This window comes from Pseudomonas sp. UBA6310 (genome assembly GCF_002438225.1).
Taxonomy (GTDB): domain Bacteria; phylum Pseudomonadota; class Gammaproteobacteria; order Pseudomonadales; family Pseudomonadaceae; genus Pseudomonas_O; species Pseudomonas_O kuykendallii.
The window spans coordinates 1-54,263 of sequence record NZ_DJTK01000083.1 but is presented as its reverse complement, the minus strand read 5'-3'; the positions used below and the strand labels follow the sequence as shown (position 1 = coordinate 54,263).

The window sequence follows — 54,263 nt, the reverse complement described above, 5'->3', positions numbered from 1 at the left end:
ACAGCTACCTGAAGAAGGCCTACGCCGCCGCTGGCCAGGATTACCCGGCGGCACTGCAGGCGATGGTCGAGCCGATCCCCGGCAACCCGGCGCTCAAGCCGGCGGAAATCTGGTTCGCCGACGCCGGCGTGGTCGGTTACGACAGCGTCGCAGCGATGCTCGAGGCCTATAAGCAGGCCGGCGCGGCGGGCAAGAAGGTCAACGCCAGCTACGTCTACGACAAGCCGAGCGGGATCAAGCTGTTCGGCAAGTCGGCCTACCTGGTGCAGGACGCTTCCGGCGCGGTGGTCGCCTTTCGCAAGAAGGTGGATTCCGAACAGTACGTTGCCCAGTCCGGAGGCAAGCCGCTGACGTTGGCGGCCTTCGCCGACGCCAAGGTGGCCGCCGCCGACTGAATCTGCAGCGGACGAGCGGGACGCCAGATCCCGCCGCCGACCCGCAATGCCTTGTACGCGGCTCGCAGAGCCCGTGCCCCGTGTAGCCGCGAGGTGTGTGATGAGTGTGAAACCCAGTCCCGTCTTCAAGCCGGTGGAGGCGCCGAGTGTGCCCGTTCACGAGGTACCGCCGGCCGCCGTGCTGGCGGTCGCCAGCGCCCCGCGACGCAAGGTGCCGCCGCGGGTCCGGCGTTACCTGGTGCGCAGCCTGGCGCTGCTGGTGGCGCTGCTGCTCTGGCAGCTGGCGTCGAGCACCGGCTTCGAGCTGTTCGTCAAATTCGAGAACGTGCCGACCCCGGTCGCGGTCTGGCAGGCGCTGCTGGTGGAACTGTCCAGCGGCGAGTTCTACCTGCACATCCTGCACAGCCTGCAGCGTATCGGTATCGCCTTCGCCCTGGCGGCGGTGCTCGGCGTTTCCCTCGGCATCGCCATGGGCCGTTCGCCGCTGGCCGAGGACATCATCCTGCCGTACATCGAGCTGCTCCGGCCGATCCCGGCGGTGGCGTGGATTCCGCTGGCGATCCTGATGATGCCCAGCGAGGAGTCGAGCATCATCTTCATCACCTTCCTCGGCGCGTTGTTCCCGGTGGTGCTGAACACCTGTCAGGGCGTCGAGCAGAGTTCCAAGCTGCTGGTGCGCGCCGCGCGCAGCCTCGGCGCCAGTCGCACGGCGATCCTCTGGCATGTGGTGATTCCCGGCGCCATGCCGAGCATCGTCACCGGCCTGGCGGTGGGCATGGGCGTCGCCTGGTTCTCGCTGCTGGCGGGGGAAATCATCAGCGGGCAGTACGGCATCGGCTACTTCACCTGGGCCTCCTACACCCTCATCGAGTACCCCAAGATCATCATCGGCATGCTCGCCATCGGCGGCCTCGGCACGCTCTGCACGCTGCTCGTGCGGCTGGCCTGCTCGCCGCTGCTGCGCTGGCAGAAGCGCGGAGGGCACTGAGTGGACGCACCTTCGGCAAGCCCCGCCCCGTCGCCCGTGGAGGATCAGGACATGAACAGCGCCACCCAGCTCAACCGTCTCGCCGTGCTCGACCACAGTCGCCTGGCGCGCAGCCAGGAAGGCAGCAGTCGCAAGGGCCACATCAGCGTTCGCAACGTGCAGGTGGAGTTCGGCAGCGATGCCGGGCGCCGCGTGGCGGTGCAGGACGCCAACCTGGAGATTCGCCCCGGCGAGTTCGTCTGCCTGCTGGGACCGTCCGGTTGTGGCAAGTCGACCCTGCTCAACGCGGTCGCCGGCTTCGTCGAGCCCTGCGCCGGCGAGTTGCGCGTCGACGGCCAGCGGGTGAAGGGCCCCGGGCCCGAGCGCGGCATGGTGTTCCAGCAGCATTCGCTGTTCCCCTGGAAGACGGTCAAGGAGAACGTCGCCTTCGGGCCGCTGATGGCGGGCGTCGGCAAGTTCGAGGCGGATCAGGTGGGGCGCACCTTCCTCGGGCTGGTCGGCCTCTCGGCCTACGAGGATGCCTTTCCCGAGACCTTGTCCGGCGGCATGCAGCAGCGCGTCGGCATCGCCCGCGCGCTGGCCAACTACCCCAGCGTGCTGCTGATGGACGAGCCGTTCGGCGCGCTGGACGCGCAGACGCGGATCATGATGCAGGAGAACCTGCTGGACATCTGGAGCGAGTTCCACAACACCGTGCTGTTCGTCACCCACGACATCGACGAGGCGGTGTTCCTCTCCGACCGCATCGTGGTGATGAGCGCAAGTCCGGGGCGGATCATCGCCGACATCCCGGTCAGGCTGCCGCGACCGCGCAGCCAGGACCTGCTCACCGAGCCGGCGTTCATCGCCCTGAAGCGCGAATGCCTGGCGCTGATCCGCCAGGAAACCCTGCGCGCCTTCGAGCAGCAGAACGCCAGGCGCTGAGGCTTTTTGAACGCCCGTCGGCGCTGCGACGGGCGGTTCATCGGGAGCGGATCGGACGTTGACAACCGGATCACTAGTTTATAACTTGTCATAACAAGTAGGGAGGAGCCGATATGAACCTTGCCGTAGCGACCCTCAACCCGAGTGACTCGCCGCAGCCGTTGTATGCGCAGATTCGCGATCAACTACGCCGGCAGATTCTCGAGGGCGGTTACGCCGCGCATCAGCAACTGCCCTCGGAAAAGAGCCTGATGGGCGCCTTCGGCGTCAGCCGCATCACCGTTCGCCAGGCACTCAGTGACCTGCACAGCGAAGGCCTGGTGTTCAGCGCCCAGGGCAAGGGCACCTACGTCAGCCGGCCGAAGGCAGTGCAGAACATCCAGCGCCTGCAGGGCTTCGGCGAGGCGATGGCGGCGCAGGGCTACGCGGCGAGTGCGCGTCTGCTCGGTTTCCAGGAGCGCCGGCCACCGCGTGCGGTGAGCGAGGCGCTGGGCCTGGCCACGGGCGAGGAGGTGATCGAGGTGACCCGCGTGCGCTACCTCAACCAGCAGGCGGTGTGCGTCGAGAGCAGCTACTTCCCGCTCGCCATCGGTCGCCGGCTGTTCGGCCTCGACCTGTCCGGCGACATCTTCCCGCTGCTGGAGAAGCGCCTCGGCATCGCGCTGGGCGCGGCGGACATCGGCCTGGAGTCGGTGCGTTGCGACGAAGCCGCGCAGCGCCACCTGAACCTGGGCGCCGACGAGCCGATCCTGCGCGTCGAGCGCCTCACCCTCGACCGCAATGGCCGGCCGATCGATTTCGAATACCTCCGCTTTCGCGGCGATTCCTTCAAGTACCAGTTCCGCGTCGAGCGGAAATAGGAGGCAGCATGCAGATTCAAGACATCCCCGTGATCGACACCGACGTGCTGGTGATCGGTGGCGGCACGGCCGGCCCGATGGCCGCGGTGACCGTCAAGGAGCAGGACCCGAACCTCAGGGTGATCCTGCTGGAAAAGGCCAACGTGAAGCGCTCCGGGGCGATTTCCATGGGCATGGACGGGCTCAACAACGCCGTGGTGCCCGGCCACGCGACGCCCGAGCAGTACGTGCGCGAAATCACCATCGCCAACGACGGCATCGTCCACCAGCCGGCGATCATGGCCTACGCGCAGCGCTCGTTCCCGATGATCGAGAAGCTCGACTCCTGGGGCGTGCACTTCCAGAAGGACGAGACCGGCGACTACGACATGAAGAAGGTCCACCACCTCGGCACCTACGTGCTGCCGATGCCGGAGGGCCACAACGTCAAGAAGATCCTCTACCGTCGCCTGCGCCGGGTACGCGTGGAAATCGAGAACCGCTACCAGGCGACGCGCCTGCTGAAGGACGCCGAAGGCCGGATCGCCGGCATGGTCGGGGTGAATACCCGCACCGGCGAGCCGATCATCATCCGCGCCAAGGCGGTGATCATGGCCACCGGCGCCGCCGGGCGCATCGGCCTGCCGACCTCGGGCTACCTGTTCGGCACCTACGAGAACCCGGCCAACTCCGGCGACGGCCATGCGATGGCCTACCACGTCGGGGCAGACCTGGCGAACCTCGAGTGCTTCCAGATCAACCCGCTGATCAAGGACTACAACGGCCCGGCCTGCGCCTACGTCACCGGCCCGCTCGGCGGCTACACGACGAACGCGGCGGGCGAGCGTTTCATCGAGTGCGACTACTGGTCCGGGCAGATGATGCTGGAGTTCTTCAAGGAGCTGGAATCGGGCAGCGGCCCGGTGTTCCTCAAGCTCGACCACCTTGCCGAGGAAACCATCCAGGAAATCGAGACGGTGCTGCACACCAACGAGCGCCCCAGCCGCGGGCGCTTCCACGACGGCCGGCAGACCAACTACCGGCAGAAGATGGTGGAGATGCACATCTCCGAAGTCGGCTTCTGCAGCGGGCATTCCGCCTCGGGCGTGTGGACCGACGAGACCGGCGCCACCACCGTGCCGGGCCTCTACGGCGCCGGCGACATGGCCTCGGTGGCGCACAGCTACATGCTCGGGGCGTTCGTCTACGGGCAGATCTGCGGCGAGAACGCGGCGGCCTTCGCCAGGGACCGCGCCGAACCGCAGCTGGACGAAGCCTACATCGCCGCCGAGCTGGCGCGGATTCGCGCACCACTGGCGCGCACCGACGGCATTCCGCCCGAGCAGATGGAATACAAGGTCCGCCGCCTGGTGAACGACTACCTGCAGCCGCCCAAGGTCACCCGCAAGATGGAGATCGGCCTGGAGCGGATCCTCGCCGTGCGCGAGGACGTGGACAAGCTGGTCGCCCGCGACCCGCACGAGCTGCTGCGCGCGCTGGAGGTCCAGTCGATCATCGACTGCGCCGAGATGGCCGCCCGCGCCTCGCTGTACCGCACGGAGTCGCGCTGGGGCCTCTATCACTACCGCGTCGACTTCCCCGAGCAGGACAACGCCGAGTGGTTCTACCACAGCCGCCTGTTCAAGGACGCCAACGGCAACATGGCCCACGGCAAGCGCCCGATCGCCGACTACGTGGTCGAGCTGGGCGAGGAAAAGGACGCCTACAACCGCTTGCGGGTCAAGAAAGCCGCCAACGGCTGACCATCCATGACGCGGGAACGGGCCGTGCCGGTCCCGCGCGACAGAACCATTGCCTGAGTGCGAGGAGAGTTTCATGCCATTGGCCAACCATACATCCAGCGTCCCGGTGATCGTCGACGAAGACAAGTGCATCGCCGACAAGGGCTGCCGCGTCTGCATCGAGGTCTGTCCGCTGGACGTCCTGTGGATCAACGAAGAGACCGGCAAGGCGCACATGAAGTACGACGAGTGCTGGTACTGCATGCCGTGCGAGGCCGACTGCCCGACGGACGCCGTGAAAGTGAACATTCCCTACCTGCTGAGCTGATCAGCGCAGCCGCGCATGCCGGAGAACCTTATGAAGCAATATGACGATCCCGAACTGCAGCGCCTGGCCGGCGAGCTGGCCTCCGACGATCCGGAGATTCGCCGGGTCGCGGTGCTCGATCTGGTCGACAGCGGCGAGCCCGAAGCGGCCGAGTTGCTGATCCTGGCGCTGAAGGACCCCGATCCCTCGGTTCGCCAGGAGGCGGCGAAGGTGGTCGACGAGTTCGACGCGGCGGAGATCGCCGACGCGCTGCTCGCCGCGCTGGGCGACGACGATGAAGTGGTGCGCAACGCCGCGGCCCACGCACTCTCCGATCTCAAGGACCCGGCGGCCGCCACGCCGCTGCTGGCCGCATTGAGCGCGAGCAGCGCGCCATTCGTGACCGCCGGCATCCTGCGGGCGCTGAAGGCCTTGCGCGACCCCCGCAGCCAGGGCCCGGCGCTGGAGTGCCTGGGCCATGCCGACCCGCAGGTGCGCCGCGAGGCGGTGGCGGTGCTCGGCTGGCTGCGCCAGTTGCAGAACCTGCCCGCGCTGATGGAGCGCGCCCACGGCGATGCCGATCCGGAGGTGCGTCGCGCCGCCGCCGGTGCGCTGGTGTACGCCGAGGCCGGGCAGGTCGGGCCGATGCTCATCCAGATCCTGCGCGACGAGCACTGGCAGGTGCGCATCGAGGCGGCGGTGAGCATCGGCAAGCTGAACTACCGGGACGGCGTTCCCGCCCTGGTCAAGGCGACCGAGGATGAGTTCTGGCAGGTGCGCGAGAAAGCCGTCGACAGCCTCGGCAGGCTGGCGGCGGTGCCGGCGATTCCCGCCATCGGCGCGTGCAGCCATGACCCGATGCCGAACCTGCGCAAGGCCGCCATCGGCGCGCTGGGCACGATTGCCCACGCGGACGGGCGGCCCTACGTGGAGGCGGCGATGGACGACGCCGACCCGGACGTTCGCAAACTGGCGCGCTGGGCCATGTCCAAGCTCGACGCCGCGGCCTGAACCCCGTCTCCCGCGGCGCACCCGGCGCCGCGTGGCCCGACCTTCCTGCTGGAGAAACACGCCATGACCTACGTGGTGACGGAAAACTGCATCCGCTGCAAATACACCGACTGCGTCGAAGTGTGCCCGGCGGACTGCTTTCACGAGGGGCCGAACTTCCTCGTGATCAACCCGGAAACCTGCATCGACTGTTCGCTGTGCGCGCCGGAGTGCCCGGCCGACGCGATCTTCGCCGACAACGCGCTGCCGGCCGGGCAGGCGCATTTCCTTCAGCTCAACATCGAGCTGGCCGAGGTCTGGCCGGTGATCGCCCGCTCCAAGTCGCCGCTCGGCGAGGCCGAGGACTGGGTCGACCGGGGCGACAAGCTGCAGTACCTGGAGCGCTAGGCCGTGGCCGCGTTCGACCTGAATCGATGGCGGCGTGCGCTTCTGCTGCTGGTGCTGATCGGCGCCGCCACCCAGGGCAGCGCCCGCCCGCTGGATATCGACACGGCGGTCCTGCGTCCGCCCGAAGTCGCCGCGCTGATCCTGCCCGACTGGCAGGCCCTGGCCCCCGTTCACTATGCGCGGCTGTAGCGCCGCTGGAGGAGTCCCCATGTCCGCACAGATCGCCGCGCCACTGGAAGTACGCCTCAACCGCCGCGAGCGCCACCTGCAACTGACCTGGCCGGACGGCGCGGTCAGCCGGTTGAGCTGCCTGATGCTGCGCCGCTGTTGCGCCTGCTCCAGTTGTACCCAGGCGCGACGCGGTGAGCAGCTGCGCCTGCTGGATGCCGGTCTCGGCCTGGAGCGCGTCGAGCTGTTCGGCGTCAGTGGCCTGCAACTGCACTTCAGCGACGGCCACTCGCGCGGCGTCTACCCGTGGCGCTACCTGCGCGAGCTGGGCGAGGGCGCCTGAGATCCGTCTCACCCGAAACGCCTCGTTTCATTCACCCAACCGCCTGCGGGCGATGCACTCCGGAGAGCCTGCATGGCAGCCATCGGTACCGAAAGCGTTCTCAGCGTCCATCACTGGAACGACTCCCTGTTCAGCTTCAAGACCACCCGCGACCCCGCGCTGCGCTTCGAGAACGGCCATTTCGTGATGATCGGCCTTGGCGTCGAAGGGCGCCCGCTGATGCGCGCCTACAGCATCGTCAGTGCCAATCACGACGAGCACCTGGAGTTCCTCAGCATCAAGGTGCCGGACGGCCCGCTGACCTCGCGCCTGCAGCACCTCAAGGAAGGCGATCCGATCTTCATCAGTCGCAAACCGGTCGGCACCCTGGTGATGCACGACCTGCGCCCCGGCCGGAACCTCTTCCTGTTCGGCAGCGGCACCGGGCTGGCGCCGTTCATGAGCATCATCCGCGACCCCGAGGCCTACGAGCGTTTCGAGCGGATCGTGCTGGTGCACAGCGTGCGCACGATCAGCGAACTGGCCTACCACGACTACATCAGCCACGAACTGCCCGAGCACGAATTCCTCGGCGAGGAGGTCCGCGCCAAGCTGGTTTACTACCCGACAGTGACCCGCGAGGCGTTCCGCAACCAGGGTCGCATCACCACGCTGATCGACAACGGCAAGCTCTGCGACGACATCGGCTTGCCGCCGCTCAACCCGCAGAGCGACCGGGTGATGCTCTGCGGCAGCCCGGCGATGCTCGACGAGCTGACGCGGATGCTCGATGCGCGCGGTTTCGAGGCCTCGCCACAGCAGGGCGAACCGGGCGACTACGTGATCGAGCGGGCGTTCGTCGAGAAGTGAGCAGGGACGCTCAGCCCGCGGGCAACTGCAGGCGGGTTTCGCCGAGGGCGCGGCCGCTTTCGCCGAAGCGGCGCTCGACGAGTTCGCGGCGGCCCTGGGCGTCGGCGATCAGCACCGTGCTGGCGCGGGTGCCGTAGGTCGCGCTGGCGATGAACGGGCTCGACAGCAGGCGCTCCATGGCGAGGCCGATGCCGGTGTCCGGCAGGGCCTCGTCGGACGCGGGCGCGGCGTCGTGCAGCAGCTGCAGCAGCATCGACGGGGTGGGCGCTTCCAGGCATTCGGCAAGGCCCGCGCGGGTTCGCTGCAGCTTCGGCCAGGGGGTGTCGAGGTCGGCGTTGGACAGGCCGTAGACGCCCGCCGGCAGCCGCCCGATCCGCCCGGCGCGGGAGTTGAGGTGCCACAGCTGCGCGCCGTCGCCGAGCAGCAGGTTGAAGCCGGCGTAGTCGGCGATTCGCTCGCGCAGCCGTTCCAGATAGCGTTCGGCGTCCAGGCTGCCGCGCAGGAAATCGGCCACCAGCTCGCCGCGCGATCGGTCGCCCGGCGCCTGCTGCGGATCGCGGATGTTGGTCAGCGCGGCGAAGCGATTGGCCGGGCCGACGCCGAGCCAGGTGCCGCCGGCCTGCAGGTCGCGCCCGGCGAACACGCCGGGACAATCGGCCCATTCGCCCAGGGCCTGGGTCGGGCGCCTGTAGAACTCGTCGCGGTTGGCGGCGACGATCAGCGGCAGTTCGTGGCCCGGCCGCCAGGCGAAAACGATCAGGCACATGGCGCACCGCTCCCGCTGCCGGGTCGACGGTAGAAAGCGTTCATCCGTTGTTCTCCTTGTTTCCCCCACTCTACGGAAAGCCCCGGGGCGCTGCCAACCTCGCCGGTGGAGTGGCGGCGGGGCTTCCGCTACCATGCCGGTTCGTTTTCGGAGACCTCGATGGAATTCCTCCTCTACCTCGTGCTGGGCGCCTGCGCCGGCGTGCTTGCCGGGCTGTTCGGCGTCGGGGGCGGCCTGATCATCGTGCCGGTGCTGGTCTACAGCTTCACAGCCCACGGCTTCCCCGTCGAAGTGCTGACCCAGATGGCGGTCGGCACCTCGCTGGCGACCATCTGCTTCACCTCGATCAACGCGATCCGCGAGCACCACAAGCGCGGCGCGGTGCGCTGGCCGGTGTTCGTCTGGATGACCGTCGGCATCGTCGTCGGCAGCGGCCTCGGCGCCTTGACCGCGGCGCACATCCACGGCCCGATCCTGCAGAAGATCATCGGCAGCTTCGCCGTGCTGGTGTCGATCCAGATGGCCCTGGACATTCGTCCCAAGGCCAGCAAGGACCTGCCCGGAAAGCCCGGGCTGACGGTCGCCGGCGTGGTGATCGGCTGGGCCTCGGCGATCTTCGGCATCGGCGGCGGCTCGCTGACCGTGCCCTTCCTGTCCTGGCGCAGCGTGCCGATGCAGCAGGCAGTGGCCACCTCGTCGGCCTGCGGGCTGCCGATCGCGCTGTCCGGCGCGGCTTCGTTCATCTTGGTCGGCTGGGGCAATGCGCAGCTGCCGGAATACAGTTTCGGTTTCGTCTACCTGCCGGCGCTGCTCGGCATCGCCGTCGCCAGCATGTTCTTCGCCCGCTTCGGCGCGCGGCTGGCACACCGGCTGTCGCCGAAGGTGCTCAAGCGCCTGTTTGCCCTGCTGCTGTTCAGCGTCGGGCTGAGTTTCCTGATCTAAGGAGTCGCAATGCTGCCTTACCCGCAAATCGACCCGGTGGCGCTGGCCATCGGTCCGCTGAAAATCCACTGGTACGGCCTGATGTACCTGATCGGCATCGGCAGCGCCTGGTGGCTGGCGTCGCGCCGGCTGAGCCGCTTCGAACCGAGCTGGAACAACGAGAAGCTCTCCGACCTGGTGTTCTGGACGGCCATGGGGGTGATCCTCGGCGGGCGCCTCGGCTACGTGCTGTTCTACGACCTGGCCGCCTACATGGACAACCCGCTGCTGATCTTCGAGGTGTGGAAGGGCGGCATGTCGTTCCACGGCGGCCTGCTCGGCGTGATGCTGGCGACCTGGTGGTTCGGCAAGCGCAACGGCAAGAGCTTCTTCGAGCTGATGGATTTCATCGCGCCCTTCGTGCCGATCGGCCTGGGCGCCGGGCGCATCGGCAACTTCATCAACGCCGAGCTGTGGGGCAAGGCCAGCGACGTGCCCTGGGCGATGATCTTCCCCACCGACCCGGCGCAACTGCCGCGGCACCCCTCGCAGCTCTACCAGTTCGCCCTCGAGGGCGTGGCGCTGTTCCTGATCCTCTGGGTCTACTCGCGCAAGCCGCGGCCGACCATGGCGGTCTCCGGGCTGTTCGCGCTGTGCTACGGGATCTTCCGCTTCATCGTCGAATTCGTCCGCGTACCGGACGCCCAGCTCGGCTACCTGGCCTTCGGCTGGCTGACCATGGGCCAGGTGCTGTGCATGCCGATGATCCTCGGCGGTCTCGGCCTGATGGTCTGGGCCTATCGCCGGCAGCCGCAGCCGGCCTGATCCATCCGCGCCGGCGGGCATCGGTCGCTATCCACTTGAGGCGAGCCCGCCCGGCTCTTACCATGCTGCATCCATCCGCGCCGGCATGACCGGCCCGCACGAGCTCCGCGATGAAACAGTACCTCGACCTGATGCGCCACGTGCGCGACCACGGCACCTTCAAGAGCGATCGCACCGGTACCGGCACCTACAGCGTGTTCGGCTATCAGATGCGCTTCGACCTGGGCGCCGGCTTCCCGCTGGTAACCACCAAGAAGTGCCACCTGAAGTCGATCATCCACGAGCTGCTGTGGTTTCTGCAGGGCGACACCAACATCCGTTACCTGAAGGAAAACGGCGTGCGCATCTGGGACGAGTGGGCCGACGAGAACGGCGATCTCGGCCCGGTCTACGGCTACCAGTGGCGCAACTGGCCGGCGCCCAACGGCGAGGCGATCGACCAGATCGCCAAGCTGGTGGCGATGCTCAGGAGCAACCCGGATTCGCGCCGGCTGATCGTCTCCGCCTGGAACCCGGCGCTGGTCGACCAGATGGCGCTGCCGCCGTGCCACGCGCTGTTCCAGTTCTACGTCGCCGACGGCAAGCTCAGCTGCCAGCTCTACCAGCGTTCGGCCGACATCTTCCTCGGCGTGCCCTTCAACATCGCCAGCTACGCGCTGCTGACGCTGATGCTGGCGCAGGTCGCCGGGTTGCAGCCGGGCGATTTCGTCTGGACCGGCGGCGACTGCCACCTCTACGCCAACCACCTCGAACAGGCCGACTTGCAGCTCGCCCGCGAGCCGCTGGCGCTGCCGACGATGAAGCTCAACCCCGAGGTGAAGGACCTGTTCGCCTTCCGCTTCGAGGACTTCGAGTTGCAGAACTACGAGGCGTATCCCCACATCAAGGCGCCCGTCGCGGTCTAAGCGTCCCGGTTGTCGCGGCGCTCAACCGCAGGCTGCGGTGGGCGGGGGCCTAGCCTGGCGCAGCCCGGCAGGTAAACCGGGGATCGGCTCCGATTCCCACCGCAAAGCGCTCGACACGTCGTGCGCTTTCGCGTCGCCTTTTGGTTTCTGCACCCTGCTGTTTGCTTTCCCCGCCCAAATCACCCGCCGTGCATCCGTCGCGCCAGCTGGCTGTTGCCGATCGCTGCGAGCCGCTGTTCGTGCCGATTTGCGGGCAGGCTATGCCGCCTTCGTGGGCCTCGGGTACTCAGCGAGGGGTCAGGGCGCCGGCGGGAAGTTTGCGGTAGAGGGTGCGGACGCTGACTCCCAGGGTTTTCGCCATGGCGCCAAGGTCGCCGTTGAGCTGCGCGAGCAGCCAGCTCAGATAACGCTGTTCCAGCGTGTCCAGGTCCACCGCTTCGTTCAGGGTAAAGCCTTGGGTAGCGGGCCCGGTGAGAGGCGGTTCGTCGCCGTCCAGCAGGTCCGCGAGCGTGATGTTCTCGCCGTCGGCCATCAGGGTGGCGCGTTCGATGAGGTTGCGCAGCTCGCGGATGTTGCCGCTGTAGCGACGCGCGCTGAGCCAGGCCATGGCTTGTGCGGTGAAAGGGCGTCCCGGGCGGCGGTCGACCCGACTGAGCAGCGAGCTGGCCAGTAGCGGGATGTCCTCGGCCCTTTCGTGCAGGGCGGGGGTGTGGATCGGGAAGGTGTTGAGGCGAAAGTAGAGGTCGCGTCGAAAGGTCTCGGCCTCCACCATGGCGCGCAGGTCGCGGTGGGTCGCCGCGATCAGGCGGAAGTCGGCGGGACGGCTATCCAGTCCGCCGACCCGGCGAAAGGTGCCGCTTTCCAGCAGGCGCAGCAGCTTCACCTGCAGGGTCAGGGGGAGCTCGCCGATTTCATCGAGAAACAGCGTGCCGCCGGCAGCCGCTTCCACCAGGCCCTGTTTGCGATGGGTAGCGCCGGTGAAGGCGCCCTTTTCATAGCCGAACAGTTCGCTCTCGAACAGGGTTTCGGTCAGCCCGGCGCAATCGACGACGACGAAGGGGCTGTCGCGGCGGTCGCTGGCCTCGTGAAGCGCGCGCGCCACCAGCTCCTTGCCGGTCCCGGTTTCCCCCAGCAGCAGGACCGAGGTGCTGGCGCTGGCGACACGCAACATGCGCTCCAGCATCCTGACGAACGCCGGCGAGCGTCCCACCAGGCCTCGGGCGGCGGTCTGGCTGCTGGCCTGGCGCACCACGCGCAGGGTCTCCACGAAGTAGCTGATGCGCCCGTCCTCGTCGCGGATCGGACTCAACTCGACGTCGACGTGCTCCTCGCCGCGGGCCGTGTGGTGCAGATGCAGGACGCGCTGGGCGGTGCCGCTCTCCTGGCAGCGGCTCAACGGGCAGGCTTCCCCCGCCTGATCACAGGGCACGTCATAGTGGTGTGACACGGCATAGCAGGTGCGCCCCAGTGGGCTGCTGGCGGAGCCGAACTCTTGGATGTATGCGCGGTTGGCGCCGACGATGCGGAATTCGCCATCCATGACGATGCGGGGTTCGGGCAGGCCGTCGAGGAAGGAGACCAGCTCGGGCAGCGAATAGGAGTCCATGGGACACCTTTGACAGATATGTCAAAGCAGTTTGCCATATCTGGCGAGCGGCTGTCGCAAGGGCAGGTCGCCGCTTCCCGCGTCCGGCCTCAAATGCCCGGAATTCGCGCCCTGGCAAGGCGTTGATGCCGATGGCACGGCTCTTGTACTGCGTCCTGGGGGAAGCAGGACCCTGGAGCCGAGATGAACGTAGACCTTCCATCCACGCCGCCGTTGGCTCGTGAGTTGTTCCTGATCGTGCTGCTCAAGCTGGTACTGCTCGGCCTGATCTGGTGGGCGTGCTTTGCACACCAGCCTCGGATCAAGGGCGAAGCGCTCGCCGAGGGGCTGCTCAGCAGGGTTTCTGCTTCCTCTTCCGTCGCCTCACACCCTCCGAGGAACCCCTGACCATGCTCACCGATGAACTGGTGGACCTCTCGCGGCTGCAATTCGCCGTTACGGCCATGTACCACTTCCTATTCGTTCCACTGACCCTGGGTTTGGCGTTCATTCTGGTGATCATGGAGGCCTGTTACGTGCTTACCGGCCGCCAGGTCTACAAGGACATGACGCAGTTCTGGGGCAAGCTGTTCGGTATCAACTTCGCGCTGGGAGTGACCACCGGCATCACCATGGAGTTTCAGTTCGGCACCAACTGGGCTTACTACTCGCACTACGTCGGCGACATCTTTGGCGCACCGCTGGCCATCGAAGGGCTGATGGCGTTCTTCCTGGAATCGACCTTCATCGGCTTGTTCTTTTTCGGCTGGGACCGCCTGTCACGCGGCAAGCACTTGTTGGTGACCTTCCTCATGGCGTTGGGCTCGAACCTCTCGGCCTTGTGGATTCTCATCGCCAACGGCTGGATGCAGGACCCGGTGGGCTCGGTGTTCAGCGATGTGACCATGCGCATGGAGCTGGTGGACTTCTGGGCCGTGGTGTTCAACCCCACCGCGCAGGCGAAGTTCGTGCATACCGTGTCGGCGGGCTATGTCACCGCCTCGGTGTTCGTCCTGGCGATATCCAGTTACTACCTGCTCAAGGGGCGCGACCTCGACTTTGCCCGTCGCTCGTTCCGGGTGGCGGCGGCGTTCGGCTTCGCTTCTGCCTGCTCGGTGATCGTCCTGGGCGACGAGTCGGGCTACACGGTCAGCGCGTCGCAACAGACCAAGCTCGCAGCCATGGAAGGCATGTGGCAGACCCTCCCGGCGCCCGCGCCCTTCACACTGTTTGCCCTGCCCGACGACCAGGCGCGACAGAACCGCTACGCACTGGAGATTCCCTGGGTGATGGGGCTGATCGGCACCCGCTCGCTGAGCCAGGAAATCCCCGGTATCCGCGAGATCGAGGCGCAAAACCGCGAACGTATCGCTTCGGGCGCCGTCGCCGTGCAGGCCTTGGCGGTATTGCGAAGTCGTAAGGCCAGCGAACAGGCCAAGGCCCAGGCGCGGATACCGTTCGAGGCGCACAAGGCCGATCTCGGCTTTGGCCTCCTGCTGCAGCGCTATACCAGCGACTACAGCCAGGTGCCCCCCGATCTGATTGCCCAGGCCGCCCGCGACACCATCCCGAAAGTAGCGCCGATGTTCTGGAGCTTTCGCCTGATGGTGCTGCTGGGCTTCGCCTTCTTCGCCCTGTTCGGCCTGGCGCTCTACTTCAGCCTGAAGAACAGCTTCATGCACAAGACGTGGCTGCTGCGCTGGGCGCTTTGGTTCCTGCCCACGCCCTGGCTGGCCTGTGAGCTGGGCTGGTTCGTCGCCGAATACGGCAGACAGCCCTGGACCATCTATGGGGTGCTGCCGACGCACCTGTCGGTGTCCAGCCTGACGCCGGCCAGCCTGTATGGCTCGCTGGGCGGATTTGTCGGTTTCTACACGCTGCTGCTGGGGGTGGAGATGTACCTGATGATCAAGTTCGCCCGCCTCGGCCCTGCGTGTCTCGGCAGCGGACGATACGGCGCCTCTGCGGTGCCGTCCGGTGCGCTTGCCCGTCCCGTGGATATTTGAGGACTACGCGATGCTCGACTACATGACCTTGAAACTCGTCTGGTGGGTGCTGGTAGGGGTACTGCTGGTGGGCTTCGTCATCATGGATGGCCACGACATGGGGGTCGGCACGTTGCTTCCCTTCGTCGGCCGCAGCGACCCGGAGCGACGCGTGGTGATCAACACCGTGGGGCCGCACTGGGACGGCAATCAGGTGTGGTTTATCACCGCCGGCGGGGCGATCTTCGCCGCCTGGCCATTGGTGTACGCCACGGCCTTCTCGGGCTTTTACTGGGCCATGCTGGCGGTGCTGTGGTCGCTGTTCTTTCGCCCGGTAGGCTTCGACTACCGCTCGAAAATCAGCGATCCGCGCTGGCGCAGCACTTGGGACTGGGGGCTGTTCATTGGCGGTGCGGTGCCTCCTCTGATCTTCGGTGTGGCCTTCGGCAACCTGCTTCAGGGAGTGCCCTTTCACTTCGACGACAACCTGCGCTCCACCTATACCGGTACGTTCTGGGCCCTGCTCAATCCCTTCGCGCTGCTATGCGGCCTGCTGAGCACGGCGATGATCACTGCCCACGGCGGCCATTACCTGATGCTGCGCAGCGAGGGCGCGGTTTATCAGCGTGCCCGTCGCGCTGCCATGGGTTTTGCGGGTTTGGCACTGGTGTGCTTCGTCGCTGGGGGGCTTTGGGTTCAGCTGCTGCCAGGGCATGTCATCACCATCGCCGCATCCCCCAACGCGCTGCCCGATCCGCTGGCGAAAACAGTGGCGCTGGTTCCGGGTGGCTGGCTGAACAACTTCCGCCAGGCTCCGGTGCTCTGGGGCGTACCGGGGTTGGGGATAGGGGCGTTGGCGCTGGGGTTCGCCATGGCCTTGCTGAATCGCCCGGGCCTGGCCTTCGTGGCCTCGGCGCTGGCCATGACGGGCGTCATCGGTACTGCCGGGGTGGCGTTGTTCCCCTTCATTCTGCCGTCGTCCACCGACCCTTCTTCCGGTCTGACGGCCTGGGATGCGGTGTCCTCGCACTTCACCCTGGGCCTGATGCTGGGCGCCACGCTGATCTTCATGCCGCTCGTCGTGCTGTACACCGGTTGGGCGTACCGGGTGATGGCCGGCAAGGTGACGCTGGAGTTCATCCGCCAGCACGACAGGAGTGCCTATTGAGGAGGCTGCCATGCGACTGATCGGCGTTAGCAGCCAGGATGGGCGCACCGTGACCGGCCATGCCGGACGTTGCCGACGATTCTTTCTATTCGGAGACCGGGGCGGGCCGATGATGGGCACCTTGGAACTGACCTCCGGCCAAGTGCTGCATCGTGGCCCTCCGGGCGCCGATCACCCGCTCGGACGGATCAAGGTACTGGTGACGGCCGGGATGCGCCCGGCCCTGCAGAAGTCGTTGGCCAGCTGCGGAATCGATGTATTCATCACCGACGAGCAGTCGCCGGAGCTGGCCGTGCGCCGGTTCCTCGAAGGCGCGCCGTCACTCCCCTGTCTCGACGGTCGCCGCTGAGGCGACGCGTCGATCCAATGAGGTAATGGTCATGTGGTATTTCGCCTGGATTCTCGGCCTTGGTCTGGCCTTGCTGCTGTCGGTTCTTGCCAATCTGTACGGCGACGCCCGGGAAGCGCGCGCCGTCGTCCGTGAGGGCGACGACTAGCGCGCCAGCTGCGCCGAAAGGGCGGCTACCTGCTCCGCCCGCTCGGGCTGGTGCAGCGCGGCGCCGGCGTTGAGGCTCGACCAGCGGGGGTGCGCCCGCGCCTTGCGCAGCGGTTCGGGCAGATCGCCCTGGCGCCATGCCGGGTCCTGCTGCAGATCGAGGCGGATGGCCTGTTGGGCGGCGTGGCCGCGACGAGCCAGGGCGTCGAGCAATTGCCGCTGACGCAGCGCCAGCAGCCGCAGTACGGCGTCGTCCAGGGTGAGTTCACGCTGGCCGCGGAGCTTGCCCAGCAAGCGCTGGCCATAATGACGCGCAGTCTGAGCTCCGCCACCGGCGAGGGCGCCGACCAAGGCGGCGGCGCCAAGGGTGAGGCCGCCCACCAGCAAATCGACACCGGCGCCAGCCGCCGCGCCAGCCGCCACGCCACTCCCCAGGTTGACGCTCAGCTGTTTCAGCGTCTCCGGGTTGAACAGGTCGTCACCCCAACGGCCGTCGAGCAGGGGTAAATCCGTGACGTCGGCCGTTCCGCGGTCGAACGCATACAGGCGCAGCAGGGCATCGACGCACTGTTGTTCGCGGCGCCGCACGTCTTCATGCAGTGCCATGACCGCGGACCTTGCCACGTCGGGTTCAGTCGCCACCTGACGCCGGCAGGCGGCGATATCCACCAGCAACTCGGCGATCAACCGATGGCCGTCTTCCTGTCGCGCCCGGGCCTGCGCCTCGTGATCGGCGATCAGGCGCTCCAGCTGCGGGCGCGAGCGCTCCACCAGCAGCGCCAGGCTTTCGTACAGGCGCCGCTCGCCATCCAGCGGCGGCGCCACGCTGTCGAAGCGCACCAGCGCGTGCAGCCCGAGCCGCGCCAGCGCCTCGCGCCAGTCGTCCTCGCGGGTGGCCGGGCTGGCGATGAAGTTGAGCACCGGCAACAGCGGCTTGCCGCAGCCAGCGAGCACCGCCAGCTCGTCGCGGTACTTGGCCAGTACCGGTTCGCGGGCGTCGATCACGTAAAGGCCGGCGTCCGAGGCGAGCAGTTGACGCAGCACCTTGGCCTCCTGCTCGAAACGCTGGCGCGCTTCGCTGCCATCGAGAAAGCGCGCCAGCCGCGCCGGACCGTCGAGGCGCTCGCCGGGCCGCTCGCTGCGCTCGAGGTGATCGAGCAGGGCGATGGCGTCCTCCAGGCCGGGCGTGTCGTACAGCTCGAGCAACGCATCGCCGTCCACCGACAGCCGCGCGCCTTCGACGTGGCGGGTGGTGCTCGGCCGGTGCGAGACCTCGCCGAAGCCGATGTCGCGGGTCAGGGTGCGCAGCAGCGAGGTCTTGCCGACGTTGGTGTGGCCGACCACGGCGAGCTTCAGCGGGGCGCTCATCGGTGCTCAGCCTTGTTCGGGAGGCGCGGGTGGATGAAAACGGCGTCATCCCCCCTAGGTTCGGTCGGCTCAGCCATGGCCTGTCTCCAGCCAGCCCAGCGGCGCATCGCCGTGCTTCAGGCCGAGCGCATCCAGCGCCTGGTGCCAGTCGCCCAGGCGGGCGCCGTCCAGCGCCTCGCCGGGGAGCGGCGCGAGCAGCCAGATACGCGTGGCCGCGGCGCAGCGCGACAGTTCGCCGATCAGCGCCAGGGTGCCGCGGTCGGGCGAGCGGCGCGGGTCACAGGCGATGGCCAGGCGCGCTGGCGCGAAGCGGCTGAGCTGATCGAGCAGGCGATTGCGCTGTTCGCGGCTGTCGAGGATGCCGGCATCGGCGACGCCCGCGGGCAGCGCCGGCGGCCAGGGGCGGCGGTCGTCCAGCTCGATGGCCACCAGCAGCGCGCCCTGGCCGTCGCCGATCAGCGCCCCGGCCCTGTGTTCGGGCAGCGACGCCGGAGCCGCATCGGCCACGCCGAGGCGTTCGCTGGTCGGCTGCAGGCGCTCGCGTAGCACCTGGTAGCCCGGCAGCGCGAGGTCCAGCGCCAGGCGCCGCGTGCCGGTCTTCCAGCGCCACAGGCAAAACAGCGTCAGCAGCAGGCGCGGCAGCAGGCCGTAGACCAGCAGCACGCCGAGCAGCCAGCCGGCCCAGGCCTGCCGCGCGCCTTCGTCGACCAGCGCCTGGGCGCCGCTGGCGCGGATCGCCGCGGCGTCCGGCACGCTCAGGCCGAGCAACGCGGGCAGGGCGCCGAGGGCCTGGGTCAGGGCGACGAAGGTGTCACCGGCGAGGATGGTGGTCTCCCAGACGAAGCCGTAGCGGCGGGTGGCGAACAGCATCAGCAGGGTCACGGCGGCGGTCGCCAATAGCAGCGTCCACAGCCCGTGCACCAGCAGGCCGAGGCCCCAGCGGCTCAGACGCTGGCGGCGCAGCAGGATCAGCAGCGCCGGCAGCAGGTGTGCGGCCTGGGCGTCGCGGGCGAGTTTTTCGCTGAGCCACAGCCACAGCCGTCCGAGCGCGCCACCGCCGCCGTTGCCGAACGCCGACGCCAGCGCCCAGCCGAGCAGGGTGATCAGGTTCAGGCCGAGCAGGCTACCCAGCGCCCAGGACACGTTGACCGGCCGCAGGCCGTCGCCCAGTGCGGCGACGGCGAGGCTCGCGCCGCTGACCAGAGCCAGCAGGCCCAGCAGCAACAGCGCCAGCCGCGCGCCCTGTCGCCAGTGCAGCAGGGCGGCGCGCTGGCCGTCGCGTTCGGCCAGGAGCAGGGCGCGGGCCTCGATGCGCGCGCCCAGCTCGCCGCCGGCGGCGTTCGCCCGGCGGTTGGCTTCGGCGTCTTCCAGCGGGCCGCCGTGTTCTTCGCGCAGGCGCACGGCTTCGGTCAGCCAGAGGCGGTCGAGGGGAGCGATCGGGGGCAGGGCGGTATCGGGCACGCGGCGGCTCGTCTGACGGATTGATCCCGAGGATAACCGCTTGACGCCCCGGCTTCACCCGCGCGGCTTCATTCGCCGACGTCGAGCCGTTATCCTCCACGGATGAATACGACCCGGCTACCCCTCGCCCTGATCGCCGCCCTCGCGCAGAACCGCGTGATCGGCCTCAACAACAAGATGCCCTGGCACCTGCCGGCGGATCTCAAGCACTTCAAGGCCATGACCCTCGGCAAACCGGTGATCATGGGCCGCAAGACCTGGGATTCCCTCGGCCGCCCGCTGCCGGGGCGCCTCAACCTGGTGGTCAGCCGCCAGCCCAACCTGATGCTGGACGGCGCCGAGGTCTTTCCGACCCTGGAACAGGCGCTCCTGCGCGCCGAGCAGTGGGCGCGCGAGCAGGGTGTCGACGAGCTGATGCTGATCGGCGGCGCGCAGCTCTATGGGCAGGCGCTGGATCAGGCGGAGCGGCTGTACCTCACGCGCATCGCCGCCAGCCCCGAGGGCGACGCCTTCTTCCCTGCGTTCGATGAGGCGCAGTGGGCGCGCGTCTCCAGCGTCGAGCATCCGGCCGAGGGCGAGGCGCCGGGTTATGCGTTCGAGGGGTGGGTCAGGCGCTGAGGTGAGTGGTGCGCGCGGCGCACCCTACTGCCTTGAGGTGGCGCACGAAGCGTTCGTAGGGTGCGCCGTGCGCACCGCCAGCACCGAAATCAGGGCAGCAGCGTCTTCAACTCGGCGCTGACCGCCGAACCGTCGATGTGCAGGTAGGCGATGCCGATCGGCAGCTTGAAGCGACGCGGACCGGCGCTGCCCGGGTTCACGTAGAGCACGCCGTCGCGCAGCTCCTGCCGCGGGACGTGGGAATGTCCGCTGACCACCACGTCGATGCCTTCCGCGACCGGGTCGAGGTCGAGTGCCTTGAGGTCATGCAGGACATAGACGCAGACGCGTCCGAAGCGGATCAGCAGGCGCTCGGGAATGTCCGCGGCCCATTCCTGGTCTTCATCGTTATTGCCGCGGATCGCCGAGAGAGGCGCTATCCTCTCCAGCTCGACGAGAATCCCGGGATTGCCGATGTCGCCCGCGTGGATCAGATGATCGCACTGCTTCAGAGCCTCCAGCGCTTCGTCGCGCAACAGGCCGTGGGTATCCGAAATCAGTCCGATCTTCATCACTACCCTTGTGCAGAAATGATCGCGAAGGGCCATCTTCGCACAGCGTCCGGCAGAAAACAGGGATCTTCGGCGAATTGGCCTGATCTGTTGTCGTTCCAGGTTCGCCGCGGGCGAACAGGCTCCGCCAGGCGCCCGCGCGGGCATGGCGGATACACGCTGACTATCGAAAGGATCTACCGATGAGCACGCTCGTTCGCCTCTGCGCCCTGTCTTCGCTGCTGCTGCTCGCCAGCCCCCTGCTGGCGGCGCAGAGCTGTACCGACAAGGAACATGAGCTCCAGCAGAAGCTCGACGAGGCGCGCCAGCAGGGCGACAGCGCGCGGATCGACGGGCTTTCCACGGCCCTCGATCAGGTCCGCGAGCGTTGCACCGAAGAGAGTCGGGCTGCCGACCGCAAGGATCGTATCGCCGCCAAGCAGGCCGAGGTGTCGAAGCGCGAGGCCGACCTGCGCGACGCCCAGCGTGACGGCGACCCGAAGAAGATTGCCAAGCGCGAGCGCAAGTTGCGTGAGGCCCGTGAGGAATTGATGCGCGAGTAACGCGCGCCGCGCGTGGGTACGCGGGCATCGCAACGAAAAAAAGCCCGGCGGTTGCCGGGCTTTTTCGTGTGGGCATGCCGGTCGGGATCAGCCGTCGAGCAGCGCCTTGTTACGTACCGCGCCCTTGTCGGCGCTGGTGGCGAGCAGGGCGTAGGCCTTCAGCGCGGTAGTTACCTTGCGCGCGCGCGGGGCGGCGGGCTTCCAGCCTTTCTTGTCCTGTTCGATACGGCGATGGGCAAGTTCCTCGTCGCTCACCAGCAGGTTGATCGAGCGCTTCGGAATGTCGATCAGCACCTTGTCGCCGTCGCGCACCAGGCCAATGGCGCCACCAGCCGCGGCTTCCGGCGAGGCGTGGCCGATGGACAGCCCCGAGGTGCCGCCGGAGAAGCGCCCGTCGGTGAGCAGCGCGCACTGTTTGCCGAGGCCCTTGGACTTCAGGTACGAGGTCGGATAGAGCATTTCCTGCATGCCCGGACCGCCCTTCGGGCCTTCGTAGCGGATGATCACGATATCGCCAGGCTGCACCTCGTCGTTGAGGATGCCCTTCACCGCGCCGTCCTGGCTCTCGAAGACCTTGGCGCGGCCCTCGAAGACGTGAATCGACTCGTCGACGCCGGCGGTTTTCACCACGCAGCCGTCGAGGGCGATGTTGCCGTAGAGCACCGCCAGCCCGCCTTCCTTCGAGAAGGCGTGCTCGACGCTGCGGATGCAGCCTTCGGCGCGGTCGTCGTCCAGGGTTTCCCAACGGGTCGCCTGGCTGAACGCGGTCTGCGTCGGGATGCCGGCCGGGCCGGCCTTGTAGAAGGTCTTCACCGACTCGTCCTGGGTGACGGTGATGTCCCATTTCTCGATGCCTTCGCCCAGGGTGCGGCTGTGCACGGTCGGCAGGTCGGTGTTGATCAGGCCGCCACGGGCCAGCTCACCGAGGATGCCGATGATGCCGCCGGCGCGGTGCACGTCTTCCATGTGGTACTTCGGCGTGTTCGGCGCCACCTTGCACAGCTGCGGCACCTTGCGCGACAGGTCGTCGATGGCGCGCAGGTCGAAGTCCAGCTCCGCCTCCTGGGCGGCGGCCAGCAGGTGCAGGATGGTGTTGGTCGAGCCGCCCATGGCGATGTCCAGGGTCATGGCGTTCTCGAAGGCCGCGCGGTTGGCGATGTTGCGCGGCAGCACCGAGGCGTCGTTCTCGCCGTAGTAGCGGCGGCACAGCTCGACGGCGGTGCGCCCGGCCTGGAGGAACAGCTGTTCGCGGTCGGCGTGGGTGGCCAGCAGCGAGCCGTTGCCCGGCAGCGCCAGGCCGAGGGCTTCGACCAGGCAGTTCATCGAGTTGGCGGTGAACATGCCGGAGCAGCTGCCGCAGGTCGGGCAGGCGCTGCGCTCGTATTCGGCGACCTTCTCGTCGGAGGCGCTGGAGTCGGCGGCGATGACCATCGCGTCGACCAGGTCCAGCCCGTGGCTGGCCAGCTTGGTCTTGCCGGCTTCCATCGGCCCGCCGGAAACGAACACCACCGGGATGTTCAGGCGCAGCGCGGCCATCAGCATGCCGGGGGTGATCTTGTCGCAGTTGGAGATGCAGACGATGGCGTCGGCGCAGTGCGCGTTGACCATGTACTCCACGGAGTCGGCGATGATCTCGCGGCTGGGCAGCGAATAGAGCATGCCGTCGTGGCCCATGGCGATGCCGTCGTCCACGGCGATGGTGTTGAATTCCTTCGCCACGCCGCCGTGTTTCTCGATCTCGCGGGCGACCAGCTGGCCGAGGTCCTTCAGGTGCACGTGGCCGGGCACGAACTGGGTGAAGGAGTTGGCGATGGCGATGATCGGCTTCTTGAAGTCTTCGTCCTTCATCCCGGTGGCGCGCCAGAGGGCGCGGGCGCCGGCCATGTTGCGGCCGTGGGTGGAGGTTTTCGAACGGTAATCGGGCATGACGGTTTCCTGCGGCTGATCAGGTCGTTATGAGGCGTATGGTGAGCGTCGCGAAAAACGGATGCAAACGGCGTTGACCGTGCGTACGCGATGGCCGAAGGGCGAGGCGGGATCACCGCTCGCGTGGCCCAAACTCAGGCCCGCCGAAGGATGGATGGCAGGGAATGCTGCGATTCTACGCCGCAGCTCGCGCCGAGGGAAAGGCTGGCCGGGCGGCGGGGCGGTGTCGTTGGTCCAGCTCGGTGTATTCAGGCGTGCTTCGCCGTGGTCGGCGAAGGCACATGCCTGCGGATCGAGTCGCGCCCCGGTGAAACGCCGCTGACGGCAACGATGCAGGGGGCGCGGGAGGGTGCGGCGCAGGCGGCGCCGCTCAGGCGCTCGGCAGCAGACGACAGATCAGGCTCTTGATGTAGCGTGTTTCGGCGATGGCCGGGTGCACCGGATGGTCCGGGCCCTGGGCGCCGCGTTCGAGCAGCTGCATGTGGCGGTCGAGGTGGCGGGCGCTGCCGAGCAGGACGTTCTGCAGGTCGTCCTCCGGCAGGTGCATCGAGCAGGACGCGCTGACCAGGATGCCGTCCTTGTTCAGCAGGCGCATGGCCTGCTCGTTGAGGCGGCGGTAGGCGGCCTCGCCGTTCTTGAAGTCCTTCTTGCGCTTGATGAAGGCCGGCGGATCGGCGACCACCACGTCGAAGCGCTCCTCGGCGGCCTTGAGCTCCTTCAGTGCCTCGAAGACGTCGCCTTCCACGCTGATCACCTGGTCGGTCAGGCCGTTCAGCGCAGCGTTGCGTTGCACGCCGTCGAGGGCGAAGGCCGAGGCGTCGACGCACATCACTTCGCTGGCGCCGAAGGCCGCGGCCTGCACGCCCCAGCCGCCGATGTAGCTGAACAGGTCGAGCACGCGCTTGCCCTTGACGTAGGGCGCCAGGCGCGCGCGGTTCATGCGGTGGTCGTAGAACCAGCCGGTCTTCTGGCCTTCCATCACCGGCGCCTCGAACTTCACGCCGTTCTCTTCCAGCCCGACCCACTCCGGCACTTCGCCATGGGCAACGCTGACGTAGCGCTCCAGGCCTTCCGCGTCGCGCGCGGCGGAGTCGTTCTTCCAGAGGATACCGCTGGGCTTGAGCACCTGGACCAGCGCGGCGAGCACGTCGTCCTTGTAGCGCTCCATGGTCGCCGAGGCGAGCTGGGCCACCAGGATGTCGCCGAAGCGGTCGACCACCAGGCCGGGGAGTAGGTCGGAGTCGCCGAACACCAGGCGGTAGAAGGGCTTGTCGAACAGCCGCTCGCGCAGCGACAGGGCGACCTTGATGCGGTGCACCAGCAGCGACTTGTCCAGAACGTGCTTGGTGTCACGGGACATCAGGCGGGCGCAGATCAGGTTGTTCGGCGAGAGGGCGACGATGCCCAGTGGCTTGCCTCCAGCCGCCTCAAGGATCGCCTGGTCGCCGGCAGCGAAGCCGGCGAGCGGCGAGGCGGCCACGTCGATCTCGTTGCTGTACACCCACAGGTGACCGGCACGCAGGCGGCGATCGGCGTTGGCTTTGAGGCGCAGGCTGGGTAAGGACATGTTCATCTCCGGAAGGGGAGTGGAATTCTAGCCGGATAGTCGCCGCCGTGCAGGATTTGACATTTCTCATGGCGCCAGACAAACGGCGCGGCGCAGAGTCGGCGCGCTCATCCATGGAGGTGCCCCATGCTTCAGATTTCCCGACCTGCGCTGGGCTTCCCGCTCTGGCGCCTGGGCTTCCGGCCGTTCTTCCTCGGCTGCGCCGCCTATGCCTGCGTGGCGCTGGGCCTGTGGCTCCTGGCGCTCTCCGGCGTCCCGGTCTGGCAGCCGACCGGCGGTTGGCTGGCCTGGCACCTGCACGAGATGCCGTTCGGCTTCGGCGTGGCCGCGGTGGCCGGTTTCCTGCTCACCGCGGTGCCCAACTGGACCGGCGCCCAGGCGCTGTCGGGCCCGCCGCTGGCCACGCTGTTCCTGCTCTGGCTGCTGACGCGCCTGGCCTGGCTCGGCGGGGCGTCGCTGGCGCTCTGCGCGGTGCTGGAACTCGCCTTCCTGCCGCTGCTGGCCTTCGCGCTGGGCCGCAGCCTGTGGCGCGCGCGGCAGCGCAACAACTACCCGCTGGTCGGCGTGCTGCTGCTGTTCGCCCTCGCCGATGGCCTGGCGGTGGCCGGGCAACTGCTCGATCGCGCCGACTGGCAGCGCCAGGGCGCGCATGCGGCGCTCTGGCTGCTGGCGGCGCTGAGCGGAATCATCGGCGGGCGGGTGATTCCGTTCTTCACTCAGCGCGGTCTCGGTCGGACGCAGGCGGTGCCGGCCCTGAAGTGGCTGGAGCGCCCGGCGCTGGCCGGGTTGGCCGTGCTCGCGGTGCTCGCGGCGGCGGGCCTCGATCTGCAGCCACGCGCCTGGATGGCGCTGCCGTTCGGCCTGGTGGGCGTGCTCCACGGCATTCGCCTGTCGCGCTGGTACGACAAGGGCCTGTGGCGCGTGCCGCTGCTCTGGTCGCTACACCTGGCCTACGCCTGGCTGGTGCTGGCGCTGCTGGGCATGGCCGCCTGGCACCTCGGGTTGATCGATAATGGCAGCGCCGCGCTGCACGCGCTCACCGTCGGCGGGCTGGCCGGGTTGATCCTGGCGATGATGGCGCGGGTCTCCCTGGGCCACAGCGGCCGTCCGCTGTTGCCACCGGCGGGCATGCGCTGGGCGTTCGTCGCGCTGAATGCGGCGGCGTTCGCCCGCGTACTCTTGCCGACGTGGCTGCCGCAAGGCGCGCTGGTGCTCGCCGGCCTGCTCTGGCTGCTGGCGTTCGGGATGTTCCTGGCGCGTTATGCGGGTTGGCTGTGCCAGCCCCGGGTGGACGGGCTATCGGGCTGAACGCAGGCGCTGCAGGGCGTCGGCGTCGAGCAGGGTGACGGCGGTGCCGCGCCCGCTGATCAGCCCCTGGCGGCGCCAGTCGGCGAGTTGCCGGCTGAGGGTTTCGCCGCGCATGCCCAGGCTCGCGGCAAGCTGGCCGAGGCGCAGCGGCAACTTCAGGTCGTCGTTACCCTGGACGCCGCGTTGTTCCAGCAGATAGCCGGCCAGTCGCTGGGCGCAGGAATCCGCCGCCAGCCGCTCGCCCAGGTCCACGCTGCGCAACAGGCTGCCGCTGACGCTCTGCAGCAGGCGCAGGGACAGCGCCGGGTGCGCCGCGCAGAGCCGGTGCAGGGCCTCGCGTGGCAGCCACCAGCCGGACACCGTGGTCTGCGCGCGGGCGCTGGCCGGGTAGCGACCGTCGGCCATGAACAGCGCCGCCACCGCGATCAGCTCGCCGCGGCCGAACTGGCCGAGCACGCGCTCCTCGCCATCCAGGCCGAAGCGCAGCACCTGCACCTCGCCGTCGCCGAGCAGCAGGCAGCGTCGGGCCAGCTCGCCGCTGCGAAACGGCAGGTCGCCGGCGGGAAAGCGGCAGCGCTGCAGGCTGCCGGAAAGGGTCTCCAGCTCGGTCGGCGGCAGGTCGTGGAAGAACCGGTGGGCGGCGAGCAGGTCGAGGGCGGAGGAGGGCATGGCGGTCGGCGTCGGGAATGAGCGCGCATCTCAGCACAGGCGGTGGACCGGGCGCCAGTTGCGCGCCGGGCGCGCCTGCGACTTTGGTATGACGCACGTTTCGGAGGGTCTTGCATCGACTACGCTGCGCACCTTCCAGCCCAGCTCGCGAGACCCCAACCATGCATTCCGACCGTGTGCGCCTGCCCTCCCTGCTCGACAAACTGATGAGTGCGGAGCAAGCCTCCGCGCTGATCGAAGACGGCATGACCGTCGGCATGAGCGGTTTCACCCGCGCCGGTGAAGCCAAGGCGGTGCCGCGCGCGCTGGCCGAGCGGGCCCGCAAGCATCCGCTGCAGATCAGCCTGATGACCGGCGCCAGCCTCGGCAACGACCTCGACAAGCAGCTCACCGAGGCCGGCGTGCTGGCCCGGCGCATGCCGTTCCAGGTCGACGCCACGCTGCGCAAGGCGATCAACGACGGCAGCGTGATGTTCATCGACCAGCACCTCTCGGAAACCGTCGAGCAGCTGCGCAACCACCAGCTCAAGCTGCCGGACATCGCCGTGATCGAAGCGGTCGCGATCACCGAGGACGGCCACATCGTGCCGACCACCTCGGTGGGCAACTCGGCCAGCTTCGCGATCTTCGCCAAGCGGGTAATCGTCGAGATCAACCTGGCGCACAACCCGAATCTGGAAGGCCTGCACGACATCTACATCCCCACCTACCGGCCCACCCGCACGCCGATCCCGCTGACCCGCGTGGACGACCGCATCGGCAGCGGGGCGATTCCGATCCCGCCGGAGAAGATCGTCGCCATCGTCGTCAGCAACCAGGCGGATTCGCCGTCCACCGTGCTGCCGCCGGACGCGGAGACCCAGGCCATCGCCGACCACCTGATCGATTTCTTCAAGGGCGAAGTGGCGGCCGGGCGCATGAGCGACAGCCTCGGCCCGCTGCAGGCCGGCATCGGCAGCATCGCCAACGCGGTGATGTGCGGGCTGATCGAGTCGCCGTTCGAGAACCTCAGCATGTATTCCGAGGTGCTGCAGGACTCCACCTTCGACCTGATCGACGCCGGCAAGCTGCGCTTCGCCTCGGGCAGCTCGATCACCCTGTCGGCGCGGCGCAATGCCGAGGTGTTCGGCAACTTGGAGAAGTACAAGGACAAGCTGGTGCTGCGCCCGCAGGAAATCTCCAACCACCCGGAAGTGGTGCGCCGCCTCGGCATCATCGGCATCAACACGGCACTGGAGTTCGACCTCTACGGCAACGTCAACTCGACCCACGTCGGCGGCACGAAAATGATGAACGGTATCGGTGGCAGCGGCGATTTCGCCCGTAACGCGCACCTGGCGATCTTCGTCACCAAGTCCATCGCCAAGGGCGGCGCGATCTCCAGCGTGGTGCCGATGGTCAGCCACGTCGACCACACCGAGCACGACGTCGACATCCTGGTCACCGAGCAGGGCCTGGCCGACCTGCGCGGCCTCGCGCCGCGCGAACGCGCGCGGTCGGTGATCGACCATTGCGTGCACCCCAGCTACCGCGCGGCGCTGAACGACTACTTCGAGCGTGCCTGCGCCAAGGGCGGTCACACCCCGCACCTGCTGCGCGAGGCGATGCAGTGGCACATCGACCTGGAGGAGACCGGAAGCATGATCGGCGGCGTGCTGGGCGTGGCGGCAAGCGCCTGAGCTGAGCTGAACTGCGAACGAAAAAAAGCCCGGCATCGCCGGGCTTTTCGTTTCGGGCGATCAGGCCATCAGCCGTAGGGTGCGCCACGCGCACCCATTCGAGCGTTTCACGGTGCGCACGGCGCACCCTACGGTAAACGGCGATCAGGCCACCAGCGCGTCGATCAGCTTCTGGCTGAAGGCGGGGATGTCGTCGGGCTTGCGGCTGCTGATCAGCGTGCCGTCCACCACCACCTGCTGGTCGATCCAGTTGGCGCCGGCGTTCTTCAGGTCGTCGGTCAGCGATGGCCAGCTGGTCATGGTCTTGCCCTTGACCAGGCCGCTGCTGGCGAGAATCCAGCCGCCGTGGCAGATCACCGCGATCGGCTTGTTCGCGTTCGCCGCGCCCTTGACCAGCGCCTGGGCCTTCTCGTCGGTGCGGATGGTGTCGCCGTTGACCACGCCGCCGGGCAGCAGCACGGCGTCGTAATCGTCGATGTTGGCGCTCTCGAAGGTCTTGTCGACCTCGAAGGTGTCGGCCGGCGTGGTGTGGTTCCAGCCGGTGACCTTGCCGGTCTTGGCGGAAATGATGTGGGCCGTCGCGCCGGCCTTCTCAAGGGCGTCCTTGGGGCCGGTCAGCTCGACCTGCTCGAAACCGTCGGTGACCAGGATGGCGACTTTCTTGCCGTTCAGCGATGCGTTCATGAAGCTCTCCTCGAAGGTGTGGGGCGCAGCCTGCGAGCCGCGCGGCAGAGCCTGGCGGGCCGGCTTGCGCGCTGCGCCGTGCAAGGAATACCGAACGGCGCCTCAGGTGAAAGTTCGGTGTCGCGGACGAGCTGCAGATGGCAAACTGCGGCAATTCCCCTCACTTCCCGATGCGTCCGTCATGTCTCAGGAACTCTCCACCGAACAGATCCGCAAGGCCCTGCAAGGCATCAGCGTGCCGCCCCAACCGCAGATCATGGTCGACCTGCAGATGGAGCAGTTGATGCCCAACCCGGACCTCAAGGCGATCGCCAAGCTGATCAGCCAGGACCCCGGTTTGTCCGGCGCGCTGCTGAAGATCGTCAATTCGCCGTACTTCGGCCTGGCCAACAAGGTCAGCTCGATCCAGCGCGCAGTGAACCTGCTGGGCTGCAACAGCGTGATCAACATCATCAACGCGCAGTCGATCCGCGGCGAGATGAGCGACGAGACCATCGTCACCCTGAACCGCTTCTGGGACACCGCGCAGGACGTGGCGATGACCTGCCTGACGCTGGCCAAGCGCGTCGGTATCCAGGCGGTGGACGAGGCCTACGCGCTGGGGCTGTTCCACAACTGCGGCATCCCGCTGATGATCAAGCGCTTTCCGCACTATATGAGCGTGCTGGAAGAGGCCTACGCCAGCGCCACCGCCGAGCGCCGCGTGGTGGATACGGAAAACCGGCTGCTCAATACCAACCACGCGGTGGTCGGCTACTACACGGCGCGTTCGTGGAACCTCAATCCGCACCTCTGCGAGGCGATCGCCAACCATCACAACGCGTTGGCGATCTTCAGCGAGGACTCCGGCCGCGACAGCCAGCTGAAGAACCTGCTGGCGATCCTCAAGATGGCCGAGCACATCTGCGGCTGCTACCGGGTGCTCGGCGGACAGACCGAGGACCATGAGTGGCACGTGGTGCGCCCTTACGTGCTGGATTACATCGGCCTCTCCGAGTACGACTACGAAACCCTCAAGGAAAGCATCCGCGAGCTGGGCGTGGGCTAGCCACTGCCCGTAGGGTGTGCCATGCGCGCCTTGCGGATCGCTCGATGCGTTTTTCCCGCGTCCTATCCCTCCCCAGCAGCCCGACGTTCCCATGCCCGAATTACCCGAAGTCGAAACCACCCGCCGCGGCATCGCTCCCCACGTCGAGGGTCAGCGCGTCGAGCGGGTGATCGTGCGTGAGCGGCGCCTGCGCTGGCCGATTCCCGAGGACCTCGACGTGCGCCTGTCCGGGCAGCGCATCGAACACGTCCAGCGGCGCGCCAAGTACTTGCTGCTGCAGGCCGAGAGCGGCACGCTGATCGCCCACCTGGGCATGTCCGGCAGCCTGCGCCTGGTGCCCAGTGGCCAGCCGGCGCTGAAGCACGAACACGTGGATTTCGAGCTGGAGTCGGGGATGTCGCTGCGCTACACCGACCCACGCCGCTTCGGCGCGCTGCTCTGGAGCGCCGATCCGCTGGCCCACGAGCTGCTGCGCAATCTCGGGCCGGAGCCGCTGACCGACGCCTTCGATGGTGAGCGCCTGTTCGAGCTGTCGCGCGGGCGTTCGATGGCGGTCAAGCCGTTCATCATGGACAACGCGGTGGTGGTCGGGGTGGGCAACATCTACGCCAGCGAGGCGCTGTTCGCCGCCGGCATCGACCCGCGGCGCGCGGCGGGCGCGATCTCCAGGGCGCGCTACCAGCGCCTGGCGCAGGAGATCAAACGCATCCTCGCGCATGCCATCGAGCGCGGCGGCACGACCCTGCGCGACTTCGTCGGCGGCGACGGGCTGCCCGGCTATTTCCAGCAGGAGCTGTTCGTCTACGGTCGCGGCGGCGAGTTCTGCAAAGTCTGCGGCAGCACCCTGCGCGAGGTTCGTCTGGGCCAGCGCGCCAGCGTGTATTGCGGCCGCTGCCAGCGCTGAGGCGCGACTTCCCGGCGATGATAAGAAGCGCACGCTGACAAACGCCCCGGTACTGTTATAGTTACGCCAACGCCCCGTACCCCCTGAAGGACCGCCCGATGAACCTGTTTCGTTGCACTGCTCTTGTCTTGGCGCTGACCACCGTCTCGCTGGCTTTGCCCGCCCAGGCCGGGCAGGCAGTGGAGGAGAACTCGTCCGGCGACCCGATGTACACCGTCGAGGCGCCACCTGCCTACGCCATGATCGGCGATCTGGTTATCGCGCGGCCCCTGCTGATCGCGGCGACCGTAATCGGCGCGGCGGCGTTCGTCGTGGCACTGCCGTTCACCGCTACTGGCGGCGGCATCGGAGCTACCGGCAAGGCGCTGGTGGTCGATCCCGGCAAGGCTGCCTTCGTGCGTTGCCTGGGCTGCACCAGTACCGGTTACAACAACCGCGACTGAGGCGAACCCCCGCTGAAAGAAAAGCCGGTCAATCGACCGGCTTTTTCATGGCCCTCGGAAACACCGCGGCGGTGCCGATGCCGCGGGGGTCGCTGGCGGCTTCGACGCGGTTGGACGGCTTGTGCCAGCGCAGCACCTGCAAATTGCCGTAGCGGCGATCGACCTGCCTGAGCGTATAGCCGCGCGCCTGCAGGTCGGCGACTTCCGCGGCGCTGAAGGCATCCGCCTCGTACTCCAGCACGTCCGGCAGGTACTGATGGTGGAAGCGCGGCGTCTTCGGCCATTCGGCCACCGGCTTGCCGTCGAGGTAGTCCAGCACGGCGAGCAGCACCATGCTCGGGATGCGGCTGCCGCCGGGCGTACCGAACGCGGCGAAGTCGTCGCGGCTCTCGATGAAGGTGGGGCTCATGCTCGACAGCGGACGCTTGCCGGGGGCGATGACGTTGGCCTGGCTGCCGCTGAGCGCGTAGGTATTGGAGCCCTGCGGATCGGCGGCGAAGTCGTCCATCTCGTCGTTGAGCAGCACGCCGCTGCCGGCCGGGCTGAAGGCGGCGCCGAAGGGTAGGTTGATCGACAGCGTGGCGGCGACCGCGCGCCCGTCGGCGTCGAGCACGGCGAAGTGCGTGGTGTTATCGCCTTCGCGCCAGGCCGGCGAGGGCGGCAGTTCGACGCTCGGCGTGGCTCGGGTCGGGTCGATGCCGGCGGCGAGGCCCTTCAGGTAATCGGCGCGCAGCAGCTTGGCCAGCGGCGCGGGGACGAAATCCGGGTCGCCGAGCAGGCCGCGGTCGCGGTAGGCGCGGCGCAGCACTTCGGTGACGTAGTGCGCGCGCTGCAGCTTGTCGGCCTCGGCCAGCGGCAGTTGCTGCAGCATGGCGAGGCTCTGCGCCAGGGCCACGCCGCCGGCCGAGGGCGGCGGCGCAGCGATCAGCTCGCGGCCGCCGGCGAGGGCGAAACGCAGCGGCGTGCGTTCGACCACGCGGTACTTGTCCAGGTCTTCCAGGGTCCAGATGCCACCGGCGGCGCGCACGCCGTCGACCAGCCGCTGCGCCACGGCGCCCTTGTAGAACCCGTCGCGCCCCTGCTCGGCCAGCGCTTCCAGGGTGGCGGCCAGTTCCGGCTGGCGCAGCACGTGGCCTTCGGCCGGGATTTCGCCGTCCACCAGGAACAGCCGCGCGCTTTCCGCATCGTCGCGCAATGCGGCGAGGCGCCAGGCGGCGCGTTCGCGATAGACCGCGTCGACCGCGAAACCGTCGCGGGCGAGCCGGATCGCCGGTGCCAGCGCGCGTTTGAGCGGCAGCTTGCCGTAGCGTCCGGAGAGGTCGACCAGCGCCGCCGGCAGGCCGGGAATCGCCGCGGCCAGGGCGCCGTCGAGGGACAGCCGCGGCTGCACGGCGCCGTCGCGCCGGTAGAGGTCGGCATTGGCGGCCTGCGGAGCGCGCTCGCGGGCGTCGAGGAAGTTGTAGCGCAGCGGATCGCCCGGGCGGCGCAGCAGGAAGAAGCCGCCTCCGCCGAGTCCCGAGCCGTAGGGTTCGACCACCGCCAGCGCGGCGGCGACGGCGACGGCGGCGTCGAAGGCGTTGCCGCCGTCATCGAGGATTTCCCGGCCGGCGGCGGTGGCCTGCGGGTGCGCGCTGGCGACGGCGGCCTCGCCGGTGCTCTGGGCCTGGGCGGTGCAGACGAGGAGAAGGGCGGCGAAGCCTAGGAACGCCCGCTGCAAGCGGCGCACGTCAGGCCTTGCCCGTGATGATCAGGTACTTGCTCATCAGCTGGTCCTTGGTTTCCACCCGCGCCTCGTCGAGGGGGATGCAGTCCACCGGACACACCTGCTGGCACTGCGGTTCGTCGTAGTGGCCGACGCATTCGGTGCACAGGTTGGGATCGATGACGTAGATCTCCTCGCCTTGGGAAATCGCCCCGTTCGGGCACTCGGGTTCGCAGACGTCGCAGTTGATGCAATCGTCGGTGATTTTCAGGGACATCGAACAACTCCTGCCGAGGCGAACGGCCTGGGCACTGGCAAGGTGGCCGTAAATTGTGCCGCATCGTCGCCGGGCTTGCACGCCGCGGCGGCGAATGGGACGGGCGCGGCGTTCGATCCGGCCGCGCGCGAAGGGTTCCGCGTCAGCGCTTGAAGCGTTGCGCGAGGGCCCGGGCGACCGCGGGATGAACGAACTTGGTGATGTCGCCGCCGAGGTTGGCGATCTCGCGGACCAGGGTCGAGGAGATGTAGGAGAAGTGCTCCGACGGCGTGAGGAACAGGCTCTCCACGTCCGGCGCCAGTTGGCGGTTCATGTTCGCCAGCTGGAATTCGTACTCGAAGTCGGACACCGCGCGCAGGCCGCGCAGGATGATGTTGGCCTGCTGCTCCTTGACGAAATGCGCCAGAAGCGTGGAGAAACCGACCACCTCGACGTTGGGCAGGTGCCGGGTCACTTCGCGGGCCAGTTCGACGCGTTGCTCCAGGGGAAACAGCGGGTTCTTCTTCGGGTTGGCGGCGACGGCGATGACCACGCTGTCGAACAGTTTCGATGCGCGTTCGATGAGATCGCCGTGCCCCTGGGTGATGGGGTCGAACGTACCCGGGTACAGCACTCGGTTCATCGCGATGTCCTGGCAGGATCAAGGGGACCCGGATGGTAGCGCAGCAGGCCGGAGTGGCCAAGCGGGGCGCGATGGCGTGATCGTCGGCATTCTTGTGGCGAATGGGCGGTATGCGCGCCGCGCCGAAGCGGCGCCGCGCGGCTCACGCCTTCAACCGTTCGGCCAGTTGCGTGGCCAACTGGGCGGTGAGCCCGTAGACCGACAGCTGCGGGTTGGCGCCGATGCTGGTGGGGAACAGCGAGCCGTCGTGGATCGACAGGTTCTGCAACTGGTGATGCCGGCCCAGGCTGTCGGCCACCGACCGTTTGGGGTCCTCGCCCATGGCGCAGCCGCCCATCACGTGGGCACTGCCCAGGCGCGTGCGGAACAGCTCCAGGCGCAGGCCGTCGATCAGCTCGCGCGCCGCCTTTGGCGTGGTCACGTAGTTGGCGTCGGCGTGCAGCGGCAGCACCGCCTTGGCGCCGGCGGCGAACTGGATTTCTGCCATGGTCTGGAAGGCGCGGCGCAGGCCGTCCCAGGCGTAGTCGCTGACCTGATAATCGAGCACCGGCGAGCCGTCGCCGCGCAGCTCCACGCTGCCGCCCGTGCTCTGCGGGTGGAAGCCGTCGCGCAGCAGGGCGAGCATCACGTTGGTGTGCGGCAACTGCTCCATGCGCAGCGCGTTTTCCTCGCCGAAGCGGCCGAGCAGGGTAGAGGACAGCGCCGGTTGCAGCGGCGGCACTTCGAGCTTGAAGGACATCCGCCCGGTGGGGCCGTCGTCCCACTGGAAATGGTCCGAATAGATCGACTGCGGCGCCCCGTAGAACGGGTTGATGACCTGCTCGAACTGCGCGGCGGAGAAGTTCACCAGGTGCAGGAAGGTGCGCTTGCCGGTGCGTCCGTGCGGGTCCGGCACGGCGGAGCGCAGGAGGATCGCCGGAGTGTTGATGCCGCCGCCGGCGAGCACGTAATGCCGCGCCTTGACCGTGATGCGTCGCCCGGTCGGCGCCACGCAGCGCGCGTCCAGCGCCTGGCAGCTCAGCCCGGTGACCCTGTCACCGTCGAGCAGCAGCTTGTCGGCGCGGGCCAGGTAGAGCAGCTCGCCGCCCTTGTCGAGGGTTGCCGGAATGGTCGTCACCAGCATCGATTGCTTGGCGTTGGTCGGGCAGCCCATGCCGCAGTAACCGATGTTCCAGCAACCACGGACGTTGCGCGGGATGACTTTCCAGTGATAGCCGAGCTTCTCGCAGCCCATGCGCAGCACGTCGTTGTTGCCGTTCGGCGGCAGTGCCCAGGGCGTCACGCCGAGGCGCTCCTCCATGCGCGCGAACCAGGGCGCCATCTCGGCGGCGCTGTGGCCCCTGACGTCGTACTCGCGTGCCCAGTGTTCGAGGGTCGGCTCCGGGGTGCGGAAGCTGGAGGTCCAGTTGACCAGCGTGGTGCCGCCCACCGCGCGACCCTGGAGGATGACGATGGCGCCGTCCTTGCTCATCCGGCCGATGCCTTCCTGGTAGAGGCTCGGGTAGGCCTCGGCCTCCTGCATCTTGAAGTCGCTGCTGGTCTTCAGCGGACCTTCCTCGATCAGCAGCACCTTGTAGCCGGCGGCGCTGAGGATTTCCGCCGTGGTGCCGCCGCCGGCGCCGGTGCCGACGATGGCCACGTCGCACTCCAGGGTCAGGTCGTTTTCCTGGCGTGAGCCGTCGTGGGTCTTCCAGCCGCGGGCCAGGCCTTCGCGGAACGGATCGGGTACGGGCATTCAGGCTTCTCTCTTGTTCTTATGGGGTCCGGATTCGCAACGCGCCTGCGGGCTGGCGGGCGACGCGCCGCCATCGTCAGATCGTCGGCGGGCCGGGATAGCCGCAATGCGCCCAGGACTCCTGGCGGCTGTACCAGGCCATCATCACCAGCTTGAGCAGGGACTCGTGGCCCATGCGCAGCAGGGAGATGGAGCTGTCCTGCCAGCGTGCGAGGAACTGGCGGATGTCGTCGGCTCCGGCGTTGTCCCAGCTGCCCCAGACGCCGGTCAGCGGCCCACGGGTGATCGGCAGGGCGAGCACGTCGAACAGCTGCAGGGTCAGCTTGAGCAGCTCCGGGGAGAGGTGGTCGAGGCTGTAGTCGAGGCTCTGCAGGGTGCCGTCGATCGCCGCGGGCATCTGCGCGACAGGTACCGCGCCTTCGAGCATTACCGGGATCAGTGCGCGGAGAAAGGGCAGGTCGGTTTCGCGCAGCACGGCATAGCCGCTGGCCGGGCTGCTCGCCGAGCAACCACTGAGCGCAGCGCCGAGGCCGGCGGTGGCGAGAAACGCCGAACCGACCAGGCCGACCCTGAGCAGGCCGCGGCGGCTGAGCGCCGGGGTAGAAAGCGTGGTGTTGGTCATTCGTGTGGTCATCCTGGGGTTCGCCGCGCCCGCGTCAGCGGATGAACAGTCTGTAAACCAGCTTCTGGATCGCCTTGCCGTAGGGCGGGTAGATCATCCGCGCGGCGTTGAAGCGTGGCTTGCTGAACACCGCCTTGGCCTTGCTGAAGGTGAGGAAGCCTTCGTGGCCGTGGTAGTGGCCCATGCCCGAGGGGCCGACGCCGCCGAAGGGCACGTCGTCCTGCGCGACGTGCAGCAGGGTGTCGTTGAGGCAGACGCCACCCGAGTGGGTCTGCGCCAGCACGCGGCGCTGCTCGGCCTTGTCGTAGCCGAAGAAGTACAGCGCCAGCGGGCGCGGCCGCGCGTTGACGTAGTCCAGCGCCTCGTCGAGCGTCCCGTAGGGAATTACCGGCAGCAGCGGACCGAAGATCTCGTCCTGCATCACGCGCATCTCGTCGTTTACGTCCAGCAGCAGGGTGTGCGCCAGGCGCGCGCCCTGGCTCTGCGGGAACAGCGGCAGCAGGGTCGCGCCATGTGCCTGCGCATCGCTCAGGTAGTCGTTGAGACGGGCCAGCTGACGTGGATTGATGATCGTCGTGTAGTCCGGATTGTTCTCCAGCGTCGGGAAGAAGCGCTGCACCGCCTCGCGGTAGGCGGCGACGAATTCCTGCAGGCGCGCCCGCGGCACCAGCACGTAGTCCGGGGCGATGCAGGTCTGCCCGGCGTTCAGCGTCTTGCCCCAGGCGATGCGCTCGGCGGCCTGCGCCATCGGCGCCTTGTCGCTGATGATCACCGGCGACTTGCCGCCCAGCTCGAGGGTCACCGGCACCAGGTTTTCCGCCGCCGCGCGCATCACCTGGCGGCCGATGCCCGTGGCGCCGGTGAACAGAAGGTGGTCGAAGGCCAGGCGCGAAAAGGCGATGCCTACCTCGACGTCGCCCTCGACCACCGCCACCAGGTCTTCCGGATAGATCTTCGCCAGCAGGGTCTTGAGCAGGCGCGAGGTGGCGGGCGTCGATTCGCTCATCTTGATCATCACCCGGTTGCCCGCCGACAGCGCGCCGATCGCCGGGCCAAGGGCGAGAAACAGCGGGTAGTTCCACGGCACCATCACGCCGATCACCCCCAGCGGCTGGTAAACCACCTGGGCGCTGGCCGGCTGGAACTGCAGCCCCACGGCGCGCCGCGAGGGCTTCATCCATTTGCGCAGACGCTTGCGGGCATAGGCGATGCCGTGCAGGCAGGGCATGATTTCGGCGAACAGGGTTTCATCGGCCGAGCGGTTGCCGAAGTCCGCGTTTATGGCGGCAACGATCGCCCGCTGTTCATCGAGCAGCAACCGGTGCAGAGCGCCGAGGCGGCGGATGCGCGCCTCGGCGGAAGGCATCGGGTCGGCCCGGAAGGCGGCCCGTTGCCGGGAGAGAAGCGCTTCCAGCGGCCCGGCATCCAGGGGTTCGACGGACGGCGGCGGGGTGATCAGGGCGAGATCGGCGGGCATGGCGGCACCTTGGCAGGGCGGTTGTTATTGTCGTTCGGGAATTTTTAGAGCAATTGCTCTAAAGTGTCAAATGGCGGATCGCCCGCGCCTGTGGAATGGAGGCTGGGCGTCCGCCAGGGCCCGCGCCAGCCAACCAAAAGCGGGTGCGGCCGATCCGTGGAGGTGTGCCCGCGCGCTTCGCGTTGTACCTTGTGCCCACCTGTCCCCATCGAGCGAGCCATGCCGCCAGCACCCAAGACCCGCGAGCGCATCGTCCAGGCCAGCCTGCAGCTGTTCAACGCGCAGGGCGAACGCAGCGTGACCACCAACCACATCGCCGCGCACCTGCAGATTTCGCCGGGCAACCTGTACTACCACTTCCGCAACAAGCAGGCGATCATCGCCGAGCTGTTCGCCGAGTACGAAAGCCGCGTGGACGTCTTCCTGCGTCGTCCGGAACGCGCGCTGACGGTGGACGACAAAACCTTCTATCTGGAAGCGGCGCTCGCCGCGATGTGGCACTACCGCTTCCTCCACCGCGACCTCGAACACCTGCTGGAAACCGACGCCGCGCTGGCCGAGCGCTACCGGCAGTTCGCCCACCGCTGCCTGACCCACGTGCAGGCCATCTACGCCGGTTTCGTCGAGGCCGGCATCCTGCGCATGACTCCGGCGCAGGTGGAGGCGCTGAGCCTGAATGCCTGGATCATGATGACATCCTGGGTGCGCTTCCTCTGCACCGTGCGCGGCGCCGCCTCCGAGCTCGACGAGGACCTGATGCGGCGTGGCATCTACCAGGTGCTGGCGCTGGAGGGCGGCTACCTCACCCCTGCCGCGCAGGGCGCCGTGGAGCGGCTTTACGACCGACTGTTCGTGCCGCTGGAACGGGTGCTCGGGCAGGAATAGCTGTCCAGGACGTAGGGTGGATCACGCTTCATCGATCCACCGGCCGAGCGACGTGGATGGGAACAGCGCCTGGCTAGCGCTTCGCCAGCTGCGCCAGCCATTGCGGGATGCGGCGCTCCAGGTAGTACACCGGACGCCGCGGCGAGCCTTCGACGAAGCCGACGTGCCCGCCCTTTTCCTGCAGCTCCAGCGTGGTGCTGGCCGATAGCTCGGCCACCGTCGGCACGCTGTGGGCGAAGACGAACGGATCGTCGGCGGCCTGGATGATCAGCGTCGGTACGTGGATGTTGCCGAGGAAATAGCGGCTCGATGAGCGCCGGTAGTAGTCCTGCGCATCGGCGAATCCGTGCAGCGGCGCGGTGATGCGCCCGTCGAAATCCCAGAAGGTGCGCACATCGTCCAGCGGACCGAGCTTCTCCATCACCGACAGCCGGTCGGCCATGCCCTGGTGGGCGAAGAGACGCTGCTTGTCCTTCACGTAGGCGAGCATGGCGCGCATGAAATGCGCCTGGTAGACGCGCGAAAACCCCAGGCCGATGCGGTCGGCGCACTGGTCCAGGCGAAAGGGCACCGACACCGCCACGGCGCCCCGCAGTGGGCAGTTCGCGGCGCGCTCGCCGAGGTACTTGAGCAGCACGTTGCCGCCCAGCGAATAGCCCACCGCGTGCAGCGGCGCCAGCGGACGCTTGCGCTGCAAGTGTTCGATGACCGCGCCGAGGTCGTCGCTGGCGCCGGAATGGTAGGCGCGCGGCAGCAGATTCGGCTCGCCCGAGCAGCCACGCCAGTTGATCGCCACGCTGGCCCAGCCGTTCTCGCCCAGACGCCCCTGCAGGCCCATTACATAGTGCGAGGCGGACGACCCGGTGAGCCCGTGCAGCACCAGCACCAGCGGCGCCTCGGTGTCGTGCGGGCCGTGCCAGTCGAGATCGATGAAATCGCCATCCTCCAGCCACAGCCGCTCACGCTGGCGCTCGAGCGGCTGCGGCGTGCGGCAGAACGGCGACCACAGCGTCTGCAGGTGCGGGCCGGGCAGCCACCAGGCGGGCTGGAAGGGGTGAGGCATGGGGGGCACGTTCGGTATGTCTGGCATGCCGCCGAGAGTAGCCATTCGGCATTGCCTGGAAAAGCCCGTTCCTGGCTCAGGCCTCAGCGGTTGTCTGTTTAAGGGTGCGAACGGAGGTATAACGTGTACCGAACAGGCCATAGCGGCGGCGGCGAGCAACTTCAAGGAGGAGGTCGAGATGTTCTCCGTCGATGTTCGTCAAGTTATTAGCCTTCACTTGCGTGGAGAAAAGTTTAGGGCGGGCGGCATATTGTTTAAGAGTATCGCTCAGGCTGTTGAATAGTTGCTGGCGCGTTTCAAACGGGATGTCATGTACACCCTGCGAACGCAAATACTCTTTTACTCTCATGTAGCAGTTGTTGATAAAACTTTGGGTTTTCACGTTCTTTATCGCGTGAAAGGTCGTGCGCTCGGCATCATCGTGGGAAATCGCTTCCACGAAGTGGTTCGGATAACGTTTTTGCGCGTTGGGGTTGAGAAACGAAAGCCGGTGATAGAGATCGTCATCCTCACCGCCCCAACCGCGAAAAACCTCGTCGTAACCGTTGACAGCGTTGAAGTCTTCACGGCTGCAGATGACTGTTCCGTAAGTTTCAAGATTGGCCAGTCCTTCGCCCGGCTCTGCGCGATAGAAGTGATGCGGCTGCAGGTTTTCCTGCATCCATTGCAACCAGCCATCCTGGACGATGATGTCGGCGTCGATAAAGCAGATCCAGGGCGAAGTCGCATGCGCCGCGCCGGTGTTTCGTGCCCTTGGGAGGCAGAAGCCGGGATCATCGGTCACACGGATGACCTTTACCGAAGGCAGGTTCGCCTCTACCCAGTCGCCGGTGTTGTCGGGGCAACCATAATCCACCAAAATCACCTCCCCCGGCTCAGCTGCAACAATGACCGGGAGCGTCTGTTTCACGTGGTGCAAGCGCCCTTTACAGGTAGTAACGAAAGTAATGGGGAACATGGATTTTCTCGGAGTTCAATATGCGTGTTCTGGTAACGGGTGGGGCAGGGTTTATCGGGTCGCATTTATGTCGGCGATTGCTCGAAGAAGGTCATGAAGTACTGTCGGTAGACAACTATTTCACCGGCAGTCGCCGCAATATTCAGGATCTTCTGAGCAACCCGCATTTTGAGGTCATGCGCCACGATGTGACGTTCCCGCTTTATGTCGAAGTCGATCGTATTTTCAACTTCGCGTGCCCCGCTTCGCCGGTACATTATCAGCGCGACCCGGTGCAAACAACCAAGACCAGCGTGCACGGCGCGATCAACATGCTGGGCTTGGCCAAGCGCACAGGCGCGCGGATCCTTCAGGCCTCCACGTCGGAAGTGTACGGGGATCCAGAGTGCCATCCACAGACGGAGGATTACTGGGGAAGAGTCAATCCCATCGGTATCCGAAGTTGCTACGACGAAGGCAAGCGCTGTGCTGAAACACTGTTCTTCGATTACCACCGCCAGCACGCGCTGGATATCAAGGTGGTGCGTATCTTCAATACTTACGGGCCGGGCATGCAGTTGCATGATGGGCGCGTGATTAGCAACTTCATCGTTCAGGCATTGCTTGGCGAAAACATCACCATCTATGGCGATGGGAGTCAGACCCGTTCCTTCTGTTTCGTCTCTGATCTGATAGAGGGTGTGATCGGCATGATGGACAGTCCGGTCGATCTGACCGGGCCGGTGAACCTCGGCAATCCGGCTGAGTACAGCATCAGGGAGATCGCCGAAACCGTCATCGCGCTGTGTGGCTCAGCGTCGAAGTTGACCTATATGCCGCTGCCGCAAGACGATCCGAGGCAGCGTCAGCCAGACATCACCGTCGCGCGCGAGCGCCTCGGCTGGCAGCCGAAGGTGGCGCTGGAGGCCGGTCTGTTGCAGACTATCAGCTACTTCCGCCAGATCCTGAAAACGGCCTGAGTCGCTAGCCACGCTCCCAGAGCGCGTAATGCACCTGGCCGGCGTTCTTTTCGCGGTGCAGGCGCCAGTTGGCGGGCATTGGCAGGCTTGACGGGGCGCCTTCGCTTTCGGTGTAGATCCATGCGTGTTCGGCCAGCCAGCCGCGGTTTTCCAGCAGCTCGCAGCTGGTCTGCAGCAGGTTCTGGTGGAAGGGCGGATCGAGGAAGACCACGTCGAACGGCTGCGCGGCCTGGTTTTCGAGGTAACGCAGGGCGTCGCCCTGGACCAGTTGCCCGCGCCCGCAGGCCAGGGTGTCGAGGTGCTGGCGCAGCGCGGCCAGCGCCTCGCCGTTGGTGTCCAGCGCCAGGGTCTGCCCGGCGCCGCGCGACAGCGCTTCGAGGAACAGCGCGCCGCTGCCGGTGTAGGCATCCAGCACGCGTGCGCCCTCGATGTACGGCGCCAGCCAGTTGAACAGCGTCTCGCGAACCCGGTCCGGGGTCGGCCGCAGGGCCGGGCCGTTGGGAAAGGCGAAACGCCGGCTGCGCCATTCGCCGCCGATGATGCGCAGCGATCCCGTGCCGCCATGGGGCTTTGCGGCGCTACGCGAGGGTTTGACGGTCTGTCCGCGCATCAGTGCTCCGGGACCCCGAGGGGCTGTTCGGCGGGTTTGTCGGTCGGCGCCGGCAACGGCTTCTGCGCCACCGTGGGGCCGGCCGTGACGACGACGAAGTCATCGGCGGAGAGGTGTTTCGCCATCGCCGCCCTGACCTGTTCGACGCTCAGCGCCTGGGCCTGGTTCATGAAGTCCTGCAGATAACTCAGCGGCAGGTCGTAGAAACCCATGGCGCCCAGTTGGCCGACGATGTCGGCGTTGCTCGCGGTGGTCAGCGGGAAACTGCCGGCCAGCTCGCGCTTGGCGTCGTCGAGTTCCTTCTGCGTGGGACCTTCGGCGAGGTAGTCGCGGACGATCTGTTGGACCAGCCCGAGCGTGCCTTCGCTCTGCTCGGCGCGGGTCTGCAGGCTGATCATGAACGGGCCGCGCGCCTGCATGCCTGAGAAGCCGGAGCTGACGCCGTAGGTCAGGCCGCGTTTCTCGCGCACCTCTTTCATCAGCCGGGTGCCGAAGCCACCGCCGCCGAGAATCTGGTTGCCCATGAACAGCGCCGCGTAATCCGCGTCGCCGCGCTTGATGCCGAGCTGGGCGAGCAGGATGTGGGTCTGTTTGGAGGGGAACTCGATATGGCTGAGGCCGGGTTTCGGCGCCTGCGGTTCGGCCATCTTCTCCAGTGCCGGACCTTTCGGCAGGGCGCTGGAGACCTGCGCGGCGATGGCTTCGGCCTCGCTGCGCGAGAGGTCGCCGACCAGTGCGATGACCACGTTGCCGGCGGCGTAGGCCTTCTGGTGGAAGGCGCGCAGCTGTTCCAGGCTGATCGCCGGGAGGGTCGCCTCGTTGCCGTCGCTGGGGTGCGCGTAGGGGTGGTCGCCGTAGAGGCGCTCGAACAGCGCATCGCCGGCCAGCTTGCCGGGGTTCTGCTTCTGGTACTCGAAGCCGGCCAGCAACTGGTTCTTGATCCGCGCCAGCGAGTCGGCGGGGAAGGTCGGCTTGCCGATCACTTCGGCGAACAGCGCCAGCGCCGGCTCGCGCTTGTCGACCGCGCTCAGGCTGCGCAGGCTGGCGATCGCCATGTCGCGGTAGGCGCCGTTGCCGAAGTCGGCACCCAGGCCCTCGAAGCCCTCGGCGATGGCGCCGACATCCTTGCCGGCGACGCCTTCGTTGAGCATCGCGTTGGTCAGCGTGGCCAGGCCGGGCACGTCGCCGTCCTGGGCGCTGCCGGCGGCGAAGGTCAGGCGCAGGTCGAACATCGGCACCTCGCGGGCCTCGACGAAGAGCACCTTGGCGCCCTCGGCGGTCTGCCAGCTCTGGATGTCCAGATTGCGGTAGCTCGGTGCCTTCTTGTTCAGTTCGGCCAGCGATTCGAGCCTGGCCGGCGCTTCGCTCTGGCGTGGCGCGGCTTGTGTGGCGGGCTTGCGGTCATGGTTGACGTACACGGCCAGCAGCACGATGAGAATGATCAGGACGAGGCCGAACAGGCTGTGGCGCAGGTCGTTGTTGGACTCACTCATCGTGGGCTTCCTCGGGTAGAACGTGGGCGACGCTCAGCCGCGTGCGGGTGAAGTAGGTGCTGGCGGCGGCCTGGATGTCCGCCGGGGTGACGGCTTCGAGATCGGCGAGTTCCTGGTCCATCCGCTTCCAGGACAGGCCGACGCTTTCCAGCTGGCCCATGGTGTTGGCCTGGCTGGTGATCGAGTCGCGCTCGTAGACCAACCCGGCGATCACCTGGGCGCGGACGCGGGCCAGTTCCTCGGCGGACGGCGGGGTTTTCTTCAGCTCGTCGAGCAGGCGCCAGACACCGGCTTCGGTGTCGGCCAGGGTCTTGCCCGTCTGCACGTTGGGCGTGGCGCTGACCACGAACAGGCTGTCGCCGCGGGTATAGGCCTCGTACCAGGCGGACGCGCCGGAAACCAGCTCCTCGCCACGCTCCAGGCGCGACGGCAGCCGAGCGCTGTAGCCGCCATCGAGCAGCGCGCCGATCAGGCGCAGGGCGTTGACCTCGCGCGGGTCCTTGGCGGTCGCCAGGCCCGGCACGTTGAAGCCCATGATCAGGCTCGGCAACTGGGTCTTCACGTGCAGCGTCAGGCGGCGCTCGCCGGGTTCGGCCAGCTCAAGCGGACGCTTGGAGGAGGGCACCGCGCGTTTCGGGATGTTGCCGAACCAGCGCTGGGCGAGCGCCCTGACCTCGTCGGCGCTGACATCGCCGACCACCACCAGGGTGGCGTTGTTCGGCGCATACCAGCTCTGGTACCAGGCGCGCAGTTCGTCGATCTGCATGCGCTCGAGGTCGGCCATCCAGCCGATGGTGGGAATGCTGTAGCCGCTGGCCGGGTAGGCCATGGCCTTGAAGCGCTCGAAGGCGAGGGCGTTCGGCTTGTCGTCGGTGCGCAGTCGGCGTTCTTCCTTGATCACTTCGATCTCGCGGCTGAACTCGTCGGCCGGCAGCTTGAGCCCGGCCATGCGGTCGGCTTCCAGCTCGAAGGCGACGTTCAGGCGATCACGCGCCAGCACCTGGTAGTAGGCGGTGTAGTCGTCGCTGGTGAAGGCGTTTTCCTCGGCACCAAGGTCGCGCAGGATCAGCGAGGCTTCGCCCGGGCCGAGCTTGCGGCTGCCCTTGAACATCATGTGTTCGAGGGCGTGGGAGAGTCCGGTGCGCCCCGGCTGCTCGTAGCTCGAGCCGACCTTGTACCAGAGCTGGGAGACCACTACGGGGGCGCGGTGGTCCTCGCGGACCAGCACCTTGAGGCCGTTGTCGAGGCTGAATTCGTGGGTGGGAGAGGGTTCCGCGGCGAGTAGCGGCAGCGGCATGCAGAGGGCGCCGAGGAGCAGACCGGCGACACGGCAGAGAAGCGCTTTGTTCATCGAATGGACCTTTCGGGCGGGCCGCCGGGTCTTAGCCTCAGCGGGCGAGGAGGTGCTAGGATACGCATCCATTTTCCCGGCGGCCATGCTTGTCGGGGCCGCCCTGCGACGCTGCCTTCGCGGGTGGCGGAAAACCTGCTCGAGTCGCCAGGTGTGTCGTCCCTTTCGTTTCGCCCCGTTCGGCCGACGCCCTCTTTTATGTTTGGACGAGCCCGCCGGCGCGGCGCTCCCTTGAGATACCCGTCCCCATGTTTGGTTCCAACGACGACAAGAAGCCCCCGGTCGCCCCGGAAGAGAAGAAAGGACTGTTCGGCTGGCTGCGCAAGAAACCGCAGGAAAGCGCCGGAACGCCTCCGCTAGAAACGTCCCCGACCGCCCCACGGCCGGATGCCGATCCGAGCCTCGAAGAAGCCGCCACCGAGCCGCTGCCGAGCCCCGGCGCGCCGCAGCCCGCGGCGCTGGAAAGCCTGCTCGAGACCCTCGCCGAAGCGGCACCCGAGGCCGCGCCTGCGCCCTTGCCGCAGGCGTCCGTGGCCGAGCCCGAGGCGGTCCCCGCCGCGCCCGTTGAAGTCGCCAGGCCCGCCGACAAGGCCGGTTTCTTCGCCCGCCTCCGGCAGGGCCTGTCGAAGACCAGCGCCAGCCTCGGCGAAGGCATGGCCAGCCTGTTTCTCGGCAGGAAGGCGATCGACGACGACCTGCTCGACGAACTGGAAACCCGCCTGCTGACCGCCGACGTCGGCGTCGAGGCCACCTCGGCGATCATGCAGAGCCTGACCAGGCGCGTGGCGCGCAAGGAGCTGGCCGACAGCGGCGCGCTGTACAAAGCGCTGCAGGACGAACTGGCCGCGCTGCTCGCTCCGGTCGAGCAGCCGCTGCGGATTCCGGCGCAGGTCCGTCCCTATGTGGTCCTGGTGGTCGGCGTGAACGGTGCCGGTAAGACCACCACCATCGGCAAGCTGGCCAAGAAGCTGCAGCTCGAAGGCAAGAAGGTCATGCTCGCCGCCGGCGACACCTTCCGCGCCGCGGCCGTGGAACAGCTGCAGGTGTGGGGCGAGCGCAACAACATCGCGGTGATCGCCCAGCACACCGGCGCCGATTCCGCCTCGGTGATCTTCGATGCGGTGCAGGCCGCCAAGGCGCGCGGCGTCGACGTGCTGATCGCCGACACGGCCGGGCGTCTGCACACCAAAGACAACCTGATGGAAGAACTGAAGAAGGTCCGCCGGGTGATCGGCAAGCTCGACGAGGCGGCGCCGCACGAGGTGCTGCTGGTGCTCGACGCCGGCACCGGGCAGAACGCGATCAACCAGACCAAGCAGTTCAACCAGGCGGTCGCGCTCACCGGCCTGGCCCTGACCAAGCTCGATGGCACCGCCAAGGGCGGGGTGATCTTCGCCCTGGCCAAACAGTTCGGCCTGCCGATCCGCTACATCGGTGTCGGCGAAGGCATCGATGACCTGCGCGACTTCGAGGCCGAGGCCTTCGTCAAGGCGCTGTTCTCGGAGAAAACCCCCGCATGATCCGTTTCGACCAGGTCGGCAAGCGCTATCCCAATGGCCACGTCGGCATCCACGAGCTGTCGTTCCGTGTGAAGCGCGGCGAATTCCTCTTCGTCACCGGCCATTCCGGTGCCGGCAAGAGCACCCTGCTGCGTCTGCTGCTGGCGATGGAACGACCCACCACCGGCAAGCTGCTGCTCGCCGGTCAGGACCTGTCGACCATCACCAACGCGCAGATCCCGTTCCTGCGCCGGCAGATCGGCGTGGTGTTCCAGAACCACCAGCTGCTCTTCGATCGCACGGTGTTCGACAACGTCGCGCTGCCGTTGCAGATCCTCGGCCTGGGCCGCGACGAGATCGCCGAACGCGTCGGTACCGCGCTGGAGCGCGTCAGCCTGCACGACAAGGCCGAGCTGTATCCGGCCGACCTGTCCACCGGCCAGCAGCAACGCGTCGGCATCGCCCGCGCGGTGGTGCATCGCCCGGCGCTGCTGCTCGCCGACGAACCCACCGGCAACCTCGACCCGCGCCTCGCCGCGGAGATCATGGGCGTGTTCGAGGACATCAACCGCCTCGGCACCACGGTGTTGATCGCCAGCCACGACCTGGCGCTGATCGCGCGCATGCGCCATCGCATGCTAACCCTGCAGCGCGGACGCCTGATCGGCGACGGGGAGGCCGCATGAGCGCCACCCGCATGCCGCCACCCAACCCGTCCGAGCGCGTCGGGGCGGCGCGTAAGCAGCAGCCGGAGCCGCAGAACCATGACGACGGCCCGGACTTCCGTACCCTGCTGCACGCCTGGCTGGAAAGCCACCGTGCGAGCCTGGTGGACAGCCTGCTGCGCCTCGGCCGGCAACCGATCGGCAGCTTCTTCACCTGCCTGGTGATGGCCATCGCCCTGAGCCTGCCGATGGGCCTGTCGCTGCTGCTGAGCAACGTCGAGCGCCTCGGCGGTTCCTGGCAGCGCGCCGCGCAGATTTCCCTCTACCTGCAGATGGACGCCACCGACAAGGATGGCGAGGCGATGCGCGACAACATCGCCACGATGCCGGGTGTGGCGGATGCCGAGTGGATCAGTCGGCAGCGCGCGCTGGACGAGTTCCAGCAGCAGTCCGGCCTCGGCCAGGCGCTCAAGGAGTTGCCGGACAATCCGCTGCCTGGCGTGGTCCTGGTGACCCCCAACGAGATCGACAAGGCCGCCCTGGAAGCACTGCGCCAGGCGTTGTCCGAGCTGCCCAAGGTGCAGCAGGCGCAGCTCGACCTGGTCTGGGTCGAGCGGCTTACCGCGATCCTCGGTCTCGGCGACCGTTTCGTCTTCGGTCTCACGGTGCTGCTGGTGCTGGCGCTGCTGCTGGTGATCGGCAACACCATCCGCCTGCACATCGAGAACCGCCGCACCGAGATCGAGGTGATCAAGCTGGTCGGCGGCACCGACAGCTACGTGCGCCGGCCCTTCCTTTACATGGGCGCGCTCTACGGCCTGGGCGCTGGGCTGCTGGCCTGGCTGGTGCTGGCCTTCGGGCTGGACTGGCTGAACCAGGCGGTGGTGCGCCTGGCCGGCCTGTACAACAGCGATTTCGCCCTCGCCGGGGTGCCGCTCGATGATGGGCTGTCGCTGCTGCTGGGGGCGGTATTCCTCGGTTACATCGGCGCCTGGCTGGCGGTGGCGCGCCATCTACGCGAGCTGGCGCCGCGCTGATTCGATCATCGAGATTCACTTTTTAGATAGATAAAAGCTATATATTTCAAACAGTTGACGGTCCCATAGCAATCGGTGCAGAAGGAACTTGGCGACCATCTTGCAGTCCAATGCTGCAGTGATAAACTGCCCGACGTTTGATGAATCGGAGGATTCGAATGACCACTTCATTGCAACCTGTGCGTGCGTTGGTCCCAGGCTCGAACCTGGAGGCTTACGTGCACTCGGTCAACAGCATTCCGCTGCTGACCCAGGAGCAGGAACGCGAACTGGCCGAACGCCTCTTCTACCAGCAGGACCTCGAGGCGGCCCGGCAGATGGTGCTCGCGCACCTGCGCTTCGTCGTCCACATCGCGCGCAGCTACGCCGGTTACGGGCTGAACCAGTCCGACCTGATCCAGGAAGGCAACGTCGGCCTGATGAAGGCCGTGAAGCGCTTCAACCCCGAAATGGGCGTGCGCCTGGTGTCCTTCGCGGTGCACTGGATTAAGGCCGAGATCCACGAATTCATCCTGCGCAACTGGCGCATCGTCAAGGTCGCCACGACCAAGGCGCAGCGTAAGCTGTTCTTCAACCTGCGCAGCCAGAAGAAGCGTCTGGCCTGGCTGAACAACGACGAAGTGCAGCGCGTGGCGGAAAGCCTCGGCGTCGAGCCGCGTGAAGTGCGCGAGATGGAAAGTCGCCTGAGCGGCCACGACATGGCCTTCGACCCGGCGGCGGATGCCGACGACGACAGCGCCTTCCAGTCCCCGGCGCACTACCTCGAAGACCACCGCTACGACCCGGCCATGCAGATGGAAGACGCCGACTGGAGCGACAGTTCCTCCGCCGGTCTCTACGAGGCGCTGGAAGGCCTCGACGAGCGCAGCCGCGACATCCTCCAGCAGCGTTGGCTGGCCGAGGAGAAGGCGACCCTGCATGACCTGGCGGCCAAGTACAACGTCTCCGCCGAGCGCATCCGCCAACTGGAGAAGAACGCCATGAACAAGCTCAAAGGCTCGATCCAGGCGTAAGCGACCGGTAATGAAAAAAGCCGCACCTGGGTGCGGCTTTTTTCTGTCTGCGATTCGCCGATCCGGGGCGACCTCAGGGCAGCCGGCCTTTGAGCGCCATCAGGTAGTCGCTGCCGCCCAGTTGCCGGCTTTGCTGGCGAATCCAGCTGGCACGGCGGCTGACGTAGGCGCTGGGGCGGCTGGCGCTCCATTCGCGCGGGTTCGGCAGCACTGCGGCGAGCAGGCTGGCCTGGCGCGCCGAAAGGTAGGCGGCGCCTATGCCGAAGTGATGCTGCGCTGCGGCCTCGGCGCCGAAGATGCCATTACCGAACTCGACGCTGTTTAGGTAGACCTCTAGGATGCGCTGCTTCGGCCAGAGCAGCTCCAGCAGGCCGGTGAACCACACTTCCAGGCCCTTGCGCAGCCAGCTTCGACCGGACCAGAGGAACAGGTTCTTCGCCGTTTGCTGGCTCAGCGTGCTGGCGCCGCGCAGCGAGCCGCCACGCTCGTTGTGCGCCATCGCCGCCTGGATCGCCGCGACATCGAAGCCCCAGTGCTCGGCGAATTTCTGGTCCTCGCCGGCGATCACGGCGATCTTCAGGTCGTCCGGCAGCTGTTTCCAGGGCCGCCAGGTGCGCTGCAGATCGATCGGCTCACCGTCGATCCACGACTCGATCTTGCGCTCCACCATCAGCGCCGTGAACGGCGGCGGTACCCAGCGAAGTATCAGTACCAGCAGGGCGCTGAGGGCGACGAAGCCAAGGAGAAGCTTGACCAGGCGACGGTACAGCGTTCGGAGCATGGGCTGGCCTCAATCCGTTGTGGGCCGGTCGACAGGCTGCGACTGAGGGTCGCGACAGGTCCGATCCGGAATAGGAATAATCGGTGCAGCGCGCCATTATAGCGGCGCATTCCCGCCATCTGGAGTTACACATGCTGCGCCTGCATCTGATGCTTTCCGCGTTCTTCGGTTTCACCGGCGTGGCCCTTGGCGCGTTCGCGGCGCATGGCCTGAAGAGCCGCCTCAGCGCCGAATACCTCGCGGTGTTCCAGACCGGCGTGCATTACCAGATGATCCACGCCCTCGCCCTGTTCGGCGTGGCGCTGCTCTCGCTGCATGCGCCGAGCCGGCTGCTGGGCATCGCCGGCGGTGCCTTCGTTCTCGGCATCCTGCTGTTTTCCGGCAGCCTCTACGCGCTGACACTGGTCGGCATCGGCAAGCTCGGCATCATCACCCCGATCGGCGGCGTGGCCTTCCTGGTCGGCTGGGCGTGTCTGGGGCTGAGCGCCTGGCGCCTCACCGCCTGATGGTTCCGGGACGAATGGCGCCCGATGCCCTTGGTCCACCGGGGCGATCGGGCTAGAATGCCGACCCCGTAAAATCGCGACCATTCCAGCCCATGCATATCCAGTTGAACGGCGAATCCTTCGAGCTCCCTGACGGCCAGACCGTCGCGGACCTGCTCGTGCGCCTCGACCTGGTCGGGCGCCGGGTGGCCGTCGAGCTCAATCTGGACATCGTTCCGCGTAGCCAGCACGCCAGCACCTCGCTGGCCGAAGGCGACCAGGTCGAGGTCGTCCATGCCATCGGTGGCGGTTAACCGCACGAGGAGTTTCCCCATGAGCGCAGTCCCCAACGACAAGCCTTTCGTCCTGGCCGGTCGTACTTACCAGTCGCGCCTGCTGGTCGGCACCGGCAAATACAAGGATCTGGAGGAAACCCGCGCCGCCATCGAAGCCTCCGGTGCGGAGATCGTCACCGTCGCCGTGCGGCGCACCAACCTCGGCCAGAATCCCGGCGAGCCGAACCTGCTCGACGTGATTCCGCCGTCGCGCTACACCATCCTGCCGAACACGGCCGGCTGCTTCGACGCGGTCGAGGCGGTGCGCACCTGCCGCCTGGCGCGCGAGCTGCTGGACGGCCACAAGCTGGTCAAGCTGGAAGTGCTGGCCGACCAGAAGACCCTCTTCCCGAACGTGATCGAAACGCTCAAGGCGGCGGAAACCCTGGTCGCCGACGGTTTCGACGTGATGGTCTACACCAGCGACGACCCGATCATCGCCCGTCAGCTTGCGGAAATCGGCTGCATCGCGGTGATGCCGCTGGCCGGTCTGATCGGCACCGGGCTGGGCATCTGCAACCCGTACAACCTGCGCATCATCCTCGAGGAATCGCCGGTTCCGGTGCTGGTCGACGCCGGCGTCGGCACCGCCTCCGATGCCACCATCGCCATGGAGCTGGGCTGCGAGGCGGTACTGATGAACAGCGCCATCGCCCACGCGCAGAAGCCGGTGCTGATGGCCGAGGCGATGAAATACGCCATCGAGGCCGGGCGCCTGGCCTACCTCGCCGGACGCATGCCGAAGAAGCTCTACGCCAGCGCCTCGTCGCCGCTCGACGGGCTGATCCGCTGAATCCCCGGGCGCGCGCGACGCGCCCTTTCCTTCGACGCGGCGCACCACCGGGTGCGCCGCGCCTACCCGTGCCACGGAAACAACCCGCATGACCGAGCCGTCCGAAAGCCCCATCGCCATCGAAGCCGAACGCCCGATGCGCACCATCAAGAGCTTCGTGATGCGTGCCGGACGCATGACCGAGGGCCAGCAGCGCGGTCTCGAACAGGGCCTGCCGAAGTTCGGTCTGGAGCTGGGCGACGGCCTGCGCGACTTCGATGAGGTGTTCGGGCGCCAGGCGCCGCGCACCTTCGAGATCGGTTTCGGCATGGGCCATTCGACCCTGGAAATGGCTGCCGCTGCGCCGGAGCAGGACTTCATCGGCGTAGAGGTACACCGGCCGGGCGTCGGTGCGTTGCTCAACGGCCTGCTCACCCAGCGCATGGACAATGTCCGCGTGTACAGCTGCGACGCCCTGGAGGTGCTGCGCCAGTGTGTCGCCGACGCCAGCCTCGACCGCGTGCTGCTGTTCTTCCCCGACCCCTGGCACAAGGCGCGCCATCACAAGCGGCGCATCGTCCAGCCGGCGTTCGCCGAACTGGTGCGCAGCAAGCTCAAGCCTGGCGGCGTGCTGCACATGGCCACCGACTGGCAACCCTACGCCGAACACATGCTCGAGGTGATGAACGCCGCGCCTGGTTATCGCAACCAGGGCGGGGACGGGCAGTACGTGCCGCGCCCCCAGGAGCGCCCGGTGACCAAGTTCGAGCGCCGCGGCGAGCGCCTCGGCCACGGCGTGTGGGACCTCAAGTTCGAGCGCGTCGACTGAGTCCACCCTGGCGCCGGGCTTCGGGTAGACTAGCGCCACGGAGCCACGCGCTCCCCTGACTTCCGGCCTGCCTGGCCTCGAGCCGCCCGTTGGGCGGCTTTTTTATGCGCGCATGAATCCCTTGTTCGTAGGGTGCGCCGCGCGCACCGAATGGCCCCGGCGGTGGGTGGTGCGCGCGGCGCACCCTACGAAACGCTCGTCGCATGTCACGAGGCTTCCGCCCTACGTCAGGGATTGCAGGGCCGGGTGATCGAAGCCGGCGAGGGCGCGCAGCCAGTCCTGCGTGGTTTCGCTGGCGTCTTCAGGCCAGTCCGCGGAGGCGGATTCCAGCCGGCGCAGCAGTTCGTGCTCGGCCCGCAGCTCCAGCGCCTTGACCTGTTCGCGCAGTTCGGTCAGTGCGGCGTCGCTGCCCGCCGCGGCTTTCCAGCCCTGGCGAAGCTGACGCAGCGGCATGACTACGGTGGCTTGCCAGGGCTTCGCCAGCGCCTTCAACTGCTCGGCGCGCGCCGCCGTGCAGCTCACGCGGCGTGCGCCGAGCCAGGCGCCGCAGAGCAGCAGGCAGACGTCCGCGCCCTCGGCCTGCAGCGCCAGGCAGGCGTTTTCCACGCCGGGACGGGCGTAGCGGGCGAGGGCGAAACTCCATAGATCGGCGGGCATTCGGCACTCCGGGCGGGGTGGGGACGAAGCTGATAAACTCCGCCGCCATCATGATACGACTACAGAATCTTACCTTGCAGCGCGGTCCGCAGCGCCTGCTCGAAGGCGCCGAGCTGACCCTGCACCCCGGCCAGAAGGCCGGCCTCGTGGGTGCCAACGGCGCCGGCAAATCCAGTCTGTTCGCGCTGCTGCGCGGCGAACTGGGGCCGGACGCCGGCGACTGCCTGTTGCCCGCCGACTGGCGCATCGCGCACATGCGCCAGGAGATCGAGACCCTCGATCGCCTGGCAGTGGACTACGTGCTCGACGGCGACCTCGAGTTGCGCCGCGTGCAGCGCGAGCTGGCCGTCGCCGAGGCCAGCCACGACGGCGCCGCCCTGGCGCGGCTGCACACCGAACTGGACAACGCCGACGGCTACAGCGCCGACGCCCGTGCGCGCAAGCTGCTGGCCGGGCTGGGCTTCTCCAACGAACAGATGGAGCGCCCGGTCGGCGACTTCTCCGGCGGCTGGCGGATGCGCCTGAACCTGGCGCAGGCGCTGATGCGGCCGTCCGACCTGCTGCTGCTCGACGAGCCGACCAACCACCTCGACCTCGACGCCATCCTCTGGCTCGAAGGCTGGCTGAAGAGCTATCCCGGCACCCTGGTGCTGATCTCCCACGACCGCGACTTCCTCGACGCCGTGGTCGACCAGATCGTCCACCTCGAACAGCGCAAGCTGACCCTCTACCGCGGCGGCTATTCGGCCTTCGAGCGCACCCGCGCCGAGCGCATGGCGCAGCAGCAACAGGCGTTCGAGAAGCAGCAGGCGCAGCGTGCGCACATGGAAAGCTTCATTCGCCGCTTCAAGGCCAAGGCCAGCAAGGCGCGCCAGGCGCAGAGCCGGATCAAGGCGCTGGAGAAGCTCGAGGAACTGGCGCCGGCGCACATCGATTCGCCGTTCGACTTCGTCTTCCGCGAGGCCGACAAGGTCTCCAGCCCGCTGCTCGACCTCGCCGAGGGCCGTCTCGGCTACGGCGAGCGCGCGGTGCTGGAGGCGGTCAAGCTGCAACTGGTGCCGGGC

Annotated in this window: 59 protein-coding genes (1 of these 59 running past the window's edge); 37 read left to right on the top strand and 22 right to left on the bottom strand. The window is 67.4% G+C overall.

The features are described from left to right. From B3E91_RS20395 to B3E91_RS20345, 11 genes are all read left to right on the top strand, one after another. On the top strand, positions 1-395 hold the 3' end of the coding sequence (locus B3E91_RS20395; RefSeq protein WP_287031180.1) for an ABC transporter substrate-binding protein. 988 nt of this gene lie to the left of the window's left edge; 395 of the gene's 1,383 nt are visible here — the last part of the coding sequence; the start codon falls outside the window, past its left edge; its stop codon occupies positions 393-395. 100 nt (positions 396-495) lie between these two features. Continuing rightward, positions 496-1,383, top strand: a complete 888-nt coding sequence (locus B3E91_RS20390) for an ABC transporter permease (protein ID WP_414708315.1) — start codon at positions 496-498, stop codon at positions 1,381-1,383. A gap of 51 nt (positions 1,384-1,434) precedes the next feature. Further along, positions 1,435-2,307 (top strand): ABC transporter ATP-binding protein, encoded by an 873-nt coding sequence (locus B3E91_RS20385; protein WP_273234043.1) that lies wholly within the window; start codon positions 1,435-1,437, stop codon positions 2,305-2,307. A gap of 113 nt (positions 2,308-2,420) precedes the next feature. Further along, positions 2,421-3,167: a GntR family transcriptional regulator gene (locus B3E91_RS20380; RefSeq protein WP_287031179.1), complete on the top strand. Its 747-nt coding sequence runs from the start codon at positions 2,421-2,423 to the stop codon at positions 3,165-3,167. Positions 3,168-3,175: 8 nt separating this feature from the next. Beyond that, a complete protein-coding gene (locus B3E91_RS20375; RefSeq protein ID WP_090224245.1) occupies positions 3,176-4,909 on the top strand; it encodes a fumarate reductase/succinate dehydrogenase flavoprotein subunit in 1,734 nt (577 codons plus the stop codon). A gap of 73 nt (positions 4,910-4,982) precedes the next feature. Beyond that, entirely contained in the window at positions 4,983-5,216 is a 234-nt protein-coding gene (locus tag B3E91_RS20370; RefSeq protein WP_282339295.1) for a 4Fe-4S dicluster domain-containing protein, read from the top strand. Positions 5,217-5,246: 30 nt separating this feature from the next. Continuing rightward, positions 5,247-6,206, top strand: coding sequence for a HEAT repeat domain-containing protein (locus B3E91_RS20365; RefSeq protein ID WP_287031178.1), 960 nt, complete (start codon positions 5,247-5,249; stop codon positions 6,204-6,206). A gap of 63 nt (positions 6,207-6,269) precedes the next feature. Next, on the top strand, positions 6,270-6,593 hold the full coding sequence (gene fdxA, locus B3E91_RS20360; protein WP_287031177.1) for a ferredoxin FdxA: 324 nt from the start codon (positions 6,270-6,272) through the stop codon (positions 6,591-6,593). Between the two features lie 3 nt (positions 6,594-6,596). Further along, complete coding sequence (locus B3E91_RS20355) at positions 6,597-6,782, top strand: hypothetical protein (protein ID WP_287031176.1); 186 nt, start codon at positions 6,597-6,599, stop codon at positions 6,780-6,782. A gap of 19 nt (positions 6,783-6,801) precedes the next feature. After that, entirely contained in the window at positions 6,802-7,104 is a 303-nt protein-coding gene (locus B3E91_RS20350; RefSeq protein WP_282339299.1) for a DUF971 domain-containing protein, read from the top strand. A gap of 72 nt (positions 7,105-7,176) precedes the next feature. After that, positions 7,177-7,953: a ferredoxin--NADP reductase gene (locus tag B3E91_RS20345; protein WP_090224234.1), complete on the top strand. Its 777-nt coding sequence runs from the start codon at positions 7,177-7,179 to the stop codon at positions 7,951-7,953. Between the two features lie 10 nt (positions 7,954-7,963). Here the strand turns inward: B3E91_RS20345 and B3E91_RS20340 are convergent, their stop codons facing one another. Beyond that, positions 7,964-8,719 (bottom strand): NRDE family protein, encoded by a 756-nt coding sequence (locus B3E91_RS20340; protein ID WP_287031175.1) that lies wholly within the window; start codon positions 8,717-8,719, stop codon positions 7,964-7,966. A 159-nt stretch (positions 8,720-8,878) separates the two neighbouring features. Between B3E91_RS20340 and B3E91_RS20335 the strand changes: the two genes are divergently transcribed. The 3 genes from B3E91_RS20335 to B3E91_RS20325 all read left to right on the top strand — a co-directional run bounded on the left by B3E91_RS20335 (position 8,879) and on the right by B3E91_RS20325 (position 11,370). Then, a complete protein-coding gene (locus B3E91_RS20335; RefSeq protein ID WP_282339302.1) occupies positions 8,879-9,661 on the top strand; it encodes a sulfite exporter TauE/SafE family protein in 783 nt (260 codons plus the stop codon). A 9-nt stretch (positions 9,662-9,670) separates the two neighbouring features. Next, positions 9,671-10,465 carry a prolipoprotein diacylglyceryl transferase gene (gene lgt, locus B3E91_RS20330; protein ID WP_287031174.1) on the top strand — a complete coding sequence of 265 codons (795 nt, stop codon included), beginning with the start codon at positions 9,671-9,673 and terminating at the stop codon, positions 10,463-10,465. Between the two features lie 110 nt (positions 10,466-10,575). Continuing rightward, complete coding sequence (locus tag B3E91_RS20325) at positions 10,576-11,370, top strand: thymidylate synthase (protein WP_287031173.1); 795 nt, start codon at positions 10,576-10,578, stop codon at positions 11,368-11,370. Between the two features lie 286 nt (positions 11,371-11,656). Here the strand turns inward: B3E91_RS20325 and B3E91_RS20320 are convergent, their stop codons facing one another. Beyond that, complete coding sequence (locus B3E91_RS20320; protein ID WP_287031172.1) at positions 11,657-12,976, bottom strand: sigma-54 interaction domain-containing protein; 1,320 nt, start codon at positions 12,974-12,976, stop codon at positions 11,657-11,659. 183 nt (positions 12,977-13,159) lie between these two features. Here B3E91_RS20320 and cydP point away from each other — a divergent pair, with 183 nt between their 5' ends. From cydP to cydX, 5 genes are read left to right on the top strand one after another with little or no spacing between them, the layout of a single operon-like run. Next, entirely contained in the window at positions 13,160-13,363 is a 204-nt protein-coding gene (cydP, locus tag B3E91_RS20315) for a cytochrome oxidase putative small subunit CydP (RefSeq protein ID WP_090224222.1), read from the top strand. A 2-nt stretch (positions 13,364-13,365) separates the two neighbouring features. Then, on the top strand, positions 13,366-14,961 hold the full coding sequence (locus B3E91_RS20310) for a cytochrome ubiquinol oxidase subunit I (protein WP_287031171.1): 1,596 nt from the start codon (positions 13,366-13,368) through the stop codon (positions 14,959-14,961). A gap of 10 nt (positions 14,962-14,971) precedes the next feature. Then, complete coding sequence (gene cydB / locus B3E91_RS20305) at positions 14,972-16,108, top strand: cytochrome d ubiquinol oxidase subunit II (protein WP_287031170.1); 1,137 nt, start codon at positions 14,972-14,974, stop codon at positions 16,106-16,108. 10 nt (positions 16,109-16,118) lie between these two features. Beyond that, positions 16,119-16,457 (top strand): NifB/NifX family molybdenum-iron cluster-binding protein, encoded by a 339-nt coding sequence (locus B3E91_RS20300; protein WP_287031169.1) that lies wholly within the window; start codon positions 16,119-16,121, stop codon positions 16,455-16,457. A gap of 31 nt (positions 16,458-16,488) precedes the next feature. After that, entirely contained in the window at positions 16,489-16,605 is a 117-nt protein-coding gene (gene cydX, locus B3E91_RS20295; protein ID WP_273234066.1) for a cytochrome bd-I oxidase subunit CydX, read from the top strand. On the opposite strand, the gene B3E91_RS20290 is transcribed toward cydX, so the two are convergent. Both B3E91_RS20290 and B3E91_RS20285 read right to left on the bottom strand, forming a co-directional pair. Continuing rightward, positions 16,602-17,972, bottom strand: coding sequence for a DUF3482 domain-containing protein (locus tag B3E91_RS20290; RefSeq protein WP_287031168.1), 1,371 nt, complete (start codon positions 17,970-17,972; stop codon positions 16,602-16,604). The genes cydX and B3E91_RS20290 overlap by 4 nt on opposite strands. 69 nt (positions 17,973-18,041) lie before the next feature. Next, complete coding sequence (locus B3E91_RS20285; protein WP_287031167.1) at positions 18,042-19,433, bottom strand: DUF2868 domain-containing protein; 1,392 nt, start codon at positions 19,431-19,433, stop codon at positions 18,042-18,044. Positions 19,434-19,535: 102 nt separating this feature from the next. Here B3E91_RS20285 and B3E91_RS20280 point away from each other — a divergent pair, with 102 nt between their 5' ends. Continuing rightward, positions 19,536-20,051, top strand: a complete 516-nt coding sequence (locus B3E91_RS20280) for a dihydrofolate reductase (protein WP_287031166.1) — start codon at positions 19,536-19,538, stop codon at positions 20,049-20,051. A gap of 89 nt (positions 20,052-20,140) precedes the next feature. On the opposite strand, the gene B3E91_RS20275 is transcribed toward B3E91_RS20280, so the two are convergent. Continuing rightward, positions 20,141-20,602: a metallophosphoesterase family protein gene (locus B3E91_RS20275; protein ID WP_286784744.1), complete on the bottom strand. Its 462-nt coding sequence runs from the start codon at positions 20,600-20,602 to the stop codon at positions 20,141-20,143. Between the two features lie 182 nt (positions 20,603-20,784). Here B3E91_RS20275 and B3E91_RS20270 point away from each other — a divergent pair, with 182 nt between their 5' ends. After that, positions 20,785-21,144 carry a DUF1090 domain-containing protein gene (locus tag B3E91_RS20270; protein WP_287031165.1) on the top strand — a complete coding sequence of 120 codons (360 nt, stop codon included), beginning with the start codon at positions 20,785-20,787 and terminating at the stop codon, positions 21,142-21,144. A gap of 87 nt (positions 21,145-21,231) precedes the next feature. Here the strand turns inward: B3E91_RS20270 and ilvD are convergent, their stop codons facing one another. Then, positions 21,232-23,070, bottom strand: a complete 1,839-nt coding sequence (ilvD, locus tag B3E91_RS20265) for a dihydroxy-acid dehydratase (RefSeq protein WP_282339314.1) — start codon at positions 23,068-23,070, stop codon at positions 21,232-21,234. Positions 23,071-23,440: 370 nt separating this feature from the next. Then, on the bottom strand, positions 23,441-24,637 hold the full coding sequence (locus tag B3E91_RS20260) for a class I SAM-dependent rRNA methyltransferase (protein ID WP_090224203.1): 1,197 nt from the start codon (positions 24,635-24,637) through the stop codon (positions 23,441-23,443). 126 nt (positions 24,638-24,763) lie between these two features. Here B3E91_RS20260 and B3E91_RS20255 point away from each other — a divergent pair, with 126 nt between their 5' ends. Beyond that, a complete protein-coding gene (locus tag B3E91_RS20255; RefSeq protein WP_287031164.1) occupies positions 24,764-25,945 on the top strand; it encodes an NnrS family protein in 1,182 nt (393 codons plus the stop codon). Here B3E91_RS20255 and B3E91_RS20250 read toward each other — a convergent pair. After that, positions 25,934-26,614 carry a Crp/Fnr family transcriptional regulator gene (locus tag B3E91_RS20250; protein ID WP_287031163.1) on the bottom strand — a complete coding sequence of 227 codons (681 nt, stop codon included), beginning with the start codon at positions 26,612-26,614 and terminating at the stop codon, positions 25,934-25,936. The two genes, B3E91_RS20255 and B3E91_RS20250, sit on opposite strands and share 12 nt — an antisense overlap. A 161-nt stretch (positions 26,615-26,775) precedes the next feature. On the opposite strand from B3E91_RS20250, the gene B3E91_RS20245 reads away from it, so the two are divergent. Further along, positions 26,776-28,293: an acetyl-CoA hydrolase/transferase family protein gene (locus B3E91_RS20245; RefSeq protein WP_287031162.1), complete on the top strand. Its 1,518-nt coding sequence runs from the start codon at positions 26,776-26,778 to the stop codon at positions 28,291-28,293. A 144-nt stretch (positions 28,294-28,437) separates the two neighbouring features. Here the strand turns inward: B3E91_RS20245 and B3E91_RS20240 are convergent, their stop codons facing one another. Next, entirely contained in the window at positions 28,438-28,977 is a 540-nt protein-coding gene (locus tag B3E91_RS20240) for a type 1 glutamine amidotransferase domain-containing protein (RefSeq protein ID WP_286784484.1), read from the bottom strand. A 235-nt stretch (positions 28,978-29,212) separates the two neighbouring features. Between B3E91_RS20240 and B3E91_RS20235 the strand changes: the two genes are divergently transcribed. The 3 genes from B3E91_RS20235 to B3E91_RS20225 all read left to right on the top strand — a co-directional run bounded on the left by B3E91_RS20235 (position 29,213) and on the right by B3E91_RS20225 (position 31,372). After that, complete coding sequence (locus B3E91_RS20235; protein ID WP_287031259.1) at positions 29,213-30,025, top strand: HDOD domain-containing protein; 813 nt, start codon at positions 29,213-29,215, stop codon at positions 30,023-30,025. A 91-nt stretch (positions 30,026-30,116) separates the two neighbouring features. Further along, positions 30,117-30,929: a bifunctional DNA-formamidopyrimidine glycosylase/DNA-(apurinic or apyrimidinic site) lyase gene (gene mutM / locus B3E91_RS20230; protein ID WP_090224193.1), complete on the top strand. Its 813-nt coding sequence runs from the start codon at positions 30,117-30,119 to the stop codon at positions 30,927-30,929. Positions 30,930-31,027: 98 nt separating this feature from the next. After that, positions 31,028-31,372: a multidrug transporter gene (locus tag B3E91_RS20225; protein WP_287031161.1), complete on the top strand. Its 345-nt coding sequence runs from the start codon at positions 31,028-31,030 to the stop codon at positions 31,370-31,372. 28 nt (positions 31,373-31,400) lie between these two features. Here the strand turns inward: B3E91_RS20225 and ggt are convergent, their stop codons facing one another. The 6 genes from ggt to B3E91_RS20195 form a co-directional block, all read right to left on the bottom strand. Next, positions 31,401-33,098, bottom strand: a complete 1,698-nt coding sequence (gene ggt / locus B3E91_RS20220) for a gamma-glutamyltransferase (RefSeq protein ID WP_287031160.1) — start codon at positions 33,096-33,098, stop codon at positions 31,401-31,403. Position 33,099: 1 nt separating this feature from the next. After that, positions 33,100-33,351: a YfhL family 4Fe-4S dicluster ferredoxin gene (locus B3E91_RS20215; RefSeq protein ID WP_287031159.1), complete on the bottom strand. Its 252-nt coding sequence runs from the start codon at positions 33,349-33,351 to the stop codon at positions 33,100-33,102. Positions 33,352-33,493: 142 nt separating this feature from the next. Next, positions 33,494-33,973, bottom strand: coding sequence for a pantetheine-phosphate adenylyltransferase (gene coaD, locus B3E91_RS20210; RefSeq protein ID WP_058163013.1), 480 nt, complete (start codon positions 33,971-33,973; stop codon positions 33,494-33,496). A 142-nt stretch (positions 33,974-34,115) separates the two neighbouring features. Further along, positions 34,116-35,708 carry a GMC family oxidoreductase gene (locus B3E91_RS20205; protein ID WP_287031158.1) on the bottom strand — a complete coding sequence of 531 codons (1,593 nt, stop codon included), beginning with the start codon at positions 35,706-35,708 and terminating at the stop codon, positions 34,116-34,118. 76 nt (positions 35,709-35,784) lie between these two features. Further along, positions 35,785-36,330 (bottom strand): twin-arginine translocation pathway signal protein, encoded by a 546-nt coding sequence (locus B3E91_RS20200; RefSeq protein WP_287031157.1) that lies wholly within the window; start codon positions 36,328-36,330, stop codon positions 35,785-35,787. Positions 36,331-36,364: 34 nt separating this feature from the next. Next, positions 36,365-37,807 carry a coniferyl aldehyde dehydrogenase gene (locus B3E91_RS20195; protein WP_287031156.1) on the bottom strand — a complete coding sequence of 481 codons (1,443 nt, stop codon included), beginning with the start codon at positions 37,805-37,807 and terminating at the stop codon, positions 36,365-36,367. Positions 37,808-38,026: 219 nt separating this feature from the next. On the opposite strand from B3E91_RS20195, the gene B3E91_RS20190 reads away from it, so the two are divergent. After that, on the top strand, positions 38,027-38,692 hold the full coding sequence (locus tag B3E91_RS20190) for a TetR/AcrR family transcriptional regulator (protein WP_287031155.1): 666 nt from the start codon (positions 38,027-38,029) through the stop codon (positions 38,690-38,692). Between the two features lie 73 nt (positions 38,693-38,765). Here B3E91_RS20190 and B3E91_RS20185 read toward each other — a convergent pair whose 3' ends face one another. Further along, a complete protein-coding gene (locus B3E91_RS20185; protein ID WP_287031154.1) occupies positions 38,766-39,755 on the bottom strand; it encodes a hydrolase in 990 nt (329 codons plus the stop codon). Between the two features lie 76 nt (positions 39,756-39,831). Continuing rightward, positions 39,832-40,665: a glycosyltransferase family 2 protein gene (locus B3E91_RS20180; RefSeq protein ID WP_414708314.1), complete on the bottom strand. Its 834-nt coding sequence runs from the start codon at positions 40,663-40,665 to the stop codon at positions 39,832-39,834. Positions 40,666-40,733: 68 nt separating this feature from the next. On the opposite strand from B3E91_RS20180, the gene B3E91_RS20175 reads away from it, so the two are divergent. Next, positions 40,734-41,672 (top strand): UDP-glucuronic acid decarboxylase family protein, encoded by a 939-nt coding sequence (locus B3E91_RS20175; RefSeq protein ID WP_287031152.1) that lies wholly within the window; start codon positions 40,734-40,736, stop codon positions 41,670-41,672. Positions 41,673-41,676: 4 nt separating this feature from the next. Here B3E91_RS20175 and rsmD read toward each other — a convergent pair whose 3' ends face one another. Genes rsmD through B3E91_RS20160 form a run of 3 tightly spaced genes read right to left on the bottom strand, consistent with a single transcriptional unit; the run spans position 41,677 to position 45,126 of the window. Continuing rightward, positions 41,677-42,282, bottom strand: a complete 606-nt coding sequence (rsmD, locus tag B3E91_RS20170; protein ID WP_286784490.1) for a 16S rRNA (guanine(966)-N(2))-methyltransferase RsmD — start codon at positions 42,280-42,282, stop codon at positions 41,677-41,679. Further along, positions 42,282-43,775 (bottom strand): M16 family metallopeptidase, encoded by a 1,494-nt coding sequence (locus tag B3E91_RS20165; protein ID WP_287031151.1) that lies wholly within the window; start codon positions 43,773-43,775, stop codon positions 42,282-42,284. Before B3E91_RS20165 ends, rsmD begins: the two co-directional genes overlap by 1 nt. Beyond that, positions 43,768-45,126 (bottom strand): M16 family metallopeptidase, encoded by a 1,359-nt coding sequence (locus B3E91_RS20160; RefSeq protein WP_273234651.1) that lies wholly within the window; start codon positions 45,124-45,126, stop codon positions 43,768-43,770. The genes B3E91_RS20165 and B3E91_RS20160 overlap by 8 nt, the downstream gene beginning before the upstream one ends. Positions 45,127-45,374: 248 nt before the next feature. On the opposite strand from B3E91_RS20160, the gene ftsY reads away from it, so the two are divergent. From ftsY to rpoH, 4 genes are all read left to right on the top strand, one after another. After that, positions 45,375-46,646 (top strand): signal recognition particle-docking protein FtsY, encoded by a 1,272-nt coding sequence (gene ftsY, locus B3E91_RS20155; protein ID WP_287031150.1) that lies wholly within the window; start codon positions 45,375-45,377, stop codon positions 46,644-46,646. Beyond that, positions 46,643-47,311: a cell division ATP-binding protein FtsE gene (gene ftsE / locus B3E91_RS20150; protein WP_090224165.1), complete on the top strand. Its 669-nt coding sequence runs from the start codon at positions 46,643-46,645 to the stop codon at positions 47,309-47,311. The genes ftsY and ftsE overlap by 4 nt, the downstream gene beginning before the upstream one ends. Beyond that, a complete protein-coding gene (gene ftsX / locus B3E91_RS20145) occupies positions 47,308-48,327 on the top strand; it encodes a permease-like cell division protein FtsX (RefSeq protein ID WP_273234648.1) in 1,020 nt (339 codons plus the stop codon). The genes ftsE and ftsX overlap by 4 nt, the downstream gene beginning before the upstream one ends. Positions 48,328-48,485: 158 nt before the next feature. Beyond that, positions 48,486-49,340 (top strand): RNA polymerase sigma factor RpoH, encoded by an 855-nt coding sequence (rpoH, locus tag B3E91_RS20140; RefSeq protein WP_090224162.1) that lies wholly within the window; start codon positions 48,486-48,488, stop codon positions 49,338-49,340. 73 nt (positions 49,341-49,413) lie between these two features. Here the strand turns inward: rpoH and mtgA are convergent, their stop codons facing one another. Then, a complete protein-coding gene (gene mtgA / locus B3E91_RS20135; RefSeq protein WP_273234646.1) occupies positions 49,414-50,121 on the bottom strand; it encodes a monofunctional biosynthetic peptidoglycan transglycosylase in 708 nt (235 codons plus the stop codon). Positions 50,122-50,252: 131 nt separating this feature from the next. Here mtgA and B3E91_RS20130 point away from each other — a divergent pair, with 131 nt between their 5' ends. From B3E91_RS20130 to trmB, 4 genes are all read left to right on the top strand, one after another. Next, the gene (locus B3E91_RS20130) at positions 50,253-50,627 is read left to right on the top strand and encodes a DUF423 domain-containing protein (protein ID WP_273234645.1); all 375 of its coding nucleotides are present in this window, start codon (positions 50,253-50,255) and stop codon (positions 50,625-50,627) included. A gap of 92 nt (positions 50,628-50,719) precedes the next feature. Further along, positions 50,720-50,920, top strand: coding sequence for a sulfur carrier protein ThiS (gene thiS, locus B3E91_RS20125; protein WP_090224157.1), 201 nt, complete (start codon positions 50,720-50,722; stop codon positions 50,918-50,920). Between the two features lie 19 nt (positions 50,921-50,939). Further along, positions 50,940-51,734, top strand: coding sequence for a thiazole synthase (locus tag B3E91_RS20120; protein ID WP_090224156.1), 795 nt, complete (start codon positions 50,940-50,942; stop codon positions 51,732-51,734). A gap of 136 nt (positions 51,735-51,870) precedes the next feature. Beyond that, positions 51,871-52,542, top strand: coding sequence for a tRNA (guanosine(46)-N7)-methyltransferase TrmB (trmB, locus tag B3E91_RS20115; protein WP_287031258.1), 672 nt, complete (start codon positions 51,871-51,873; stop codon positions 52,540-52,542). A 222-nt stretch (positions 52,543-52,764) separates the two neighbouring features. On the opposite strand, the gene B3E91_RS20110 is transcribed toward trmB, so the two are convergent. Then, positions 52,765-53,199 carry a TIGR02444 family protein gene (locus B3E91_RS20110; RefSeq protein WP_287031149.1) on the bottom strand — a complete coding sequence of 145 codons (435 nt, stop codon included), beginning with the start codon at positions 53,197-53,199 and terminating at the stop codon, positions 52,765-52,767. A 50-nt stretch (positions 53,200-53,249) separates the two neighbouring features. Between B3E91_RS20110 and B3E91_RS20105 the strand changes: the two genes are divergently transcribed. Then, the coding region (locus B3E91_RS20105) for an ABC-F family ATP-binding cassette domain-containing protein (protein WP_287031148.1) at positions 53,250-54,263 on the top strand (1,014 nt) is incomplete at its 3' end.

Coding starts and splice junctions, on each gene's coding strand:
- B3E91_RS20390 (WP_414708315.1), top strand. CDS start 496: ATGAGTGTGAAACCCAGTCCCGTCTTCAAGCCGGTGGAGGCGCCGAGT.
- B3E91_RS20165 (WP_287031151.1), bottom strand. CDS start 43,775: ATGAGTGAGTCCAACAACGACCTGCGCCACAGCCTGTTCGGCCTCGTC.
- B3E91_RS20375 (WP_090224245.1), top strand. CDS start 3,176: ATGCAGATTCAAGACATCCCCGTGATCGACACCGACGTGCTGGTGATC.
- B3E91_RS20280 (WP_287031166.1), top strand. CDS start 19,536: ATGAATACGACCCGGCTACCCCTCGCCCTGATCGCCGCCCTCGCGCAG.
- B3E91_RS20350 (WP_282339299.1), top strand. CDS start 6,802: ATGTCCGCACAGATCGCCGCGCCACTGGAAGTACGCCTCAACCGCCGC.
- cydP (WP_090224222.1), top strand. CDS start 13,160: ATGAACGTAGACCTTCCATCCACGCCGCCGTTGGCTCGTGAGTTGTTC.
- ilvD (WP_282339314.1), bottom strand. CDS start 23,070: ATGCCCGATTACCGTTCGAAAACCTCCACCCACGGCCGCAACATGGCC.
- B3E91_RS20380 (WP_287031179.1), top strand. CDS start 2,421: ATGAACCTTGCCGTAGCGACCCTCAACCCGAGTGACTCGCCGCAGCCG.
- B3E91_RS20195 (WP_287031156.1), bottom strand. CDS start 37,807: ATGCCCGCCGATCTCGCCCTGATCACCCCGCCGCCGTCCGTCGAACCC.
- B3E91_RS20310 (WP_287031171.1), top strand. CDS start 13,366: ATGCTCACCGATGAACTGGTGGACCTCTCGCGGCTGCAATTCGCCGTT.
- lgt (WP_287031174.1), top strand. CDS start 9,671: ATGCTGCCTTACCCGCAAATCGACCCGGTGGCGCTGGCCATCGGTCCG.
- B3E91_RS20215 (WP_287031159.1), bottom strand. CDS start 33,351: ATGTCCCTGAAAATCACCGACGATTGCATCAACTGCGACGTCTGCGAA.
- fdxA (WP_287031177.1), top strand. CDS start 6,270: ATGACCTACGTGGTGACGGAAAACTGCATCCGCTGCAAATACACCGAC.
- B3E91_RS20290 (WP_287031168.1), bottom strand. CDS start 17,972: ATGAGCGCCCCGCTGAAGCTCGCCGTGGTCGGCCACACCAACGTCGGC.
- trmB (WP_287031258.1), top strand. CDS start 51,871: ATGCGCACCATCAAGAGCTTCGTGATGCGTGCCGGACGCATGACCGAG.
- B3E91_RS20345 (WP_090224234.1), top strand. CDS start 7,177: ATGGCAGCCATCGGTACCGAAAGCGTTCTCAGCGTCCATCACTGGAAC.
- ftsE (WP_090224165.1), top strand. CDS start 46,643: ATGATCCGTTTCGACCAGGTCGGCAAGCGCTATCCCAATGGCCACGTC.
- thiS (WP_090224157.1), top strand. CDS start 50,720: ATGCATATCCAGTTGAACGGCGAATCCTTCGAGCTCCCTGACGGCCAG.
- B3E91_RS20185 (WP_287031154.1), bottom strand. CDS start 39,755: ATGCCTCACCCCTTCCAGCCCGCCTGGTGGCTGCCCGGCCCGCACCTG.
- B3E91_RS20240 (WP_286784484.1), bottom strand. CDS start 28,977: ATGAACGCATCGCTGAACGGCAAGAAAGTCGCCATCCTGGTCACCGAC.
- B3E91_RS20160 (WP_273234651.1), bottom strand. CDS start 45,126: ATGAACAAAGCGCTTCTCTGCCGTGTCGCCGGTCTGCTCCTCGGCGCC.
- ftsX (WP_273234648.1), top strand. CDS start 47,308: ATGAGCGCCACCCGCATGCCGCCACCCAACCCGTCCGAGCGCGTCGGG.
- B3E91_RS20205 (WP_287031158.1), bottom strand. CDS start 35,708: ATGCCCGTACCCGATCCGTTCCGCGAAGGCCTGGCCCGCGGCTGGAAG.
- cydX (WP_273234066.1), top strand. CDS start 16,489: ATGTGGTATTTCGCCTGGATTCTCGGCCTTGGTCTGGCCTTGCTGCTG.
- B3E91_RS20190 (WP_287031155.1), top strand. CDS start 38,027: ATGCCGCCAGCACCCAAGACCCGCGAGCGCATCGTCCAGGCCAGCCTG.
- ftsY (WP_287031150.1), top strand. CDS start 45,375: ATGTTTGGTTCCAACGACGACAAGAAGCCCCCGGTCGCCCCGGAAGAG.
- rsmD (WP_286784490.1), bottom strand. CDS start 42,282: ATGCGCGGACAGACCGTCAAACCCTCGCGTAGCGCCGCAAAGCCCCAT.
- B3E91_RS20250 (WP_287031163.1), bottom strand. CDS start 26,614: ATGCCCTCCTCCGCCCTCGACCTGCTCGCCGCCCACCGGTTCTTCCAC.
- B3E91_RS20365 (WP_287031178.1), top strand. CDS start 5,247: ATGAAGCAATATGACGATCCCGAACTGCAGCGCCTGGCCGGCGAGCTG.
- B3E91_RS20200 (WP_287031157.1), bottom strand. CDS start 36,330: ATGACCAACACCACGCTTTCTACCCCGGCGCTCAGCCGCCGCGGCCTG.
- B3E91_RS20270 (WP_287031165.1), top strand. CDS start 20,785: ATGAGCACGCTCGTTCGCCTCTGCGCCCTGTCTTCGCTGCTGCTGCTC.
- rpoH (WP_090224162.1), top strand. CDS start 48,486: ATGACCACTTCATTGCAACCTGTGCGTGCGTTGGTCCCAGGCTCGAAC.
- B3E91_RS20320 (WP_287031172.1), bottom strand. CDS start 12,976: ATGGACTCCTATTCGCTGCCCGAGCTGGTCTCCTTCCTCGACGGCCTG.
- B3E91_RS20370 (WP_282339295.1), top strand. CDS start 4,983: ATGCCATTGGCCAACCATACATCCAGCGTCCCGGTGATCGTCGACGAA.
- B3E91_RS20120 (WP_090224156.1), top strand. CDS start 50,940: ATGAGCGCAGTCCCCAACGACAAGCCTTTCGTCCTGGCCGGTCGTACT.
- B3E91_RS20340 (WP_287031175.1), bottom strand. CDS start 8,719: ATGTGCCTGATCGTTTTCGCCTGGCGGCCGGGCCACGAACTGCCGCTG.
- B3E91_RS20335 (WP_282339302.1), top strand. CDS start 8,879: ATGGAATTCCTCCTCTACCTCGTGCTGGGCGCCTGCGCCGGCGTGCTT.
- B3E91_RS20385 (WP_273234043.1), top strand. CDS start 1,435: ATGAACAGCGCCACCCAGCTCAACCGTCTCGCCGTGCTCGACCACAGT.
- B3E91_RS20260 (WP_090224203.1), bottom strand. CDS start 24,637: ATGTCCTTACCCAGCCTGCGCCTCAAAGCCAACGCCGATCGCCGCCTG.
- B3E91_RS20255 (WP_287031164.1), top strand. CDS start 24,764: ATGCTTCAGATTTCCCGACCTGCGCTGGGCTTCCCGCTCTGGCGCCTG.
- B3E91_RS20300 (WP_287031169.1), top strand. CDS start 16,119: ATGCGACTGATCGGCGTTAGCAGCCAGGATGGGCGCACCGTGACCGGC.
- B3E91_RS20175 (WP_287031152.1), top strand. CDS start 40,734: ATGCGTGTTCTGGTAACGGGTGGGGCAGGGTTTATCGGGTCGCATTTA.
- B3E91_RS20110 (WP_287031149.1), bottom strand. CDS start 53,199: ATGCCCGCCGATCTATGGAGTTTCGCCCTCGCCCGCTACGCCCGTCCC.
- mutM (WP_090224193.1), top strand. CDS start 30,117: ATGCCCGAATTACCCGAAGTCGAAACCACCCGCCGCGGCATCGCTCCC.
- B3E91_RS20275 (WP_286784744.1), bottom strand. CDS start 20,602: ATGAAGATCGGACTGATTTCGGATACCCACGGCCTGTTGCGCGACGAA.
- B3E91_RS20225 (WP_287031161.1), top strand. CDS start 31,028: ATGAACCTGTTTCGTTGCACTGCTCTTGTCTTGGCGCTGACCACCGTC.
- mtgA (WP_273234646.1), bottom strand. CDS start 50,121: ATGCTCCGAACGCTGTACCGTCGCCTGGTCAAGCTTCTCCTTGGCTTC.
- B3E91_RS20245 (WP_287031162.1), top strand. CDS start 26,776: ATGCATTCCGACCGTGTGCGCCTGCCCTCCCTGCTCGACAAACTGATG.
- coaD (WP_058163013.1), bottom strand. CDS start 33,973: ATGAACCGAGTGCTGTACCCGGGTACGTTCGACCCCATCACCCAGGGG.
- B3E91_RS20325 (WP_287031173.1), top strand. CDS start 10,576: ATGAAACAGTACCTCGACCTGATGCGCCACGTGCGCGACCACGGCACC.
- B3E91_RS20130 (WP_273234645.1), top strand. CDS start 50,253: ATGCTGCGCCTGCATCTGATGCTTTCCGCGTTCTTCGGTTTCACCGGC.
- cydB (WP_287031170.1), top strand. CDS start 14,972: ATGCTCGACTACATGACCTTGAAACTCGTCTGGTGGGTGCTGGTAGGG.